Here is a 57,671-nt window from a genome sequence, read left to right as displayed (position 1 = left end):
TGCGCTGAAAGACGCGAGCCGCGACTGGAATTTGCTCGACGCCGATTTCAGAACGCGTTTATTGCTCGCCTACAAAATCATGCACGAGCAGTACGGGTATGAAATGGCATTGCTGGAAGGTTATCGCAGTCCGGAGCGGCAAAACCGCCTGGCGCAAATGGGGGGTAACGTCACGAATGCCGCAGCATTTCAGAGCTATCACCAATACGGTCTTGCCGCGGACAATGCTTTTTTGCGCGACGGCAAGCTCGTCATTTCAGAAAAAGATCCCTGGGCCATGCGAGGCTATCAGTTATATGGGCAGACGGCCGAACAGGTCGGCCTGACGTGGGGTGGCCGTTGGAAAATGATGGATCTCGGGCACGTTGAATATCACAAACCCGGCTTCGTCCTGGGGCGCGGTCATTAAGGCGGAGCAGGTAATAAAGAGGTTGCAATGGGGCGTTCAATCAATTTTTCCGGCGAGAATCGGCAATGCCGAATGCATAACGGTATTCGTCCAGGCGCCATCGGCGGAACACTCCATGGCGGATTTAACAATCCGGCCATATTCATTTTCGTCTGAATATGCTTTCGTTTTGTTTCAAACGCGGCGCGGGCAGACTTTGCCCGCGCTCGCGTCATGTTGTTTGCCACACCCGCGCCACAACACACATCACCAAGACCTGAACGGCTTATGCGACGCATTCTTAACGTGTTGACCCACACACGCACGCTCTCGATCATCGGCTTGCTAGCGCTCGCTGCTGTTTTATTCATCGGCGCCGACACCTTGCAGATCGACCTGATGTGGCCCGCCATTGTCCTCGGCGCGGTGATCGCGCTGTGGCTGCTGGTCTGGGTGGTGCGGCGCCTGCGCGCGCGGCGCGCGAATGACAAGCTCGGTGAAATGCTCGAGCAGCAGGCCGAGAAGCAGACCGAAACCGGCCCCGCGCCCACGCCCGCGCGCCAGGCCGAACTCGACGTACTGCGCACGCGCCTCGTGGATGCGGTGAAAACGATCAAGACCTCGAAGATCGGTCAGATGTCCGGCGGCTCGGCGCTGTATGAATTGCCCTGGTACATCGTGATCGGCAACCCGGCTGCGGGCAAAAGCAGCGCCGTGCTGAATTCGGGCCTGCAGTTTCCTTTCGCCGACAAGAACAACGCGGTGATTCACGGCATTGGCGGCACACGGAATTGCGACTGGTTCTTCACGACCGAAGGCATTCTGCTCGACACCGCCGGCCGCTATTCCGTACACGAAGAAGACCGCACCGAATGGCTCGGCTTTCTTGGCCTGCTCAAGCGTTTCCGGCCGAAGGCGCCGATCAACGGCATCATCGTCACGGCCAGCATTGCCGAATTGACCAGCAGCAAGCCCGAGTTCGCGATCAATCTCGCGAAGAATCTACGCCAGCGCGTGCAGGAATTGACCGAGAAGCTCGAAGTCTTCGCGCCGGTGTATGTGATGTTCACCAAGGCCGACCTGATCACGGGCTTCACCGAATTTTTCAGCGGCAGCGACCGCCATGAATACGACCGTGTGTGGGGCGCCACCCTGCCCTACGAGCCGGACGAAAAACGCGACGTGGTCGGCCTGTTCGACGAGCATTTTGAAGAGCTCTATGACGGCCTGAAAGAAATCAGCGTCGCGCAGATGTCGATCAACCGCGGCAACAAGCTTTCGCCGGGTCAGTTGAGCTTCCCGCTCGAATTCTCGACGATCAAGCCCGCCTTGCGCGCGTTCCTCGCCACGCTGTTCGAAACCAACCCGTTCCAGCACAAGCCGATTTTCCGCGGCTTCTACTTCACGAGCGCGTTGCAGGAAGGCGAAACCAACAGCGCCGCCGCCACCCGCATCGCCAACCGTTTCGGCCTCTCCGCGGAGAGCCTGCCCAAGCCGCACAGTGCATTCTCGAAGAACGGCTTCTTCCTGCGCGATCTGTTCTCCAAGGTGATTTTCGCCGACCGGCAGACCGTCAAGCAGTTCGCGAGTCCGGCCAAGACACGCATGCGCTATGCCACGTTCTTCGGCTTTGTCGCGGTGCTCGCGCTGGCGCTTGGCGGCTGGACGTGGTCGACGATCGGCAATCAGCAGCTCGCCGACAACGTCAAGGCCGACCTCGACAACGTGGTGCGCCTGCAGCAGAACCGCAACGACCTGCAATCGCGCTTGCAGGCCATGGACATTCTGGAAGACCGCATCGACCAGCTCGAGCAGTTCCGCCGCGACAAGCCGTTGGCGGTGTCGCTCGGGCTGTATCAGGGCGACCGTCTCGAACAGCACTTGCTGACCGAGTACTACAACGGCGTACGCCAGATCCTGCTCGACCCTGTCTCGCAGAATCTCGCGTCGTTCCTGAAAGACGTCAACGCGCATCCCGACCAGCTCGCTCCGCTGAACCGCACGCCGGACGCCGCGGCGATTCCAGTGTCCGCGCATACGGCAATGGCGGCGAACAGCCAGGGCGGCTTGTATAGCGACGCATCGCCGACCAACGTCGAAGACGCGTACAACGCGCTCAAGACCTACCTGATGCTGAGCGACAAGCGTCACGTGGAAACCGCTCACCTGACCGACCAGGTGGCCCGCTTCTGGCGCGGCTGGCTCGAGACGAATCGCGGCAACATGCCTCGCGACGAGATGATCCGCAGCGCCGAGCGCATGATCACCTTCTACCTGTCGCGCGTATCCGACAACGACTGGCCGATGATCGACCAGAACCTCGGCCTCGTCGACCAGACCCGTGAAAATCTGCGCCGCGTGGTGCGCGGCATGCCGGCCCGTCAGCGCGTCTACGAAGAAATCAAGGCGCGTGCGTCGACCCGTTTCGCGCCGATGACGATCGCGCGCATTGTCGGCGACAGCAATACGGCGCTGGTGGCCGGCAGCTACGCGATCCCCGGCACCTTCACGCGTGAAGCGTGGTTCCAGTACGTGCAGCCGGCGATCCGCGATGCCGCCACCAAGGAATTGCAGGCCAAGGACTGGGTGCTCAACACCTCCGCGCACGACGACCTGACGCTGGAAGGCAGCCCCGAGCAGATCCAGAAGGCGCTCGTCGCGATGTACAAGACGGAGTACGCGATGCACTGGCAGAAGTTCATGCAAGGCATTGCCGTGCAGAACTTCGGCAGTTTCAGCCAGGCGGTGGATGCGATGAACCGTCTGGGCGATCCGCAGGATTCGCCGATCCGCAAGATCCTCGAAACCGCGTACGACCAGACTTCGTGGGACAACCCGTCGCTTTTCAACGCAAACCTGAAACGCGCGCAAACCGGCGTGACCAGCTGGTTCAAGAACTGGTTCTCGCGTGCGCCGACCGGCCAGTTGAACGCCAACATCGACATCAACGGCAATCCGGTCGAAGTGCCGATGGGGCCGATCGGCCAGGAGTTCTCGGCGCTGGGCCGCATCGTCGTCTCCGGCGACAACGGCTCGATGCTGAAGGGCTACATGGACACGCTCTCGAAGGTTCGTACACGCTTTAACGTGATCAAGAACCAGGGCGATCCGGGACCGGGCGCGCGTCAGCTGATGCAGCAAACGCTCGACGGCAGCGGCTCCGAGCTGGCCGATTCGCTGAAGTACGTCGACGAGCAGATGCTGACGGGCCTCACCGATTCGCAACGCAAGGCACTGCGTCCGCTGCTGGTGCGTCCGCTGATGGCGGCGTATGCCGTGGTGATCCAGCCGGCCAGCGTCGAAGTCAACAAGGTGTGGAACGCGCAGGTCTATCAGACCTTCCAGAGCTCGCTCGCCAACAAGTATCCGTTTGCCAGCGACGCGAAGGTCGAAGCCGGCGCCGGCGAAATCGCCCAGGTGTTCGGGCCGGATGGCGCGATCGCCAAGTTCGTCGGCACCACGCTCGGGCCGCTCGCGGTGCGCCGCGGCGACACGCTGACCTCGCGCACGTGGGGCGATATGGGTCTCGCGCTGACGCCTGACTTCACCAGCGGTTTCGCGCGCTGGGTGGCGCCGCTTGCCGGCGGCGCGGCAAGCTCGTCGGGTCAAAGCTCGGCCGAACCGCAGACCGTGTTCCAGATCCTGCCGCAGCCTAGCAGCGGCACCACGGAATACACGCTCGCGATCGACGGCCAGCAGATGCGTTACCGCAATACGCCGCCGCAGTGGACCAACTTCGTGTGGCCGAATCCGTCGGGCTCGCCGGGCGCGACGCTCAGTGCCACGACCTTCGATGGCCGCACGCTGCAACTGGTCAACGAACCGGGCCGCTACGGTCTGGAGAAGCTGATCAATTCGGCACAACGCAAGCGCCGTCCGGATGGCACGTTCGATCTGTCGTGGACCCAGGGCAATATCACCGTGGCGGTCAGCATGCGCATCATCAGCACCTCGCAAGCCTCGGGCGGCGGCAGCAGCGACGCGCCGCAACAGCAAAGCCTGCGCGGTTTGCGGCTGCCGTCCTCGGTGGCGGACGTGAGCGCGGCGGCGAATTCGGTCAACGCGATGGCCGCGGGCGGCCCGGCACCAACAGGAACAGCGGGCGCCGCGCCGGCATCACCAGTGGCACGGCCGGCGACGGCCGCCGCCGCGGTTTCGAACACAGGGGGTGCGCAATGACGCAAACCGTGCAGGCGCAAATCGCCTACTTCGGCAAAATCCCGTCGCGTGGCGACTTCGTCAAAAGCGCGCATAACCCGCAGTTGCTGGCCACGCTCGACCGCTGGATCGCCGAGGCCATGGAATTGCTCACCGACGATCCGCGCTGGAAAATCGTCTACGAGAACGCCAAGCCGATGCATTTCGCGTTCCTCGGTTCACGAAGCAAGCTGGCCATTGCCGGGCACATGGTGGCCAGCCAGGATCAATCGTCGCGGCGCTTTCCGTTTCTTGCCGCGACCGCGCTGGAAGTCGAAAAACCGCTGACGTTTCTGGCCCACAGTCCGCTGGCCTTCGCGCGCCTGTGGTCACGCATCGCCTCGCAGATGAAACCGCTGCTCGGCGCGAACGAGCCGGCCGGCGCGCTGCAGGCGCTCGGCGAAACCCAGGTGCCGATCGAAATCGGCGGCGGCCCGGGCAATCCGCACGACGGCACCTTCAACGACTTCGTCGAACACCAGACACTCTCCGGCCTCGAACAGATGCTGCTGGCGAGCGGCCATCCGGTGCGCCTGCGCGGGGCTATGCTGGCGCTCGGTTCGCTGCTGCGTCCGGTGATGCAAAGCGGTTCATCGCATCTCGAACGCGGGCTGACACTGCCGCTGCCGAACGATCCGTTCTATCGCTCGCTCGTCGCGGCATTCTGGCTCGAACTGATCGCGCCATTCGTCTCACAGGCCGATTTCGAGCTGGCGATTTTTATCGGCACGATTGCCGAACGCGAACGACTCATCATCGGCTTTAACGGCGCCTCGGCCAAAACGCTGCATAGCGTGGTCGATCCGCAGGCGTACGCGGCGCATAACATCGATATCGACGATCCCGAGTGGATCGACGAACACGCACAAAACGATCATGGCATCAGCAAGCTCGTCAGCTATCTCGACCAACCGCAACTGTCGTTGCGTGTCAGCATCGACACGTTCCGCGAAGCATTCACGGGAGCGTGACACGATGCTGAGCCAACCTATGCGCATTGCGTCACTTGTGGCGGGCCTTCTGATCAGTGCGTTTGCCCATGCCGACAACGACGGCCCGGCACGCGTCACACCGGTCGACAATAGCGGCATTGCGATTCGCACGACGGTTTTGCCCGCGCCTGCGTCCGCGCAACCGGGCAATGCCGGTCCGGCGGTCAATACAGCCGGACTCGCCAGCGGCACCACGGGCGCCGGTACCGGTGCGATCAGCGCGTCGCCGCCGCCCGCCAATGCAACGCCGGGCCAGGTCGTGGTCGGCGGCAAAGTGCCGGATGAAGCGACCAAGGCCGCGGTGCTCGCACGGCTGCGCGACACCTACGGCGCGGCCAACGTGGTCGATCAGATCGAAGTCGCCGACGTCGCAACGCCGCCGAACTGGTCCGCCAACGTGCAAAAGCTGATCGGCCCGCAGTTGAAGCAGATCAGCAAAGGCCAGTTGAAAATCGACGGCACGCAGATCGACGTAAAAGGCGAAGTCCGCAACGAATCGCAGCGCCAGCAGCTCGCGAGCGATATGGCGAATGCACTGAATCCGACCTACACGATCAAGAACGGCTTGCGGGTGAGCGCGTCGGAACAGGGCCTGCTCGATCAGACCCTGGCGAATCGCACGATCGAGTTCGAGACGGGCAGCGCGACGCTTACGCCGCAAGGCCGCGCGATTCTCGATCAGATGGCCGCGGTCCTCTCGAAGATGCAGACGAAGACGGTGGCGATCATCGGCCATACCGACAACTCGGGCAATCGCACCTCGAATATCGCCCTGAGCCAGGCGCGCGCGGATGCGGTGAAGGGTTATCTGGTCGCCAAGGGCATCCCGCCCGAACAGATGACGACCACAGGGGTCGGTCCGGATCAACCGATTGCGACCAACGATACGAACGACGGACGCGCGCGTAACCGGCGCATCGAGTTCCGCGCGGGATCCTGAGTTGCCGCGCTTGAGTTTGAGCTTGAGCGTGTGATTAAAAAAAGCCTGGCATCGAAAATCGATGCCAGGCTTTTTTACTTGCGCGATAGATGTTCTAGCTGTTTTCCTCGGGCTTCACGCCCAGCAGTTCGCGAATATGCGCGAGCGAACCATCGTCCTTCACGACCGATGAAAGCCACTGATGCAAAGGCATATCCGCGCATTCTGCCGCTTTGTCGGCGAAGTAAGCCGCCGGATTATGCGGCTCGGTGCTGCGAAAAAATCTGGCCACTGCGCGCAACTGCGCGACGGCTTGCGCGCGGCTCTGGATGCCAGCAATCGAACTGGTCTGGACGGTCGGGCTGATCGGGCTGGTCGTCAACACGGGTTCCTCGCGTTGCGGTGAAGTCTTGAAGGTAGGCTCGGCGCGCTCGTGTTCTTCCGGCTTCGGCGCTTTCGCCGCCGGCGCATCAGCGCTGACGCCCAGTTCGCGGGCAAAGCGTTCCGCCAGCCGGTAGACGCTCTCATACGCATCTTTCGCCTGCCGGAAACTCGGTGCCGAATCGGCCGCGCGTTGGTCCAGTGCCTGTTCGAGCGCGAGCATCGCCGCTTCGAATGCTTTCAGGTCGGCCAGCAACGTCGAATAGAACGCGACCGGGGTGGCGCGCTTCGATGCTTCGATCTGCTCAATGGAAGGTTTGCCGCGCGCGATATCGTCGGCGTGATCCGGATCGCGCTTGACCGCTTGCGCGACATGCGTGGCGACGTCCCAGTCGATCGTGCTGTACGACCTGCCTTGCGACGACGTGAGCGGCGTGGCCCGCAGCAGATCGCCGGTGCGTCCGACCAGCCACGCGACGTTGCCGAGCCGGTACTCGGTATCGTCGCCCTCGGGCAGCGGATGAACGTGATCCCAGTACTTTTCGCACAGCCCCGTGAGCAGCGCATAACCTTGCGTGAGACCGCTTACGCCTTCCTCGATGGCAAGCGCCTCGGTGAGCCAGACCGCGAGACGCAAATCCTTCGTCTGCGTCTGCAGCAGGCTGCTCGAGCGTTCGACCACGAACGGCCAGTCGGCTTCCTTGATATCCGTGACCCATTCGCCCTGATCCAGCGACGGGTCTTCAAAACGGCGCGCGTGCTGGATCGCGTCGAAATCCGCTGAAAACAGCAGGTCTTCGCCGCACGGCGAGGTTTCGCTGATCGGCGCCAGCAGCGTGTTCAGATTAGTCGGCATGACAGAAAGCAATAAGGTTCCGGTACGGCATTAAAACAGATCGTGAAGCAACTGGGGCATGCCTCTTCACACAACGTTGTATTCGAACTCGCCCGCTTCGCTCGCGCGCACCGTGATGCGTTCGATCTCGGTACCATTGGCAATGCGCTCGAGCACCTGCTGCGCAACTTCGGGCAAGAGCGTGCCGTTCAGAATGTGGTCGACATTGCGCGCACCGGAATCCACTTCGGTGCAACGCGCCAGCACAGCGTCGACGAGCGATTCGTCCCACTCGAACACCGCCTTGTGATTCGATTCGATGCGGCGGCGAATTCGCTCCAGCTTCAAGTCGATGATTTCGGCGAGCACGTCGTCGGTGATCGGGTAGTACGGCACTACTTTCATGCGCCCGAGGAACGCTGGTTTGAACGCCTTGTACAACTGTGGCCGCAGCGTCTCCGCGAGTTCATCCGCATCCGGCAGCTCTTCCGCGCTCTTGTTCACGCATGCCTGCATCACCGCCTGCGAGCCGACGTTCGAGGTCAGAATGATCAGCGTGTTGCGGAAATCGATCTCGCGCCCTTCCGCGTCGTCCATCGTGCCCTTGTCGAACACCTGGAAGAACATTTCCAGCACGTCGGGGTGTGCCTTTTCCACCTCGTCGAGCAGCACCACCGAATACGGATTGCGACGCACGGCTTCGGTCAGCACCCCGCCTTCGCCGTAACCGACGTAGCCCGGCGGCGAGCCCTTCAGGCCCGACACGCTGTGCGCTTCCTGGTACTCGCTCATGTTGATCGTGACCATCTTGCGTTCGCCGCCGTACAGCACGTCGGCGAGCGCCAGCGCGGTTTCGGTCTTGCCGACGCCCGACGGCCCGACGAACATGAACACGCCGCGCGGCTTGTTCGGGTCCTCGAGATTCGCGCTGGCGGTACGCACGCGTTGCGCGATCGCATCGAGTGCGTGGTCCTGTCCGATCACGCGGGCGGCCAGTAACGGCTGCAGATTCAGCACGGTCTGGATTTCGTCCTTGATCATGCGGCCGAGCGGAATGCCGGTCCATGAAGCGACGATTTCGGCAACCACGTGGCCGTCGACCTGCAACGGGACCATCGGCTGGCCGCCCTGCAAGGCGTGCAACTCCGCCACACGCGTGGCCAGCGTGTCGCGTGCCTGCTGCGCCTTGTCGGCTTGCGCGGCATCCGCGCTGCCCACGCGCGCGGCGTCGATTTCAGCGCGCAGGCCGACGATCTCCGTGACAAGCGCGCGCTCCTTGTCGTAGCGCGCTTCATCTTCCGCGAGGTCTTTCACATCTTCTTCACGCAAGTCGCGCAGAGCCGCGAGCCGTTCGTCGTGCAGCGCACCGCTCGCCACTTCGCGCTCCAATGCGGCAATTTCGGCGTCGATGCGCTCCAGTCGCTTCCTGGTGTCGTCGATCGCGGCGGGGGTCGAGCTATGCGCGAGCGCGACTTTCGCGCAAGCGGTGTCGAGCACGCTGATCGCCTTGTCCGGCAGTTGACGGCCGCTGATATAACGATGCGACAGACGGACCGCCTCAGTGATCGCGTCGTCCAGCACCCGGACGTTGAAATGCTTTTCCATCAACGCTGCCATGCCGCGCAACATTGCCGCGGCGAGCGTCTCGCTCGGCTCTTCGATCTTCACGACCTGGAAACGCCGTGCCAGCGCCGCATCTTTCTCGAAGTACTTTTTGTATTCGCTCCACGTGGTCGCCGCGATGGTGCGCAATTCGCCGCGCGCCAACGCCGGCTTCAGCAGATTCGCCGCGTCGTTCTGGCCGGCCTGGCCACCGGCGCCGATGATCGTATGCGCCTCGTCGATAAACAGAATGATCGGATGCGGGCTCTTCTTCACCTCGTCGATCACGTTTTTCAGGCGATTCTCGAACTCGCCCTTGACGCTCGCGCCGGCTTGCAGCAGCCCCATGTCGAGTACATGCAGTGCGACACCCTTCAGCGGCGCGGGCACGTCGTCGGCCGCAATGCGCAACGCGAGGCCTTCGACCACCGCCGTTTTACCGACCCCCGCCTCGCCCGTCATGATCGGATTGTTCTGCCGGCGGCGCATCAGAATGTCGATCGTCTGGCGGATCTCGCCTTCGCGGCCTATCACCGGATCGATCTTGCCTTCACGCGCACGCTGCGTGAGATTGCTGGTGTAGGTATCGAGCGCGGGCGTTTTCGAGGGCGCGCCGGGTGCCGAGTCGGCAGCGGCTGCATCGCTCGCGCCTTCAGCTTCGTTCTCCGCGTCGTTACTCCGCTCGACTTCTCGCGACCCTGCGGTCAATTCGTCGAACTTATGCTTCAGATCCGTCACCCGCACGTCGCGCAGCAGCGGCGACATACGCTCGGCAAATTGGGCAAGATCCGGCGCCGTCAACAAGGCGAGCAGCAGATGCCCGGAGCGAATCCGGCCAATCCGCGAATCGAGCGACGCGATCAGCCATGCCTGCTCGAGCAAATCGATCAGGTGCTTCGAGAACACCGGCGTACGCGTATTGCCGGTCTTCAGGCGCTGCAATTCGCGCTCGACATCCGCGCGCAACGCATGCGCATCGACCCTGCTTGCGCGCAGCACCAGCGTGACGTCGCTCGCCGGTTCTTCCAGCAGCGCGAGCAACAGATGCTCGAGGTCGACCTCATAGTGACCGCGCGCGAGACAGTTGTTGGCCGCTAGCAAAGCCGCCTGACGGCAGGTCGGATTCAGTTTGGCGATCAGGGTATTGAGGGACGTGCTCATGTCGTGCGATCCGGGTCCTGGTTCTATCGTTATGGTCAGTGAATCACGTGCAATTCGTAGCGGGCATCAGCGCGATCATGGTCGGCTTCTCTCGTGCACAGAAATGCGTCCCAGCCGAGGCGTGCGCCGCCGCTCAGCGTGCTTGGCCCCACTTCCTTGCGGCGCAGCACCAGCGAGACCTCATATTCGAGTGTCACGCCGGCAAGCAGCGTCAGCATGCGTTCGAGCGCCACAGCACGGTCGGCGCCCGGTAAAAACGCTTCATAGTCAGCCTTGTCGAGCGGTCCGATCACGAGCCGCGCACGCATGTCGCGCTGCCAGACCCGCTCGCCCGCCAGCGCCGTGGCGCCGAGCGTGGCATTGACGCCGCCGAGCACGGTCAGTTGATCGCGCGGCACGTCGTACCATTTGCCGACGAACTGTTCGACGCGCACCCGCACCTTGAAGTATTCGGAGAGCGTGCGTTGCAGATAGGCCGCGGAAACCGGCCGGTGCCGCGCGGCCAATGCGTAGCCGGCAATCGCTTCGTCGAACAGCGCGCCGTCGCCGCTTTGCAGACTGTTGCGCGTGTCGTCGTCGGCAACGCCTGCCAGCGCGAGCAACAGTGGCAGATAGCGTTCGTCGCGATCCAGTTCGTAATGGAACGGCAGCCGGTACTTCTTCCACGCTGCGTAGAAAAGCGCTGTCGCGCGATTCGAAAACACGTCGAAGAATTCGCGTGCCGCGCGGTCGCGCTTGATCTGCTCACGCGCAATGATCTGCTCGGTGTAATGCAACGGCAAAGCGCCCTGCCCGCCGAGCAAACCGAAAAACGCTGGCGTGATATCGACCTTGTGTAGCGAACCGGCTGCGAGCGCGGCGGTGCGTTGCGGCTTCTCTTTCAGCGCCGCGCCCTCGTCGTCGTAGGACTGCGCGCTATGAATTTCGCTGGGCGGAAACGACATCGACAGCGAATTGCGAAAAGCAAGCCGCTGCGCGACGATTTCGCCGGGACGCCCGTTACTCGAGGGTGCCTGCTGCGCGAACCACTTCTCGAGAATCCGCACCGCCTGAAAAAATTCGAAGCGATGCGGTTCGTCGAGAAGTTGCTCGACTACGCCAGGATCGATTCGCCGCTGCGCGGTTTGCATCGCAAAATCTCCTCGCCAGTGCGCTTCGACACGACGACCAGTTGCACAAAGCTGTTCAGATGCACGTACAGCCCGAAAAACGTATCGATCACACGCACGAACGACGCGAGACTCGTGCCGACGAAATGCTCCTCGTCGATCGTCAAACGAATCTCGATACCGCGCACGAAAGTCGCGAACGGCTTGCCCGGCAGCCATTGCACCGCGGCGCGCTGCTCGATGCCCACGAGGCCGTCGATATGCCGTGCCGACACTGCCGTGCGCCGCAAGTCGTAAAGCACCAGCATTTCCTTGAGTGCCGACAGGCCGCTGCTGGCGAGCGACACATGATTCAACGCCAGATGCGAAATCAGCCGCCAGTGTGAAGCGCGCCCACGCTCGAAACGCACGCTGGGCGTCGGCCGTCGCAGCATGGTGATGCTGCCGGTCAGCGAGCCGCCCTCCAGAAACAGATCGCCGCCTTCGAGGCCTACCGCGAGGCCGGCGGGCAGGTCCCGATTGGTACACGTCAGATCGAGACTCAGCGTATCGGTTTGCGGCGCGGCCGGCTCGAAGTCGATATCGACAATCGATATCTCGGTCTCGTAACCGGGGCTTTTCTGCGCAACCCAATCGTTGCGCCGCGCGAACCAGTAGTGCCCCGCACGTGACGCTTCGCCGTGATGCAGCGAATAAAACGGGCGGAACTCGATCACCGATTCTTCGTGCGCCTGCTGCCGGACGAGTTTCACCGAGTCGATCGAGTAAACCTCGTACGCGAATGCGCGGCGCGCTTCGGCGATCACCGGATACGAAACCGCCTGATGGCTGATCCGGATCGGCTCGCCGTGCTGCTCGAACAGATTCACGACCGGCGTGCAGAACAGACGGAAATGATGCGCGGACAACGAATCCAGCAGGCGCGCGATGTGCGAATCGCTACGCACTTCCTTGAGCACGACGTGCAAGGTCAGACGCTGGCAGCGTCCGCTCGCGCGCGTCATTGCCGTTAGATCGAAATCCGCGAAATTGAATTTTTCCGGGAACGCGAAGTATTCGGTCAGCAAGCGGTACGCCGGATGCGATTTGGCCGGATAGTCGATCAGCGCATCGTCTTCGTCGAACCCGGCTTGTACGGCCGCGGGCTCACGCAGTTGCTTCCACACGCCGCGGCGGTCGGCTTCGACATAAGTCGCCATCGCGTTGACGAACAGGCAGTCCGCCAGCGCCGCGATAAACGATTGCTCGCCGTGCAGGTGCGCGCGCAACGTACCGACCTTCAGTGCGGAAAGATCGAGTTGCGCGGCGGTCGATTCGAACGTGATCGACACGATCGCCGTGGCGTTGCCGGGCAGAACGGTTGCGCTCGGCGCCATCGCGACCGACGTGTACTTCGCCTCCGAAATACGGATCGGCGCCAGCGTCACATCGTAAGCGGTTCGGAAACGGCATTGCACGCCCCGAATCGGGCGCGACTTGAGTTCGGTGCCGCGCTCGACCAGAACCGGCTCGGTCAGATGACTGAGCGCGGCCGACGTGCCCAGTTGGGCGATGGAGCACGACGGGAATGGCCGCAAGTAGTGCGGATACAGCACTTCCAGCAGCGCTTCGGTGAATTCGGGGTAATCGTCGTCGAGCTTTTTGTTGATGCGCGCGCCCAATAGCGCGAACGATTCGATCATCCGCTCGACGTGCGGATCTTCGCAGTGCTCGCCGGACATCGCCAGGCGCGCCGCGATTTTCGGGTAGCGTTCAGCGAAATCGCGTGAATAGCGCCGCAGAAATGATAATTCGCGCTCGTAATACGGCAGCAATTCTTCCATCGATCTATCCCCGGACCTGAACCCTCTCCGCTTGATTCATCGCCACCGTTGCGCGTAAGCGGTGGCAAAAGCGGTACTCAAGATACTAAAACACAGGTACTGCAACCCAGCCACCAGAATCGGGGACTAAAGCTTCGCGCGTGCGCGCGTCACCGAGTATTGCAGCGTGGATGGCTGCAGCATTGCATCGAAACTCACCGGTTCTTCCGCCGGATGCACGACCAGCAACGCCTGAATCGCAAAGTTCAGCGCGTTGGTGGACTGTTCGTTCAATTCGAGCGTAACCGCTACTTGCTGCAAGCGTGGCTCATGCCGTGCGATTGCCTGTTGAATCGACTTGCAGATAAACGTACGGTCGTAGTGACTCGCGAGGCTTAAGCCCGCGAAATCGTTCAGGCCGTACGTCAACAGCGAGCGCTGACACTCCGGCAGCGTCGCCAGCTCGTGTTCGGTCAGGGCTATCCGGGTGTTCAGGATCGCCTCGACGTCGCGCGCGACGGTGGCCTTCAGTTCGTCCAACGACAATTGCCGCATTGCCGGGGAAGCCGGCAGATGCGGTTCGTCGTCGAACAGCTTGTCGAGAAAGCTGGGTTCGAAGCGTTTCATCAGCGTCCGGAAAACCGGTTAGACGCGAAGTGCACACGGCGTGCGCCAGCCTTTGCAAGCCGCACGCCGCGTGCACCCCGGCATTAAACCGCGTACGTCTTGTCGTTCTTCGTCAGGCTCCACGCGCCTTGCGCGTTGCCGCCCTGGTTGCCGCCGATCTTCTGCTGCGTGTACTTCCACTGCACAGCAGCGTACTTCAGCGAGAACTGTTCGGTCGGCAGGCCTTCGCCCACCACGCTCGGCGTAACGCTCGAGATGATCACGTACTTGAGCTTTACTTCCAGGTACTTGATGCGGTTGCCTTCGCCGTCCGAACGCATGAAGTCGATCGTCACCTCGTCGAACGTCGTGCCGCCCGATGCGTGTTGATAGATCAGCGGGCTGACCACGTCGATATCTTTCGTGAACTGCATGTCGGCGTGCTCGCAACGCTCGGACGTGTGACCGCCCGCCGTCGAAGCCGTTGCCGAACGCGGTTGCGTAATCGAGTGGCTCCATGAATCGATTTCGATCCAGCCAGCATGATCCTTATCGGCAGACTCGCCTTTGATCGCCGGATTGCCGAATTTTAAATAGATGTCCTTCATAACTCATCGACTCCCCAAAGAGGTGGTTTTAACAGCTAACCCGTGCGGCCCGCACGGGTTCTCTGACTTCGTTTATGAATTTGCCGGTTTCGGCAGGTCAGCAACAAGCCGCAACGAGATCGACAACTCGTCTAGCTGGAAGTGCGGCCGCAGGAAAGCGACCGAACGATACGAGCCAGGCTTGCCCGGAATTTCCGAGACCTGGATCGATGCCTCGCGCAGCGGGAACTGCGCTTTCTGCTCCTGGGTCGCGTTGTCGTCCAGCAGCACGTACTGCGAGATCCAACGATTCAGGAAAACTTCGACGTTCTGTGCCGATGCGAAGCTGCCGATCTTGTCGCGCATCATCGCCTTCAGGTAGTGCGCCACGCGCGATACCGAGAAGATGTACTGCAACTGCGCGGACAGCACGGCGTTCGCATTCGCGCTATCGGTACTGTATTTCTTGGGTTTTTGCACCGATTGCGCAGCGAAAAACGCGGCGTAATCCGAATTCTTGCAGTGCACGAGCGGAATGAAACCGAGGTCGCTCAGTTCCTTTTCACGGCGATCGGTAATCGCGATTTCCGTCGGGCATTTCAGCGCGACCTCGCCGTCGTCGGTCTTGAACGTGTGGGTGGGCAGGTCTTCTACCAGACCGCCGCCTTCCACGCCGCGAATCGCCGCGCACCAGCCAAAGTCGTCGAAGGCGGCAGTCAGGCGGGCGGCAAATGCCCACGCTGCGTTACACCACAGGTATTTGCTGTGATCCGTGCCGTCCACGTCTTCAACGAAGTTGAAACCTTCCGCGGTGGCGCCGTCTTTCGGATTGAAAGGCAGGCGACCGAGAAAACGCGGCAAGGTCAAACCGACATAACGCGAGTCTTCGGAATCGCGGAACGACTTCCACTTCGCGTATTCGACGGTGTCGAACACCTTGCCGAGATCGCGCGGCTTGCCGAGGTCGGCGAACGTTTCGAGTCCCATCAGTTCAGGCGACGCGGAAGCGATGAAAGGGGCATGCGCCGCAGCCGCGACATGCGCCATCTGTTCGATGAAATACACGTCTTCAGGCTGACGCGTCACCTCGAAGTCGCCGATGATCGTGCCGAACGGCGCACCACCGAACGTACCGAACTCTTCCTCATAAACCTTCTTGAAGAGCGCGCTCTGATCGAATTCAATCGCGTTCTTGAAGTCGCGCACGAGATCGCGCTTCGGCGCGTGCAGCGCCTTGATCTTGACCGTCGAGCCGGTATTGCTTTCCTTGCACAGATAGTCCAGACCGCGCCACGTGCTTTCCATGCGCTGAAATTCCGGCGCATGCATCACCGCGCTCAATTGCGCGGAAATCAGGCGGTCGAGTTCCGCGACGCGCGCGTCGATCGTGGCCGACAGGTTGTCGGACACCACCACCGTGCCGTCGAGCACCTGGTGCACGAGTTCGCCGATCAGGTCTTTTGCGCGCGCGTGTTCGGACTCGGACTTGGCCACGCGGCTTTTCTCGACGATCTCGTCGAGCAGCGTGGATTCCGTGCCGCTCTGCGCGGCGGCGAGTTGGGCTGCTGCCGTTTGCTGATTCATCTCACACCCCGTGCGTACTTATTCGCCCTGCTTGTCGTGGTCCGGCGCGCCGGCGTGCTGGTCCGCTGCGTTGTCCTGGTCTTTCGCCAGCGTTTGCAACTGCTGCGTGTTGTTGAGCACTTCGCTCAGCAGGTCTTCGAGTTTGTCGTTGCCGGCCAGCTTGTTGCGCAGATCGGCCAGCTTCGAACGCGCTTCGAGCAGACGGCGCAACGGCTCGATCTGCGCGACCACCTCATCCGGGTTGAAATCGGCCATCGACTTGAACCGCAGGTCGACAGCAAATTTGCCACCCGCTTCGCTCAGGCGGTTTTCCACCTGAAATGCGGCACGCGGCTCGATCGCCTTCATCACGTCGTCAAAATTGTCGCGGTCGATGTTGACGAACTTGCGATCGCGCAGCTTCGGCTGCTCGACTTCGGACTGTCCGGCCAGATCGGCAACCACGCCGACGACGAACGGCAGTTCTTTCACCTCGATCGCATCACCACGCTCAACTTCATACGTGAGTTGAACGCGCGGCGGCCGCACTTTTTGCAAACGTTTTTGAATACTTTCTTTCTTCGCCATCGTCGGCTCCCGGATGCAGATAGATCAGGCGTGTGGATCAGCGCAGCGCGCTGAACGGATCGGACGCGCCGCCGCTTTGCGCTGCTTTCGCAGGCGCGGCGGGCGCGGCCGGTGCCGGCGCGGCGGGAGCTGCCGCCGTGGCGGCCGGAGCCGCGGCGCCGGGGGTTGCTTCCGGCGTCTCCGTGGTCTTGCCCTTGGCGACGTGGCGAATAATGCGCTTCTTCTTGACGACAGGCTTGTCGTTCGGGTCAGGCGGGAACAACGTGGCTTCGCCGAGCGTGTCGCGCAACTGCTTGGCGAGCGCTTGCGCGTCCGACTTCGCATCACCCGCGAGCGACGCATCCTGACGCAGTTCGCCAAGCGACTGCGTAGCCACGCGCAGGCCGGCGACAGCCAGCACGCTCTTGGCCTGACGATCGGTCTGGTCGCGCTGCAGCGCTTCTTGTGCGGCGACAATCGCCTGGCCGTAATGACCCTGCGTGAACTGGATCTGCGCAATGCGCGACCACGGTTCCTCACGCGTTGGATCGGATTTGGCTAATTGCTGATAAAGCGAGATGGCGCGGTCCTGGTCGCCACCCTTCGCGACGGTGTCCGCGTCCGCGAGTTGCTTATTAAAAGCCTCCGGTGTGGTCGCCACGTTGTTGCCCTGTGTTGCACAACCGGCAATCACGCCGCATGCCAACACTACCCCAGATAGTTTTACTAACAGACGCTGATTCATCGTTTTTCACCGACGTGCGATTTTTTTAATTCAAGGAGAAACCGGGTTTTGCTTTGCTTCAACTGCGCGGGTATAGTACAGGCCAATTTTCGATAATTCAACTTTCGTGTGAAGAAGCATTGCACAAAAAAAATGCATGTGGATGATTTAAACGAAACATGCAGAAATTGTTTCCTGGTGCAATAGTGGACATGAGAGAAGCGGAAAAAATTTCCGTGCGCAACGCATGCGAACGCGTAACTGCCGGGGTGCAATGCGCTTTGCATAAACCGGCTTTAGCGCAATAGCGTGACTGCAAAATTACCGGATTGATTTCGTTATTGATGTTCTGACGGGGGACGGCGTCGAGCCGGTCGATGTATATGAATTCGCGTCTTGTTCGCCATGCATCGCTATTGATTGCCAGCCTCGCGGCGTGCGCGCTGCTGGGCGGCTGCGCGGCCGCCGTGCCGGCGCTGGGAGCCGCGGCCAACGCGGTTTTGCAGGCGAGCGGCCTCGGCAAACCCGATCTGCCGGACGCCCAGAAACCGCCCCGCAATGTCGGCCTGACCTTATACGCGGCGCAGAATCTGAATGCCGCCAATGACAACCGCCCATTGGCGCTGATCGTGCGGCTTTATGTGTTGAAAGACCCCACCTCATTCCAGCAGGCGCCATTCGACACCTTTACCGATCCGGCCAAGGAAAAGACAACGCTTGGCGGCGATCTGCTGGGCGTGCGAGAAGTAACGTTGATCCCCGGTCAACGTTACACCGTCACCGAAAAAGTCTCGCGCGAAGCTCAGGCATTCGGTATCGTCGCGCTATTCCGCGACCCGGCCATGCAGCGTTGGAAATTCGCCTTCGACCCGGCGAAGTCGGAGAAATCCGGCATAATGATTGGCCTGCATAACTGTGCAATGACGGTGACTAACGGCACTGTGATCCCGCCTGAACAGGGATTGCCCGCCCAGCCGCTGAATATGCTTTCTTCGGTAAGTTGCGGTTAAAGATGCCGCGCATATACGATTTAACAGTTTTTAGAGAATTAACAATGCGGCGCTCGAATCGGTTATCTCCGGGCGCGCCGCACGCTGAACGCATATAACAGGTTTGACATGAGTTATTCCGCAAAAGTGCTTTGGGGGGAAGGCCTGTTTCTAAGGCCGCAGCATTTTCAGCGTCAGGACGCCTATCACGAGGCGCGCCTGTTCGAGTCGATCCAGGCGATCCAGCCGTACAACTGGGGCGTGCGTTCGGCGCGTTTCGACCGCGACGCGCTCGGCAGCAACGTGCTGCGCGTGAGCGAACTCTCGCTGGTGTTTCCCGACGGGGCGCTCTACTCCGCGCCGCAAGCCGACGACCTGCCGCCGCCAATCGCGCTCGACACGTTGCCCGACGGCATCAATGAGTTCACGTTTTATCTGGCGCTGCATCCGTTGCGAGAAACCGGCGCGAACTATTCGCAAGACAGCAACGCGGGCTTCGTGTCGCGCTACGTTAGCGAGCAGACGCCGGTGGCCGATCATTTCACTGACGCCGCCGAAGCCGACATCACCTTCCTGAAGACCAGCGTCAAACTCATTGCGCATAGCGAGCCGCGCGACCAGTTGCTGTCGGTGCCGCTCGTGCGCGTGCGCCGCACCGCCACGTCCGGTTTTGAAATCGACGATACGTTCGTGCCGCCCTGCCTCGCAATCGACGCGTCGCCGATCCTGCATCAACGGCTGCGTCAACTGATCGACGCGCTGCAAGCCAAGGTCAACGCGCTGTACGGTTTTCACCGCGAGCCGACCAAGAACATCATCGAGTTCCGTTCGGGCGACATCGCTTCGTTCTGGCTGCTGCACACCGCGAGCGCCGCGTTTGCTTCGCTTGCGCATCTGTACCAGCATTCGGCGCTGCATCCGGAACGCCTGTTTCAGGAATTGCTGCGTCTGGCCGGCCAGCTCATGACGTTTTCAAAGGGCTACGCCTTGTCCGACCTGCCGGCTTACCGGCATGACGACCCGGGTCCCGGTTTTGCGCGCCTCGACACGATCCTGCGCGATCTGCTCGAAACCGTGATCTCCACGCGCTACTTCGCGATCGCGCTCGAAGAGGTGCGTCCGTCGTTCCATGCGGGCCGCCTCGACTCGGGCAAGATCGACGACAAGACCCAGTTCTACATCGCGGTCTCCGCGGACATGCCGACCGCGGAGCTCGTCGAAGCCGTACCGGCCCGCTTCAAGGTCGGCGCGCCGGACGACGTCGACAAGCTGGTGCTCTCGGCCATGCCCGGCGTGCGTCTCGTCTACACCCCGCAAGTACCGCCCGCCATTCCGGTGCGCCCGGGTGCGTGCTACTTCTCGTGCGAATCGCGCGGCGCATTGTATGACCGCATGTTGCAGGCCCAATCGGCAATGATCTACGCGCCGTCGGGCATCAACGATCTTCAACTCGAACTGATCGCCGTCACATCATGAGCTACGCGCCTTCCCTGTTTGGCGGCAGCACGCCTGCCGCGACGCCCGCCCCCATGACCGAGCCGAGCTATCAGGTCCGCTCGCTGCTCGATCTGCTGTACGACGGCTTCTTCATGCTGTTTCTGTTGAAGAACGGCCGCGAGCCCGGTGACGCGCACGAGTTCAGCCAGCGTATCCAGCAGTTTCTCGGCGACTTCGAGCGCGGCGCGAAAAAGCTCAATGCGTCGGCGGAAGACGTCTACGCATCCAAGTTTGCGTTCTGCGCGGCCATCGACGAATCAGTGTTGTCGTCGACCTTCAAGATCCGCACTGAATGGGAACGCCGGCCGTTGCAACTGGTGCTGTTCGGCGAGCAACTGGCGGGCGAAAAATTCTTCCAGTATCTGGAGGAATGCCGCGCACAGGGCGCCGCGCGTTTGCAGTCGCTCGAAGTGTTCCACATGTGCCTGCTGCTCGGCTTCCAGGGCAAGTATCTGCTCGAAGGACCGGAGAAGCTCGCCTATCTGACCGCGCGCATCGGCGATGAAATCGCGCATATGAAGGGCAAGCGCGCGCCGTTCGCGCCGCACTGGCCACTGCCGGATCAGGTCGCTCACCGCCTCAAGCGCGAGGTGCCGTTGTGGTCGATCGGCGCGGTGTTCGCACTGGTCGGCCTGCTCGCTTATCTCGGGCTGAACACCTATCTGCGCGACCAGACGTTGCGTACGCTCGCGCCGTATTCGCAGGTGGTCAAGCTCGGACCGCAATCGGCCACGTTGACGATCTCGTTGCCGTAACAAACATCAACGGATCTTGTGTCCGGGCGCGGCGGCACGTTGTCGTCAACACAGCGCCGCACGGCTCACGGCCCCGCGCAGCGAGTCAGTGGCTAATCATCCACGGTCGGCCGCCAGCGTTGGTCTTGAGGCCGCCTGGCGTCGTCGCGACCGCGGACGCCTTCGACCCGCACCCACATCCCGGCCCATGACGGTGCGTGTATTCTCCCGAACGCTGCGGCGCATGCGCCGCGCGCTCGTTAATCTGGTGCCCGGCACGGGCGGCCGTTGGCATCAATGACAACGCCGGCAGGCTAAGAATGCGTTGCGCCGGCGCGGTGCAAGCGGGACACGCACAGACCGTATCGCGCTCGGCAACACGGCGTATCGCGGCGAAGGGGCCGCAGCTATCGCAGCGGTACTCGTAAGTCGGCATGGTGCTGCCCTCTGAAGATCGGTGGATCGGTATGGGTATTGCCCGGCTGTCAGTCGGCCGCCGCACTCGACGCACTTCACACACTCCACGCATCGATTGAACGGCGGCCCTCGGCAAACGCTCTCGCGTCTGCTCGACAAGAAACGCGTCAGACCAGATCCGGCGACAGCGGCAAATCCACCCCGGACGTGACATGCCTGACCGGTCCGGCCGAATTCGGCCGGATATCGAAGTCGAAGATCTGCGTGGGCAGCCACAGCGTGGCGCAAGCGTTCGGCACATCGACCACGCCGCTGATATGCCCCTGCACAGGCGCCGTGCCAAGAATCGAATAGGCCTGGGCGCGCGAGTAGCCGAACTTCGTCAGATACTCGATCGCGTTCAGGCAAGCCTGCCGGTATGCGATATGCACATCCAGATAGTGCTGCTTGCCCTGTTCATCGACTGAAATGCCCTCGAAAATCAGGTAGTCGTTGTAGTTCGGCGTGATCGGACTCGGCTTGAAGATCGGATTTTTGATGCCGTACTTCGCCATCCCGCCCTTGATCAGCTCGACCCTCATATGCACCCAGCCGGCCATTTCGATCGCGCCGCAGAAGGTGATTTCGCCATCGCCCTGGCTGAAGTGCAGGTCGCCAACCGATAGCCCTGCACCGTCGACATACACCGGGAAGTAAACCTTCGAGCCCCGCGACAGATCCTTGATGTCGCAATTGCCGCCATGCTCGCGCGGCGGCACGGTGCGCGCCCCCTCGGCGGCGGCTTTGGCGTGATCGTCGCCGGCGAGCCGTCCCATGTGCGCCGTTGCCGCGAACGGCGGATTGGCAAGGCCGGGCACGCGTTGCGGGTCCGTAGCGATCAACGCCGCCTCGCGCTCATTCCATGTCGCCAGCATCTTCGGGTCGGGCAGGCACCCAATCAGCCCCGGGTGAATCAGCCCCGCGAAGTTCACGCCGGGAATATGCCGCGAACTGGTGTAGAGACCATGAAAATCCCAGATCGACTTTTGCGCCTGCGGAAAATGATCGGTCAGGAAGCCACCGCCGTTCTTCTTCGAGAAAAAACCGTTGAAGCCCCACTGGCTTTCCTGTTTTGCGCCGATATCGAGCAGATCCACCACCAGCAGGTCGCCCGGCTCCGCGCCTTTCACGCCGACCGGTCCCGACAGAAAGTGCACGATCGACAGATCGATATCGCGCACGTCGTCCGCGCTGTCGTTGTTCTTGATGAACCCGCCGGTCCAATCGTAGGTTTCAAGAATGAAATCGTCGCCGGGATTGACCCAGCAGGCCATCGGGATGTCCGGATGCCAGCGATTGTGGACGTTCTCGTTGTCGTAGGCCGATTGTTTCAGGTCGACCTTGATTAGCGTTTCAGCCATTGCAAACCCTCCTCCAGAAAATGATGGACAGTCGGCTCACACCGACAGGTATTCACGAATCTTCGCGGTGTCGACGGCGCTGCGCGGACTCTCGTGCACGAGCCGGCCGCCTTCGATGACGAACAGGCGATCCGCGACGTCAAGTGCAAAGCTCAGCACCTGCTCCGACACGACGATCGTGATATCGCGCAGCTTGCGGATCTCGTTCAATGCCCGGGCAATGTCCTTGATGATCGACGGCTGAATGCCCTCGGTCGGCTCGTCGAGCAACAGCACCTTGGGCTGCGTGACGAGCGCGCGGGCAATCGCCAGTTGCTGCTGCTGGCCGCCGGACAGGTTGCCGCCCTTGCGGGCGCGCATCTCGTAAAGCACCGGGAACAGGGCGTAGATCTCCTCCGGCACGGTCTTCGTCGGTGCATTCTCGAGACCGGTCTGGATGTTCTCCTCGACGCTCAGCGTCGCGAAAATCTGGCGGCCTTGCGGTACGTAGGCGATGCCTTTGGCGACCCGTCGGAAACTCTCGTCGCGCGACACCTCCTCGCCGTCCACCCGCACCGAGCCTGACTTGAGCGGCAAAATGCCGATCAACGACTTGAACAGCGTGGTCTTACCCATGCCGTTGCGTCCCATGATCGCCACGGTTTCGTTGTGGGCGGCGTTGAAGCTGATGCCATGCAGCGCTTCACTCTGGCCGTAGCTGACGAACAGGTCGTCGACATTCAACATGCTGTGCTCCTCCGTGGACCACTCAGTGGCCAAGATAAACATCGATGACGCGCGGGTCCGCCTGCACCTGTTCCATCGCCCCTTCGGCGAGCACCTTTCCCTGGTGCATCACGGTGACCTTGTGAGCGATCTGCGCGACGAATGCCATGTCATGCTCGATCACGATCATCGAGCGGTTCTGGCAGATCCGCTTGAGCAGCTCGGCCGTGATCTCGCGCTCGCGCACGCTCATGCCGGCAATCGGTTCGTCGAGCATCAGCAGCTCCGGGTCCTGCATCAGCAACATGCCGATTTCCAGCCACTGCTTCTGTCCGTGCGACAGCAGCCCGGCTTCGAGATCGAGCTGGTTTTCAAGGCCGATTTCCCCGGCCACGCTGCGCACGCGGTCGAGCACGTCGCCGGTGCGCCGGAACGTCAACGCACCGAACACGCCCCGCCCGCGCGGAAACGACACTTCGAGGTTCTGGAACACGGAGAGGTTTTCGTAGATCGACGGCGTCTGGAACTTGCGGCCAATCCCTTTGCGTACGCGGCGAAACTCCGGCAGCCGCGTCATCTCTTCGTTGCGAAACTTGATGCTGCCTTCGCTCGCTCGCGTCTTGCCGCAGATCAGATCGAGCAGCGTCGTCTTGCCCGCGCCGTTCGGTCCGATCACCACGCGCAACTCACCGCGATCGACGTACAGGTTCAACGAATCGATGGCCTTGAAACCATCGAACGACACGCTCAGGCCTTCCACAGCCAGCACGAAATCCGTATTGCTCATGAGGCGCTCCTTGCGCCGAGGCGCGCGAGCCATGGCTTGACGTGGCTGTCGTAAAGACCCGCCAGCCCGTTTGGAAACGCCATCACGACGCCGATGAAGAGCGCGGCCATGAGGAACAGCCACAGGTTCGGGAAACTCTCGGAGAACCATGTCTTGCCGAGATTGACGAGCACCGCGCCATAGACCGCGCCCACCAGCGACATACGCCCGCCCACCGCGGCGTAGATCACCATCTCGATGGACGGCACGATGCCCACGAACGAGGGCGACATGAAACCGACCTGCAGCGTGAACATCGCCCCGCCGATCGCCGCGAGCACAGCGGCGATGCAAAACGCGAACACCTTGAACATGGCCACGTCGTAGCCGGAAAAGCGCACCCGGTCCTCCTTGTCGCGCATCGCGAGCAGCAAGGTGCCGAGCTTGCTGCGCTGGATCTGCCGGCAGCAAATAATGGCCGTGAGCAGCAGCACCGCATTGATGAAGTACAGGATCAGCTTTGCGCCATCGCCGCGAATATCCCAGCCAAGCAGCGTGCGCAGATCGGTGATGCCGTTCACACCGCCGGTATAGCCCTGTTGGCCGATGATCAGCACCGACAGGATCAGCGCCACCGCCTGCGTGATGATCGCGAAGTAGACGCCGCCCACGCGTCGCTTGAACATCGCGAAGCCGACCACGAACGCGAGCGCGCAGGGCACGGCCAGCACCGCCGCCAGCGCAAACGGCAGCGAATGAAACGGCTTCCACCAGAACGGCAAGGCGGTCAGTTGATTCCAGTCCATGAAGTCGGGAATGCCCGGCGTCGACTGGATCTTCGTGCTGATCGGGTCCGACGCTTCGAGCTTCAGGAACATCGCCATGCAATAACCGCCGAGGCCGAAGAACACGCCCTGCCCGAGGCTCAGCACGCCGCCGTAGCCCCACGCCATCACGAGCCCAACGGCGACGAACGCGTAGGTCAGATACTTGCCCATCAGATTCAGGCGGAACACATCGAGTGCGAGTGGAAACACCACGAGAATCAGCAGCGCCAGCACGACGATGCTGCCGTAGCCGTCGCCCGTCAGCCAGCGCTTGAGCGTGTGGCGCAAGCCGGCTTGGCCCACGGCGCGGTCCGGCGCGACGGACGTGCCGGCGGAAGGGTTCAGCTGGTCCATATTCGTTTCTCCGGGCTGAAGCGATTGAAAGGGCTGACTGGTGACACAAGCGGCGACACAAGCGGTGACACAAGCGGCGACACAGTCGATGAGTGCTCAGGCACGCCGCACCTTTGAAGCAAAGAGCCCTTGCGGCCGCAACATCAGCACAATGACGATGGTGAGCAGCGTCATTACGCGTGCCGATGAGCCGGTCATGAAAAACTCGCTGATCGACTGCATCTGCGCGATCCCGAACGCGGACGCCACCGTGCCGAGCAGACTTGCCGCGCCGCCGAACGTCACCACCAGGAACGAATCGACGATATAGAGCGAGCCGCTGGTCGGCCCCGTCGAGCCGATCGCCGTGAACGCGGCGCCCGCCACGCCCGCGATCCCGCAGCCGATCGCGAAGGTCAGCCGGTCGGTCTTGCGGGTATCGATGCCGGCCGCGTTCGCCATCTGCCGGTTCGCGACCGTGGCGCGCACCCGCAGTCCCCAGCGCGAGCGGTACAGCGCCAGCAGCACCCCGCCCGTCATCAGCACCGCGAGGCTCATCACGAATAGTCCGTTGATCGGGATGTCGAGACCGGGCTTCGGCGACCACGAACCCATGAGCCAGTCCGGCAGCGTGGGACTCACCTCCTTCGGGCCGAACACCGAGCGAAACACCTGCTGCATCCCGAGGCTCAGGCCCCAGGTGGCGAGCAGCGTGTCGAGCGGACGTCGGTACAGATGGCGGATCAGCGCCCACTCCGCCAGCCAGCCGGCCGCGAACGCCAGCACGAAGGCAGCGCAGATCGCGACCGGGAAGTACACCGGCGCGTACCCGTGCCAATAGTTATCGGCCAGTTGCGAGAACAAATAGATCGTGTAAGCGCCGATCGTCATGAACTCGCCGTGCGCCATGTTGATCACGCCCATCTGGCCGAAGATCACCGCCAGCCCCAGCCCCATCAGCAGCAGCACGCTGAACAGGCTCAAGCCGGCAAAACCTTGCATCAGCGTGACGTTAAGAATGTCTGAAGCCGACATGCGTCTCTCCTCGAAATGATCCGCGCGCTCGCGTGAAGGCAGCGCGTTCGACTCGCGCTGCTTCGCGTTTTACTGATAGCCCTTGGGGAACGGATTCGGCTCGATCAGATCGGGCGATTCGGCCACGACCTTGAACTGGCCATCCGCCTGCGCCTGACCGATGCGTGTGCGGCTCCACAAGTGATGATTCGCGTGGATCTTCACGTAGCCTTCCGGCGCGCTCTTCAATTCGATGCCAGGCGATGCGGCGACGACCTTGTCGACGTCGAAGCTGCCTGCTTTTTCCACCGCCGCTTTCCACAGCCACGGACCGAGATAGGCGGCCTGGGTGACGTCCCCGATCACCGATTTGGGTCCGTATTTGGCCTTGAACGCCGCGACGAATTTCTTGTTGTTGTCGTTGTCGAGCGATTCGAAATACTTCATCGCCGAGTAGAAACCCGCGACGTTTTCGCCGCCGATTCCGAGCACTTCGTCCTCGGTCACCGAAATGGTCAGAAGGAACTGCTTGTCCGCGGTAATGCCCGCCGCTTTAAGCTGCTTGTAGAAAGCCACGTTGGAGCCGCCGACGATGATCGCGTAAATGCAATCCGGTTTGGCGATCTTGATCTTGTTGATCAGCGAGTTGAAGTTAGTTGTGCCGAGCGGGTAATACTCCTCGCCGACCACCTTGCAGCCGCTCAGATGCTGCTCGATATGCTTGCGTGCAATCTTGTTCGACGTGCGCGGCCAGATGTAGTCGGAACCGATCAGGAAGAAGCTCTTCGCCTTCTTCGTCTGGTTCGCCCAGTTCAGCCCCCAGAGAATCTGCTGGGTCGCTTCTTGCCCCGTGTAGAACACGTTCTTCGATTGCTCGAGCCCTTCGTAGAAAGTCGGGTAGTACAGCAGGCCGTTATCGCGCTCGAAGATCGGCAGCACGGCCTTGCGCGACGCCGAGGTCCAGCAGCCGAATACGGCCGCCACGTGATCGTTTTCGAGCAGTTTCTTGGACTTCTCCGCGAAGGTCGGCCAGTCGGACGCACCGTCTTCCTGAATGATCTTGATCTGACGGCCGAGAATGCCGCCCGCCGCGTTGATCTGTTCGATCGCGAGACGCTCCGCCTGAATCGAGCCGGTTTCGGAGATCGCCATGGTGCCGGTTGCCGAGTGCAACTGGCCGACTGTCACCTCCGTATCGGTCACCGCGAGGTGGGTGGTGTTGACCTTGGCGGTCGGATACTGCTGGGCCCGCGCGATGCCGGAGATGGCGAGCGCGGGCGCGGCGGCGAGGCCCATCAAGAGTTTTCGGCGTAGCGCCGAAGGCATGCCAGGCTCGTTCTGATCGTCGTGTGACATCGGGTTCTCCTTGTAGTCGTGGTCGGGCGACCCGCGCTGTGCAGCGGCTGGCGGTGTCGACGTAACGAAAAGTAGGTAGCCAATTTGCGCGGCCCAATACGTCAGTTGACGTAGGGCGCGACGCAATTGCGCTGCCTATAATCGCGCCGGCATGGTGCGCGGGCCGTGCCGCGCGCGGCCGCCCATCGCATCACGGTGCCGCTGCGGCCCCGAATGGAACGCAACTTGCATAAACGCGCCGTCAGCCCCGGAACCCATCGACGACGAGCCTCGATGCACCAAACAGAATCACAGCCCTCGCGCGCCGCCGGCCCGGCTACCCAGGCTGGGGCATCGCGCCCTCCGTCCGGCGGCACGCAGCGCATCGTCAAGATTCGCCGCGACTACAACGCATGGGTCGGCGACGAAACGCTCGAGGATTACGCGCTGCGCTTCACGCCGCGCACATTCCGGCGCTGGTCGGAGTTCCGGGTCGCCAATACGGCGATCGGCGCGGTATCGTTCCTCGCGCTGGAAGCAATTGGCGGCGCGCTGGTGGTGAACTACGGCTTCGCGAACGCGGTCTACGCGATTCTCGCCGTCTCCGTGCTGATCTTTCTGACCGGCATACCGATCAGCTACTACGCTGCGCGCAACGGCGTCGACATGGACCTGCTCACGCGCGGCGCCGGTTTCGGCTATCTGGGCTCCACGCTGACGTCGCTGATCTACGCGATCTTCACCTTTGTATTTTTCGCGCTCGAAGCGGCCATCATGTCGCTCGCGCTCGAGCTTTATCTGAAGATTCCGCTATCGCTCGCCTACGTGATCAGCGCGCTCGTCATCATTCCGGTGGTGACCTTCGGCATCACGTTCATCAACCGCCTGCAAGGCTGGACCCAGCCTTTGTGGCTCGTGCTGCTCGTCGTGCCCTACGCCGTGGTGCTGTGGCGCGAGCCGCACGTGCTCGCTGAATGGGTCACGTTCGTCGGCCTGTCGGGGGACGGCCGCGAGTTCAGGCTGGCTTCCTTCGGTGCCGGCTGCACCGTGGTGTTTTCTCTGATCGTGCAGATCGGCGAACAGGTCGACTACCTGCGCTTCCTGCCGCCGCGCACGCGCGCAAATCGGCTTCGCTGGTGGGTCGCGCTGATTTCGGCCGGCCCGGGCTGGATCGTGCCTGGCGCATTGAAAATGCTGGGCGGGGCGTTGCTTGCCTTCCTCGCCATCCAGCACGAGATCGACCCCGTGAAAGCCGTCGAACCGACCCAGATGTATCTGGTCGCGTATCACTACGTGTTCCATTCGCCCGAAGGCGCACTCGCCGCGATGACGCTGCTGGTGATCGTCTCGCAACTGAAAATCAACGTCACCAACGCCTACGCCGGTTCGCTCGCGTGGTCGAATTTCTTCGCGCGGCTCACACACAGCCACCCGGGGCGCGTGGTATGGCTGGTGTTCAATGTGTTGATCGCCCTGCTGCTCGTCGAGATGGGGGTTTTCGAAGCCATCAGCAAGGTGCTCGCACTCTATGCGAACGTGGCGATTGCCTGGATTGGCGCGGTGGTCGGCGACCTCGTGATCAGCAAGCCGCTCGGTTATAGCCCTCGCGATATCGAGTTCAAGCGCGCGCACCTGTACGACATCAACCCCGTCGGGGTGGGTGCCATGGTGATCGCCTCGCTGATGGCCGCCCTCTCGCATGGCGGCGTGTTCGGCGCGACCGCGGAAGCATTGGCGTCCTTCATCGCGCTGCTGGTCGCCTTCGTCTGCTCGCCATTGCTGGCGATCGCCACGCGCGGGCGCTTCTATCTGGCGCGCGACAGCCACGACCTCGAAGCGGGCGCGGTGCTGCGTTGCGTGATCTGCGAAAACAGCTTCGAGCGTGAAGACATGGCGCACTGCCCGGCCTACGCCGGCTCGATCTGCTCGTTGTGCTGCTCACTCGACTCGCGCTGCAACGACTCCTGCAAGCCTCATGCGCGACTGCCTGCCCAGTTCGGCAAATCGATCCATGCACTGTTCCCGCGGCTGCGCCTGGGCGCGGCAGGTTTGCGTCTCGCACAGTACACCGGTCTGCTGATCGTCGTGCTCGCGCTGCTCGGCGGCGTGCTTGCCGTGCAGTGGAATCAGAGCATGCGGACCCTGCCCGATCTCGACGCCACGGTTCACGACGTGCTGCTACAAGGGTATCTGAAGGCTTTTTTCGCACTTGCGCTGATCGGCTGCATCGCCGCGTGGTGGTTGGTGCTCGCCAACGAAAACCGCAAGGTCACGCAAGAGGAGTCGCAGCGGCAAGCCGAACTGCTGATGCAGGAAATCGAGGCGCACCGCAAAACCGATGCGGCACTCCAGCAGGCGAGCGCCGCCGCCGAATCGGCCAACCGCGCGAAGAGCCGCTATGTGACGGGTCTCAGCCACGAATTGCGCACGCCGCTCAACAGCATTCTCGGCTACGCGCAGCTACTGCTGCAAGGCACGGACGAACTGCCGGCGGGCCGCCGCGACGCCGTGGCGACCATCTATCGCAGCGGCGAACACTTGCTGGCGCTCGTCGACGGCCTGCTCGACGTCGCGCGCATCGAGGCGGGCAAACTGCAGCTTAACGTGACGGAGATCGCACTGCCGGACTTCGTCACACAGCTCTCGGCAATGCTCGAACCGCAGGCTACCGACAAAGGACTGCAGTTCGATTTCCAGACGACCGGCCGCATTCCAGAAGTGGTACGCATCGACGAAAAACGGGTACGGCAGATTCTCATCAATCTGATCGGTAATGCGATCCGCTTCACCTCGAGCGGTTCGGTGAAGGTGCGCGCGGGCTATGCGTGGGAAACCCTCACCTTCGAGATCACCGACACCGGCCCCGGCATGCCGGCCGCCGAACTGGAGCGTCTGTTCCTGCCGTTCGAGCGCGGCGCGGCGGCGCGCGAACACGACCACGGCGCCGGCCTCGGCCTGACGATCTGCCGCCTGCTCACGGAGCTGATGGGCGGCAACCTGCAAGTGCAAAGCGAGGTGGGCAGTGGGACCCGCTTTATCGTCAAGCTGTTCGCGCCGGAAGTGCGTGAGCCCCAGCGGCTGGCGAACGGTCCGCTCAACATCAAGGGGTACGACGGGCCGCGCCGCACGGTGCTGGTGGTCGACGATCTCACCGAGCAGCGCCGCATCGTCACGCATACGCTCGCGCCGCTTGGCTTCGTGGTCGTGGAAGCCGCGAGCGGACCTGAGGCGCTGCAATGGCTCGGCACAGGGGCGGCCGACCTCATCGTGATGGATGTCTCGATGCCGGACATGGACGGCTTCGAGGCGAGCCGCCTGATTCGCGACAACCGGTTATCGGCGGCGCCGATCCTGATCCTGTCGGCCAACGCTTTCGCCGACGATCGCGACAAAGGCACCGCCGCCGGTTGCGACGACTATCTCGCCAAACCGCTGCACATTCCGCTTTTGCTCGACAAACTGGCGGCGCTGCTGCAACTGCAGTGGATCGTTGAAACACCCGGCATGGTACCGCCTGCATGCGCCGGTTCGGCTGACGCGCCGGTAAGCTTGCCCGCCACCTTGCGCGAAAAACTGCATACGCAACTTGAAATGGGTTACGTGCAGGGCTTCATCGAACAACTCGACGCGGCGCAGATCAACGCGCCTGAACTGGCCTCCGTGCTCGAACCGTTGCGCGTCCTCGCGCGGCGCTTCCGGCTGACCGAACTCGCGCAGTTGCTCGCGCCTACCCAGCAGGTCAATCCCGATGCATGACGAATCGCTGCTCCTGCCCCCGGACACGCAACCGGAACTGCCCGACGACAAGCCGGTCGTGCTGATCGTCGACGACACGCCCGACAACCTAGCGCTGCTGTCCGATACGCTGCGGGCATCCGGCTACGCCGTTCTGGTTGCACTCGACGGGCAGTCCGCGTTGCAACGCCTCGCGCGCATCACGCCGGATGCCGTGCTGCTCGACGCGCTGATGCCCGGCATGGATGGCTTCGAAACCTGCCGGCAGATCAAGGCCGATCCCCGCAACCGGCATCTGCCGGTGATCTTCATGACCGCGCTGACCGACAGCGAACACGTTGTGCAAGGCTTTCGGGTCGGAGGTATCGACTATGTCACCAAGCCCGTCAAGCCGAGCGAGGTCAGCGCGCGCATTGCCGCCCATGTACAGCGCTCGCGCCAGCAGCGCCAGGCGGATACGGTGCTCGAGATCGGTATGCGCGCGGCGCTGATTGCGGCCGCGAGCGGAGAAATCAAATGGCAAAGCGACCTTGCACGGCAGCGTCTTGCGCGCTACGGGCCGGGCGATGCGACAACCGACGAGAGGAATGGAGAGACTGGGGGCAACGCGAAGCACCATCTAACGAACGACGGCACGCGGCTTCTCCCCCCTCTCCCCCCTCTCCCCGATACCGTGCCGCGTCTGCCGCCGATGCTGAATCAATGGCTGGCACGCTGGATCGAAACGGGCTGCGATCTGCAAGCCGGCTTCGAAACGGCTGCGGACGGCGTGCGCCGCGTCGCGCGGGTACTCGGCCGCGCGACGCGTGGAGACTGGGTGATCCTGCTTGAGGAGTTCAACGATGCCGAGCACACCAGCGCGCTCGCCGCACAATTCAACCTGACGGCCCGTGAGGCGGAAGTCCTGCTATGGCTGTCGCGCGGCAAGACCAATCGCGATATCGGCGACATTCTCGGCATGGCGCCGCGCACGGTCAACAAGCACCTGGAACATGTGTTCGGCAAGCTGCATGTGGAAACCCGCGCAGCGGCGGCGGCGATCGCCGCGAAGGCAAGTACGCGGTATTGACCCTCGCCGCCCTGCGTCGACCCGCTTACTGCGATTCTTCCGCCCACACCGCGTTTTCACGCGCCATCAGCGCCGTCGATGCGGCCGGTCCAAACGTGCCGGCCGTATAGGCACGCGGCTTGTCGCCCGACTTGGCCCAACCTTCCAGAATCGGCTCGGCCCAAGCCCATGCGGCTTCGAGTTCATCGCGGCGCATGAAATGCGTGAGGCGCCCGCGAATCACGTCGATCAGCAAACGCTCGTACGCTTCCGCGCGGCGCTCGGTGAAAGCCTGCTGCAAGTCGAGATTCAGGTTCACCGGCAGCATGTGCATGCCGCTGCCCGGTTCTTTCGCGAGCACCTGCAACTGGATCGACTCTTCCGGCTGCAACTGGATCACCAACCGATTGCCGTAATTGCGCCCGCTATTGCCGTTCGGGATGATCGAGAAAGGCAGCTCGGAAAACTCGATGACGATCTCCGACACCTTCTTCTGCATCCGCTTGCCGGTGCGCAGGAAAAACGGCACATGGGCCCAGCGCCAGTTGTTGATATGCGCGCGCAATGCGACGAAAGTCTCGGCGCGGCTGCCGGCCGGCACATTGTCTTCTTCCAGGTAGCCCTTCACCGCCTCGCCGTCCACGGCGCCCGCGGTGTACTGGCCGCGCACGGTATCGCGCGCGATGTCCTCGGGCGTCATGGGCCGCAGCGAACGCAGCACCTTGAGTTTTTCGTCGCGCACCGCATCCGGGTCGAGCGACACCGGCGGTTCCATGGCGACGATGCACAGCAATTGCAGCAAGTGGTTCTGCACCATGTCGCGCAACGCGCCGGTTTTGTCGTAGAAGCCCGCGCGGCTGCCTACGCCAACGGTTTCCGCCACCGTGATCTGCACGCTCTTGATATACGGCGCCTGCCACAGCGGGCCGAAAATCGGATTGCCGAAACGCAGCACCATCAGGTTCTGCACGGTTTCCTTGCCGAGGTAGTGGTCGATCCGGTAGATCTGCGCTTCGCTGAAATGCTTGCCGACCGCCGTGTTGATCTCCTGCGCGGAGGCCAGATCGTGGCCCAGCGGTTTCTCGAGGACGACCCGCGAATTGCCGTCGATCAGTCCGGCCGCCGAAAGGTTGTCGCAAATATTCGTGAACAGATCCGGCGAAGTCGCGAGATAAAACACCCGCCGCACGCCTTCGCGCGATGTCTCTTTCAGGCGCTGGTAGTCCTCGACCGAGTCGACGTCCATGCGCACGTACTCGAACAGCGCGAGGAATTTGTCCCACGCGGCGGCATCGAACGCCTTCTTTTCGATGAAGGGCTTCGCCTTCGCCTCCATGAATTCGGTGATGTACTCCTCACGCGACCACGGCTTGCGGCCGATCGTGAGAATGCGGGTATCCGGCGGCAGATTGCAGTGCAGATGCGCCATGTAGAGCGCGGGCAGCAGCTTGCGAAACGACAGGTCGCCGGTGCCGCCGAAGATGATCATGTCGAGCGGCAGGTCGGGAGTAGCTGAAGCGGATTGGGTCGTCATAGCGCGGTCGCAGCGTCGTGATAGGCGTCAAGTCAAAGGACAAAGGAGCAAAAGGTGCCGGCGAAGCGGCGCTTTTTTCCGGCAAACGCCTATGGTGCAACGTTTTGAGATTGTTTGCACGGCAACATGTGCCGCAGGTTGGCGCAAGATGCCAACCCGGCCCGGCTTGGCATCATCCGCCGGCGCGGCAAACGGCCTGCGATCAGCCGCCCGACAAGGCTTCGCGCGCCACCCGGCAGGCCGCGAGATCCCACGCCGCGCAGCCGACACTTTTAAAAACAATCGCCTGCTCCGCCGGCAATAACGCGGCGTTCGCGACCACGGCTGCAATTCCACCGACCCGCGCCCAGTCGACGCCGGCCTGGATGAAGTCACCGGCTTCGTGCCTCGCGCCGGCTTCGTCGTCGACGAATAGCGCGCTGCCCTCGATCGTGCGCGCGCCGATCTCGACCATGGCCGGCGTGAACGCACCGACACCGATCACGAGCCGGTTCGGGCGCGCCGCTTCGTCGTAGACGGCCTGCTTGCTGGTGGTGAGCGCGATCACCACGTCGATCGAGGCGGGGATGGCGGCGTCGGGGTCGGCGAGCGGCTGCAGGTCGCGGACCTTGCCACCCGCCGCTCCCTGCGCTCGATGGGCCGCGCAGAACGCCGCGGCCCGCGCGGACGCACTGCCCTTCACCCATACCCGTGCGTCGGGAAACAGTTCGCCGATCGCTTCCAGATGATTTGCTGCCTGCGTGCCGGTGCCGATCAGCAGAAACTCACGTGGCCGCGCGGGCGCGAAAGTGAGTATGCCGAGCATGGACATCGCCGCGGTGCGACGCCCGGTCACCGTCGGGCCGTCGAGGATGAAAAGCGTCTCGCCGGTATCGGCGTCGAACGCCATCACCTGGCCATGGATGGTCGGGATGCCGCGCGGCCCATTGCTCGCGCACACGTTCACCAGCTTGTGGATCGCGAGATCGGGCGCGGTCGCCGGCATCGACAGCATGATGCCGCCCTCGTTGAGCGGCACGACGAGCCGCTCGGGACTCACGATGCGTTGCTGCGCGTAGTCAATGGTCGCGCGCTTCAACGCGTCGACGAGCGCCGCGTAGGGAATCAGCCGCGCCGTGGCGGCGGCGTCGAAGATCTGCATGGTCGGGCGGGTCATAAGCGGGCTTTTCCTGTCGAGGCACGTGGGGATGGTCGATTCAGCGCACCAGAAAACCATAAGTCAGCGGATCGCGTTCGTCGATGATCCAGTTTGCAAAGCCAAGCACATGCGCGTCGCCTTCGATTTCCGGGATCACCGCGTCGAAGCGGCCGAGTTTCGTCTCGGACAACACGCGGCCGCGAAAAATCGTGCCGATCACGGATTCGTTGACCAACGTCTCGTCGCGGCGCAACTCGCCGCGCAGATAAAGCTGCGCGACCCGGCCGGCGGTGCCGGAACCGGTCGGCGAGCGGTCCACTTCCCGGTCGGCGAACACGCAGCAATTGGCCTGCGTCGAGCCGGCGTGACGCGGCGCGTTGTCGATGATCGTGCCGTAGATATGGTTGATCTCCGGAATCAGCGGATGCTCGACCTTGAAGGCCGCGTTCGCCGCGCGTTTGACTTCGTCGCCGAACTGGATCAACCGTTCGATTTCCGTCTCGCGTATCTTCAGATCGAAGGGCTCGCCCGACGTGTAGAAATAGAACGCGCCGCCGAACGCAATATCGCCGCGCACCTCGCCGAAACTGGCCGTGTGCACCGTCACGTCGCGCTGCCAGATGAACGACGGCACGTTGACGAAGCGCACGCGCCCCGCCTGCTCGCCGTCCCATTCCACGAACGCTTCGATGAAGCCGCACGGCGCGTCGATGCCGACACGGGTTTCCGGCTCGCTGCGCTCGATCCAGCCAAGCGCGACAGCCGCGGTCGCAAGCGCGATCACGCCGTGGCCGCAATGATCGCTGTAGCCTTCGTTGTGCACGAAGATCACGCCGAAGTCGGCGTTTTCGCTTACCGGTTCCGTCAGGTAACCGCCGTACATATCGGCGTGGCCGCGCGGCTCGAACATCAGCGCGCGGCGCAGGTGATCGGCGTGCTCCTTGAGCCACGCGCGTCGTTCGACGATGGTCTTGCCCGGAAACTTCGGCAAGCCGCTCGTGACAATGCGAAACGGCTCGCCCGCGGTGTGCACTTCGACCGTGCTGATCATGCGGTTCAGATTCATGTTCACAACCTTGCTGCGTGTGGAAAAGGGAAAACTTCAGCGAATGAACCACGCCGTGCGTCTGGCAGCATGCGCTCACCGCCGGGTAGTTCGTTCATGTCCGACTTGGAGCCAGCTCGTCTCCAGTTCACATCCAGCTCAAATGCGGCCGAGATGCGGCCCGGATGCGGCCCAACTTCGACCCAAATTCGCCTCGTAACCGGCTCACGTTTCGTCCACATGGCGCGCCGACTGGATCACCATCAGCAGATCGCCCGGTTCGATCGGACACGGCTCGTCTTCATAGAACGACAGCATGCGCCCCGCCCGGATCAGGCCGACCACCACCGCGCCCGGCAACGCATTGCTCCAGCGGCCGACTTCCAGCGCGGTGGCCGGACGCTCCACCAGATTGACCCGGCCGCGCGCCGACAGCAGATCGTTGATGAAGGGCACGATGTAATTGCTGTCCACCGCGTCAGCGAGCAACAGGCCGCCGATCTTGGTCGACGACACGATCACGTCGGCGCCGGCCTGGCGCAACTGGCGCTGGTAGGTTTGCTCCTGAATCCGCACGACGATCTTCGTTTCCGGCGCAACGCTGCGCACAGTCAGCGTGAGCAGTATCGCAATGGCGTCGTCGCTGACGGCGATGATCACCGCCTTGGCGATGCGCACCTGCGCCTGCTGCAACAGGTCTTCACGCGACGGATCGCCAAGCAGGCCCGCCACGCCCAGCGCCGTGGCCGCTTCGAGCGCGTCCTGCTGGGGATCGATGACAACGATCGCGTCCGCCGCAAAGCCGCTTTCCAGCAACTCGCGCACCGCGACCGAACCGCTCAGTCCGTAGCCGCACACCACGACGTGATCGCGCAGTTGTTTTTGCAGGCGTTTCATGCGGAATTCCTCGATGACGCGTTGAATGACGAACTGATAAGCGATGCCCAGAAACACGAACCAGATAACGATACGGATCGGCACGATGAAGAAGGCATCGATGAGCCGCGCGCGGGCGGTGACCGGCACGATATCGCCATAGCCGACCGTGGCGACGGTGACCATCGTGAAGTACATCAGATCGACGATGCCGAGCACCTTGCGGTTGGCGTCGCGCAAGCCGTCGCGGTCGAGATAGAGCACGGCAAAGGCGAGTACGCACAGGCCAAGCACGAGGTAGACGCGCTGCAGCAGCACGCGCTGCGGCGACGCCGCGGGACGCGTGAACAGCGTGCGGGCGCGCGGCGGCTGCCACGGGGAGCGGGCGCGGCGCGGCAGACGGAAGCGCGGTGGGCGTGGCTGCGGGGGTGGCTGATCAGACACGCGGCTACTCCGGGAATCGGGAACAAGCGATTCTACGACGCCCGGCGCGCCGTGGGGCCGGATCGCGGAAATGCGGGATCGGGACCGCGACCGCAACCGCGACCGCGACCGCGACCGCGACCGCGACGCAAAGCTTAGCGACGATTCATCGGCAAGCGGCAGCGCACCGCCGCCGGATTCACTGGGAGGCGGGGTTGGCCTTGGCGCCGTCTTTCTTGCCGCCCTTGAACATCGCCCGGCAGGCCGGGCTGAGTTCGTCGACATGCTGCTTCATACAGGCGGTGATTTTTTCCTTGTTCGGAATTTCGGCGGCGCAAAAATGCATCGCGTCGCCGCGACAGGCTTTGGCCTGTTCGTCCTCGGTGGCGGCGCTCGCCGCGTTGACAGCGCTGAACACGGCAAGGCTCGCGGCGAGCAAGGCGAAGGTTCGTTTCATGACTCGTTCCAGTATCGCTAAGGTCGGTGCCATGCTCCCCAGCAGAAAACGGGCCCGATCAGTTCGCCGGCGTGGCGAGCGTAGCGGGCGTGTCGCTTGCCTGCCGCCTTGCCTCACGCACGGATCGAGTGAGCGTCATGCCACGCCCTGCGTAGAAACGCGTCATCGTTGCGAACGGCAGATACACATCCGCCTGATGAGGCGCTATGCCCGAGGGGTTATGAAACCATGCGCCATCGCGATCGCGTCCGTGCAGCAGGATCAGATGGCCACCCTGGTGCTGATTCGGCCGCTCCGGATAGCGGATTTCGGGGCTCACGGAAGCCATCGCCAACGTGTCGCCGTCGATGCGCACGGCGATCTCTTCGAGCGGCGCCTGCGGCAGCACCTCGACCCGAATGCCGAATGCCTCGCCGACCCAATCGGCAAACGGCCGGTAGATCAGGCCGTCGACGCCGCCGTCATCGCGCAGCCGGTACACGCCGTGACGCAACGCTTCATCGAGCAGTGCGGCGCGCGGGGCGTGCTCGATGCCCCAGTAATCGAGCACGGATTCGAGGCAGGTCAGACCGCACAGGCGTTTGGCCCAGAAACGGTAACGCTCCGGATCGGCGAAACCGCTGCGCTGCCAGTGTGGGTCGTCGCACGGGTCCGCCAGATGTTCGACGATGTGACGCACCCAGTCGGGGCTGCCCCATTGCGTGTAGTACGGCACGTCGGTGTGGCGTAGCGTCGGTGAGTTCATGAATCTCGCGCGGTCGGTAGAGGAGGTTTTGACCGCATGCTACACGGCCATCCCGTGAGAGGCAGGTAGAAAAGATTTATTCGCGACACAGATATTGGCCATTTATTCGCCAGACAGATATTGGTCGAATATGCGTCACACGAATATTTGACAAATATCTGCGTGACGCATAAAATGCATTTATTCGTCTCGCGGATAATTTACCATGATCCACCTCGTCGCCACGCCGGACCAGATGGCCCAACTATTGAGCGCCGGGCGGCGCCAGGCCGGCTTTACCCAAGCCGAAGCCGCCGCGCGCATCGGCATCAGCCAGAGCCGCATCTCGGCGCTCGAAACCGATGCCAGCGCCCTCACTCTCGCACAATTGCTGGCGCTGTGCGGCGCCTACGGCCTGCAATTGCAAGTGCGCGACAAGAACCAGCCGGTGCCTGAACCGGCGCCTCTGGTCGAGTGGTAAGCATGGGCCGGCAAACGCATTCGCGGGCGCTTTCGGTATGGGCCAACGGCGAGCGTGTCGGCGTCTGGCGCCTGCCCACCCGCGGTCCCATGGAGTTCGCTTACGACCCGGCATGGATCGCCTCGCCCGCCGGCCGGCCGCTTTCGCTCTCGCTGCCGTTCGCGCCGAACAACGCGGCGAACAAAGGGCCACGGGTGCTCAACTATTTCGACAATCTGCTGCCCGACAGCGAGGCAATCAGAAAGCGCATCGCCCAACGCTACCAGACCGATACGCTCGAGGCGTTCGACCTGCTGCAAGCCATCGGCCGCGATTGCGTGGGCGCGGTCCAGTTGCTGGCCGAAGACGACGCACCGGCCGGCGTCGAACGCATTGAAGGCACGCCGCTCTCCGACGGCGAGATCGAGGCCATGCTGACGCGCACCGTCAGCAGCCCCATGCTCGGCACGCGCGACGAAGCGGACGATTTCCGCATCTCGCTCGCCGGCGCGCAGGAGAAAACCGCGCTACTCTGGCACGACGGCAAGTGGCAACGTCCGCATGGCGCCACGCCCACCACGCATATCTTCAAGCTGCCGCTCGGACTGGTCGGCAACAAGCTCGCCGACCTCAGCACCTCGGTTGAAAACGAGTGGCTGTGTCTGCAAATTTTGCGCGCGTACGGCCTGCCGGTGGCCAACACCGAGATCATGACTTTCGGCAAGCAGCGGGTACTGAGCGTCGAACGCTTCGACCGGCAATTGCATTCGGGCGGGCAATGGCTGCTGCGCCTGCCGCAGGAGGACTTCTGCCAGGTGTACGGCGTACCCTCGCATCGCAAGTACGAAAACGAAGGCGGTCCGGGCGTGCTCGATCTCGCGCGGATTCTTCAGCAGTCGGTGTCGGCGCAGCAGGACATCGAAACGCTGCTCGCAAGCCAGATTCTGTTCTGGATGCTAGCGGCGCCGGATGGCCACGCGAAGAACTTCAGCATTCGCCTGCTGGCGGGCGGTCAGTATCGTCTGACGCCGCTTTACGACGTGATGTCGATCTGGCCGGTGGAAGGCAATGGCCCGAATCAATGGTCGTGGTTCAAGGCCAAACTCGCCATGGCAATGTGGTCGCGCAGCAAACACGACGCCTTCCGCGATGTACAGCGGCGCCATTTCAACGCCATGGCGCTGCGGTGCTCGTACGGCGCGAACGCCGAACCGTTGATCCAGCGGCTGATCGAACAGACACCTGAGGTTATCGCGCGGGTCTCGGCCGACTTACCCGAGCGGTTTCCGGGCAAGGTCGCCGAGCGGATTTTCAAAGGCCTGACAAGCTCGGCGGCCAGGCTCGACGCCATGCCGCCAGCCTAGGCTCGCATCGAGTAATCCACCAGAATCTTCCTGAAATACGCTGGAATACCCCGCCTGGTGATATTTCTTTACAGATAGCGTGCAGTTTCGTCGGTAAAATAGACTGACTTAATGCTAAAAGCATAAAACAGACTGCCGGATTTTCCGTTCGTACCTCGCACTGGCGAATTCGGCAACGGTCATACAAAAACAGACCGCGATATTTTTTACGGTACATTGCTGTCCCCTGCGCCGCCGCGTCCAATGCATCCAACTTGCATCGCCGCGCTATTCGTGCCGTATCGAACCTACCGCAGGTATTGCATGTACCGCACGTATCGCACGTCCCACAGTCACCTTTCAATAAGGCAGCTTCTCACGCAGCATGACCAACGAGACACACTCACCTGACGCCATCGCGGTTGCCGAGCGCGTGCGCGAGTTGATGAGCCGGCATGGGATCGGCAAGCGCCAGCAAACCACCGAGCTATGCCGCATCCTCGATCTGAGTTTTTCGCAGGGACACCGCAAGCTGCGCGGCAACAGCCCGTGGACCCTCTCGCAGATCAAGAAGGTCGCCGAGGTGTTCGGCGAACCCGCGGCCCAGCTATTCGGTGCACAGTCGCTCGATCCGGGCATGGTCGGCGCCATCGCCCAGGAAGCGGTGTTCTGCATCGGCGCGATCGAGCTGGCCTGCACCGCATGGATCGGCGCCGCGCTCGAACCGGGCAGCCGCCCTGAATTCGTGGCGTACTCGAAACTCGGCCAATGGCGCGTGGCGCGCCACGATGGCACGCTTTACCAAAGCGCCTACGAAGTCCACAAGATCGAGATCTATCCGCGCCGCGTCGAAACCGACAAGCCGACCATCGCGGTGGTCGACGACGATCGGGCCTCCGCCGACAACCTGCGCGACTATCTCGAACGCAGCGGTTTCGCAGCGGTGGCGATCTACGGCCTCGCGGCATTTGCCGAGCAACTGCAAACGCAGGTTTTCGACGGCATCGTGATCGACTGGTTATTCGGCGCGCAGACCTCGGCCGAGGCGATTCGCGCGGTGCGGGCGTCGGAAAATCCGGATGCACCGATTTTCGTGCTGACCGGCGAATTGCTGACCGGCAAGGCCAGCGAATCGGAGATCAGCCAGGTCATCCGCAATTACGATGTCGCGTGTTATGAAAAACCCGCGCGTATGGCGATCCTGGTCGCCGATCTGTCCAAACGTCTCAACCGGCCCTGAGTTGCCGGCAAGCGGCTGAAGGTGTGTGCTCAGGTTGAGCCCTCCTCCATCTGCTTCTTCCAGCGTTCTTCCTCGCTTGTTCCTGGATATTGCGTCACACCGTATGCCGGGAAACCAAAGCGCGCTGCAACGCGTTGCGCAGTTCCTCATAATGTACCGGCTTTAATAACGCGTCGAAAAACGGCTGCGCACGGGCTTCTCCCGCTTCTCCTGCCACACTGCCCGCACTCCCCGCATCGGCTGGACTAGCCGCACCCGCTGCCTCCGGCGCATAGGCGCTCACCACGATCACCGGCGCGCCAGCCGACGGCCCGCCACGCGCCGCGAAGTCCGCAAGGAAGGTATAACCGTCGCGATCCGGCATATGCAGATCGAGCAGCACCACATCGCAACGATGCGCATCGAGCCACGCCAGCGCCTCATCGGCACTGGAGACCGCATGCGTGTCGAAATCCATGTGCGCGATCATTTCGCTGAGCGACTCGCGAATCAGCCGGTTGTCGTCGACGATCAGCACGCACGGGCGCGCGCCCACCGGTTCGGCGTGCGCCGCCACGCCGGACGGCGTGGCGGCCGCGACGGAGGAGACCGGAATCGTCACCGTGAAGGTGGTGCCCTTGCCTACGGTGCTCGCCACGTCGACCGTGCCGCCGAACAGCCTGACGAGTCCCTGCACGATCGTGAGCCCCATCCCCGCGCCCTCGAAGCGGCGCGTGCGCGACGCGTCCAGTTGCGTGAACTCCTGGAAGATCAGCGGAATCTGCGCATGCGGCACGCCCGGCCCCGTATCGCTGACAATGAAAATCAGCAACGCCGGCCGCTGCCTCAACTGCACGCGCACCGTGCCGGTTTCGGTGTAGCGGATCGCGTTGGTGACCAGGTTGTTGACGATCTGGCGAATGCGGTGCGGATCGGAATCGACGAGACCGCTCATGCCGCTCGCCTCGCTTTCCAGCTCGAGGCCGCGCGCGGCGGCCGACATCGCGTGTTCGTCGACGATCGAGGCCAGCAGTTCGCGCGGCTCGAAATGCTCGTAACGCAGTTCGAGCTTGCCGGCGCCAAGACGCGCGTAGTCGGTCAGATCTTTCATCTGGGCTTCCAGATGCCGCGCCGCGGTTTCGAGCCGCTGGATCACCTTGCGATCGGCCTCGGAGTGATAGTTGAAGCCGAGCAACTCGATCGACGACACGATCGCGTGCAAGGGCGTGCGCAGTTCGTGGCTGATCATGCCGAGAAACGCGTCCTTCGCGAGACTCGCCTCGCGCGCCGCGCGGCTCGCCTGATGCTCCGCTTCGAGTGCGGCATGCTGCTGACGCATCAGACGCGTACGGCGCCGGCCGTTGAGCACCAGCAGTGTGGTCGCGGCCGCCGAGAGCAGCAGCAGCAACAGGCCGCCAGCAAACAGCATGCGGCGCTTCTCGATGAAATCGCGGTTCATCGCCTCACGGTCGGCCACGTCGGCGAAACGGCGGCTCAACGCAAGATCGTTGACCTCATTCCAATGCTGGCGCAACTCCTCGACGATCTGACCGGCGCGGCTGCGGTCCTTCGGCAAAGCGTCGACTTCAGGCTGGATGCCGTCCAGCAAATGATCGATCGAGTGGATCTCGTCCATTTGCCGTTGCAGCAGTGCGAGCTGCGTGGTCAGCCTGCGTGTCGAACCGGCCATCACATGCAGCTTCGATTGCAGCAATTGGTAGCGCAGCATGAGCCGCGGATAGTCGTCGTCGACGCCCGATTGATACAGCAGCAACTGGTTCTCGAAACGGGCGTAGGCGATCTGCAATTGCGCGGCGTCCCAATAGAAACCGTCGTACTGACCGGTCAGCGGCTCGGTCACGCGCGGATTGAGCAGGTTCGCGTACAACAGATAGCCGATTGCCCCGGCCGGCGCCGCGAGCGCGGTCAGCCAGATCAGCACATAGAGGACACGACGCCAGGGGCGGCGTGTTATTTGACGATGAGTGCCTTGATCTGCCATACGAATTTCGAGTCGCCCGCCGCGCCCATGAGTTCATCGGGGAATGCGTCGCGCGGATAGATAAGAAACAGCGGCCCGAAGTCGCTGATCTTCAGGCGCTGGCCGTTCATGCTGTATGCAACGACCACGCCGTAGCGAGCGCAGTCCGACACCGGAATGGTGTACGTATAGTCGTCGAGCGTATGGATCTCGACCGCGCTGCCGGATGCGCCGACTATCTTCAGGATATCCGCCAGCAGCGGTCCTGTGAAGGTGGAGCGCGGCGTCCAGGTCGTGGCGGTCGTAATCGAATGGGCCGGCAGCGCCAGCAATTGCGCCTCGGTGAAGTGATACGACTTGTGCGCGGCATCGTTGGTCTTGCCGATCTTGCCCGTCACGTCGAGCGATAACGGCAACAGCTCCGCCTGTGCCCGTGCCTGCATGCTCCACACAACGCATGCGAGGAGCAGACCCAGCCCCCACCATGCGCTCCTGTTCCCGTCTTTGCTGCCGCTCAGCTTGGTCATCTGCCTGGTTATTCCATCGTTTGTTATTTTTTCGGACGGCGACGCGCATCACCCCGACGCGCGATCTTCGATCCGCATGCATAATATCGCCAAAATTCTTTGTCTCAAAAACGGGGACCTGCCGCCGCGCCGCGCCGCGCGCCGTTCTCCGTCCACGCGACAGCTGTCCTACGCGCGCAATGCGGCGCCCCCGAGAGTCATGAACAAGCCGGTTTTACCCCTGACGTACGAACAACTCGATCACTGGATCGAGTCGCTGCAACCCGCCTTGCTGGCGGAGCAGTTCACGCTGGCAATCGGCATTCTGCGCGGCGGCGCGCCGCTTGCGCTGATGGTTTCGCATGCGGTGGGCACACCGGTCGCGTTTCTGCGTTACGAGCGCCGCTCGCGCACGGTCGCCTGGGATTCGACACTGCCGATTCCGCCCGCCGGTTCGAAAGTGCTGCTGTGCGAAGACATCGCGGGGCGCGGCTTTACGCTGACCGATTGCATCGCCTTCCTTCAGCAACAGGGACTCGAGGTCCGGACACTGACCGCCGCGGTCGACGATTTGAGCCGTACACAACCCGATTACGCAATCGACGCACGCGGCTACTTCGCGCTGTTTCCATGGGAGCGCCAGGCCTACACCGAGCGTTATCGCGCGGACTGGGAGCGCGTTGAAGCGGGCGCCGCGCCCGCCATGGCGAACGATCACGAATACGCCACCTACGCGATCGACCTCGACGGCATTCTGCTGCCCGATGTGCCGCTCGCGCGCTACGACGAGGATCTGGCCGCCGCGCTCGCCGAACGCGACGCGCTGCTGCCGTTCGAGGTGCTGCCGGGCATCGATCTGCAACGCGTGCGCACGATCATCACCGGCCGGCCGGAAGCGGATCGCATGCGCACCGAAGCGTGGCTCGCGCGGCACGGCTTCGGTCATATGCAACTGGTAATGCGCATGCCCGGCACGCACGATGAAAGCGCCGCCGGCGCGGCCGCTCACAAGGCCGCGGCGGCATTGCGCGGCGGCGTCACGCATTTTGTCGAAAGCGATCCGGTGCAGGCACTGCTGATCGCGCAACAGGCGCCGCTGCTGCGCGTGATCTGGTGGGACGCGCTCACGCAAACGGGAATGCTGGTCGGCGCGCGTGCGTGGACCTGATGGCGCGCCGGGCTTCGTTCACACTTCTTTTGCTTCTCTGATTTCCTTCCCCTCCCGCAGATGCAGATACCGCGCCGCCCGCTGCGAGGCGACGACAATCAGCTTCATGGTCGCACGCGTGGCGCCGACGAACAGCTTGCGTGCAATACGCTCGTCGAACGATTCGAAATCGACTTCGGTGAGAATCACGCACGGCGCCGCCTGCCCCTTGAAGCGATAGATCGACTCGAACAGCACATCCCCTTCGCGGTAGGCCGGGTTGCCGAACAGATCGTATTTACCCGTGAAACTGCGCAGCCGATGCGGACCGAGATGGTCCTGCCCGGTCATCGCGGAGCCTTCGCGGCCGCGAAACGACAGCACCGCGATGTCCTGTTTGCGAAAGCCGAGGGACAACGCCTGCGTAATCGCCCGCTTGGTCGCATCAATACTGCTTTCGGTAGCATTCGCTTCGTCGTAGACGGAAAGCGAAATATCGGAGCCGTCGAACGGACTGCCCGACGCCAGTCCCGCCGCAACCGGTACCGACGTGCCGACCACGTCGCGCACGTAGTCGAGAATGTCGCGCGGACTGCGGTAGTTGGTGGTTTCCTTCAACGTGGTCCAGCCGGGCAGTTCGACCGGCTCACGCATATAGAGATTCTGCAGCGGATCTTCGAGCCACCACCACGCGGCGTCCGGCCGCAACAGCCGCTCGAGGGCAGCCACCCAGGGCTGCTGGAAATCCTGCCCTTCGTCGACGATCAGCACGTCGAATTGCCAGCACGCGTCGATCGGCGTTTCGGCAAAAATCGTTTCAAGCTGATTGAACACGTCGCCGGACTGAAAATCCGGCTCGCGGCCCGCGTCGCGCGCGACCCAGTCGCATAGCTGGTGATAGTTCGCCACCTTCGCCTCGGGCGGCGCGACCCGCGCGATGTGATCCGCGAGCGGCCGGTTGAAACACACGTACAAAGGCCGCTGCCCGCGCGCCACCGCGTCGTTCATCACCTGCACCGCCAGTTGCGTTTTACCGGAGCCGGCCGTGCCGATCACGCGCAGCCGGAACGGCGAAAACTCGAGCCGCCGCGCCCAGGTAGCGAGGCCGCCCGCGAGCCGCGTCACGAGCGTGCCGGCCTGGCCGACTAGCGCGCTGGCGTCGGGTGCGAGCGCCAGTTCGTCGGCGAAAAAGTGGTGGATCTTCGGTGCGCAGGCAAGACGCGCTTCGTCGGCCGGCAACGCTTCGCGAATGATCGCGGCCAGCCGGTCTTTACGCGTTGCGTCGACGATCCGCGCGGGATTGACGCCGGCAATGGCCGTATCCTTGACGATGTGGTCCGGGCAATACAGCAGTTCTTCGATCAAATAAGTGCCCGCGCCGAACGCAGCGGTAAAGCGCCGGTGCAGCGTTTCGACGGTATGCGCGAGCGCGATCGCCACGTTGCGCTCCGTCTGTAGATAGACCTTGACGAGACCCTTCGGCGTTTCGCGCAGGAAACCGGTTTTCTGTTCGACGATCATCACGCGTCCGGCCGGGCTGACGATCACGAAATCGGCCTCGCCGAACACCGAAAAGTTCTGGTTCAGGCGGGTCCAGTGCACGCCGTGATAGACGGTGTAGCCGTCAGGCAGCGCTTCTTCCAGTAGTGCGAGGGTTTCGCGCTCGCGGGCCGCCGCGCCGGTAGCGGCGAGGCTCTTCCAGTCGTCGGGGACAATGCGGGCCATGCGGTGCCTCGTCGTATTCGGGTGCGCCCATTGTACGCAACGGCCACGCGTTGCCGGCGCTCAAACCCACTCGCATCGTGTATCGTTACTGGCTGAACGCCGCGCGTCGCGCGCGGCTTGCCACCAATGTTAAAAAGGATTTACCGGATGATTACAATCTGGGGACGCGCCAACTCGGTCAACGTGCAGAAAGTCTTGTGGTGTTGCGACGAACTGGTGCTGCCGTACGAACGCATCGACGCAGGGCTGCAATTCGGCCGCAACAATGAGCCCGACTATCTGGCCATGAACCCGACCGGCAAGATTCCGACGCTGGTCGACGACGACTTCGTACTGTGGGAATCGAACTCGATCCTGCGCTATCTGGTGCTGCAATACGGGGAATCGAGCCTCCTCTATCCGTCCGAGCCTAGACTGCGCTCAAGCATCGACCGCTGGCTCGACTGGTCGCTCACCACGCTGCAACCCACAGAAAAACCCGTGTTCTGGGCTATCGTGCGTACACCCGCCGCCGAGCGCGACGCCACCAGGCTCGCCACCGACGTTGCCGCGGTCACGCTGCTCTGGCGCTTGCTGGACAATCATCTGCAAGGCCGTTTCTTCCTTGAAGGCGAGCAGTTCACACTCGCCGATATCGTGATCGGCGCGTACGCGAAACGCTGGTTCGGCCTGGAAGGCGTCGAACGGCCGCCGCTGCCGAATCTGGAGCGCTGGTATTCGCGGATCGCGACGCGCGCGGGCTTCAAGAAATACGTCGATTTCGCGCTGACCTGACCCATCCGGCTACGACCCGAAAATGACGATCAAGCTCTACGCATGGGGCACGCCGAATGGCCGCAAGGTCAGCGTCGCGCTCGAGGAAATGGAACTGCCGTACACGGTGCAGCCGGTCAACATCGGCCGTGGCGAGCAGTTCCAGACTGACTTTCTGCAGATCAGCCCAAACAACAAGATTCCCGCCATCGTCGATACGGACGGGCCGGACGGCCAGCCGATCAGCGTGTTCGAATCAGGTGCGGTGCTGCTGTATCTCGCCGAAAAGACCGGTAAATTCCTGCCGAATACGCTGCGCGAACGTGTCCCGGTGCTCGAATGGCTGATGTGGCAAATGGGCGGTTTCGGGCCAATACCGGGTCAGGTGCACCATTTCGCCGCGCTCGAGTCCGTCACCGAGCGCGCCTATGGTCTCAAGCGCTATCTGGACGAAACCAACCGTTTATATGGCGTGCTCGACCGGCGCCTCGCACAAACGGAGTTCGTGGCGGGAGAATTGTCGGTGGCGGATTTCGCGATTCTCGGCTGGGCGTGGCGTCATGAACGGCACAAAGTGGACCTCGCCACCTATCCGAACGTGCAACGCTGGTACGAAACGCTGTTCGCACGGCCCGGCGTGCAGCGCGGCTTCGCCGTGAAGCTCGATTAAGTCCGGCTTGAGTCCGGCTTGAGTCCGGCTTGAGTCCGGCTTGAGTCCGGCTTGAGTCCGGCTTGAGTCCGGCGGCCTCATGCATGGCGGCGGCGCGCTGCCTCGACCGGCCAAGCGCACCGCACACCGGCACGGCACCGGGCACAGCAAAGCACGATGGCCTTTATAATCGACCCATGAAGACCGCCAAGCCCGCCGCGACCGCTGAAAAAGCCACCCTTGCCACCTCCGCTCATCGTCATGAGCCGGGGCACGTACACGGTGGCCACGGTGCATCGCAGGAAGCCGCCCTGACCCTCGCGGAAGAATATTGCCGCGAACGCGGCGAGAAACTCACGCCAATCCGCCGCAAAGTGCTCGAATTGCTGCTAAATTCCGGGCGCGCCACCAAAGCGTATTCGTTGCTCGACGACATGCGCCAGATCCATCCCGGTTCGGCGCCGCCCACGGTTTACCGGGCGCTCGATTTTCTGCTCTCGGCCGGACTCGTCCACCGCATCGAATCGATTAATGCGTTCACCGTTTGCCACGACCTCACGCAATGCCAGCACGGCATTCTGGTGGTCTGCCAGCAATGCGGCAACGTCACCGAACTGCATCAGCCCAAACTGCGCCAGGCACTCGTCGCGCAAATCGAAGACGCGGGCTACCGCCTTGCCAGCGACGAGATCGAATTGAAGGGATTGTGTTCCGCCTGTCAGGCCGCGGAGGCCGCCAGCGCCGACGCCGCAGCACCGGTTGTTGCCGTCAAATAGCAGGCGCTGCAAGCAGGTTATCACCGCGCGAAAACCTGCCGCCGAAGATCCGGAAGATCCGGCGGCAGACAACCGCGCCCGCTTCCCAGACGTCGATCAGCCCGCCGCGCGGGCGTCGATCGCGTTGTGCAACAGGGTCACAAGGTCTTCCGGCAACGCCGGCTTGGTCATGAAATGCTGGAAGCCTTCGCCGATGCTGCGCAAGCGGTAAGCGTCGTCGGTATGGCCCGTGAGCGCCACGGCCACCGAAGGCGCGTGATCGCCACGAATCTCGTGATCGCGCAGCCGCTGGATCAGGTAAAAACCGTCCATCGCCGGTAATTCCAGATCACACACGACGGCATCGGGCAACAACCGCAGCGCCGCTTCGACGCCCGCTTCCGCATCAGCCACCGCGACGACATGCGCGCCTTCCGACTCGAGTAACAAGGTCAGCGATTCCCGGCTGTCCGGGTCGTCTTCAACGAGCACGATCGTGGCCTGATCGAGTCTCAATACTCCGTTCATGTTCTGTTGTTGCTCAATAAAACCGGTTAGGCCGTTAGACGCGGCCAACGTATCGTCCTGCTGTATGCCGCCGATTTTCGCGGCTACGGTATTGCTGTCCATGGTTCCGACTCGAATTCGTGCGTCGAGTTGCATGCAGGCCCTCGATTGTAAAACGTGACCTGAGCACAATGCGTGCGCACGGTAACGCGCCAAAATTGCACGCCGATGAAAAAACCACCTTCGACACCCCTGCTCCGGCAGATAGATGCCGACACCCGATCCGCCGTGGCCGCCGCTGCAAACCCAGGTGCATCGCGTTGCCCATCCGGCGTCTTTCCTGATATCCGTGTTCCTTGCGACGCCGGTCCTGTTGCGGTCCTGTTGTGATTTCCGCGCGGCGTTTGCATCCACCGCTTACGTAGCACGTGGCGTGCCTCAGCGCTCCCTTTGCATCCATCAGTTCTGTCGTTCACGCACCGCGCCCGCACCATGCGCGCGAAATCGCAGCGACCGCGTTCAGCCACTGCAACAAACGTCATCTGAGTGAGCTGGCCCGCGTGTCAGTCCGCTTCGCCGGGACCGATGCCATGCATCAGCAAGGCCACCACATGCCGGGTGATTTCCTCGCCGCCGATGTTGCGCCGCACCGGATCGTTACGCCAAAGCTTCGAGGCGGCCAGCGGCAGAATCGTCAGACCTAGCAGGGTGACGAATACCAGCGAAGGTTCAAGCCCCGCATTCAGGCGCCCTTCCTTCTGCCAGCGCGCGATGGCCGACAGCGACGCCTTCTGGTTCGCGTCGCCGAACCGTTCATGCATGCGTTGGCGAAGCAGGCCGCCGTCGCTGATCACTTCGCGTACCCACAGCGACGGAAACCACGGGTGCTCGTGCGCCACCTGCATCAAACGCCGCGTGAGTTGCGTGATGGCCGCCACCGGATCGTCAGGATTTTCCTGAAACGGCACGCCGAATGTTGCGCGTAGCGGCGCGAAACGCTCGTCGATCAGCACGTCGAGCAACTGCTCGCGCGTCTTGAAGTAGTAATGCATCATCGCCGGCGTGAAACCCGCCTCGCGGGCAATCTCGCCAAGCGTCGTATCGACGATGCCCTGCCGCGCGAACAAGGCGAGCGCGGCATCCAGCAGGCGCTTGCGCTGCTCCGGGCCACGCGCCGCGCCCGAAGGCCGGCCCGGGCGCCGCGCCGGCGCGGCCTTCTCCGGTTCGCCCACAGCAGTTGATGCGGTTGACGCGGCCGACTCCGCAAGCTTGCGCGCCTTGGCGGCCGCCGTGTCGCGCGGCGCCCGCTTCACTCGCGGTTCATCTGACGAAATCCTTGCCATTGCATTCAGTTTGACGGTTGACTCAATGTCGCATATATTAATCTCTAAATTAATTAATTTCAACGCCGTGGTGCCATGAACCAATCGACAACGACTCAACCCGCCGTGCTCGTGCAGCCCGGTGCACAACCGGACGTGCAGTCTGGCCCTCAGCCCGCCGACCATCCGCCGATCCGCCTGCTGTTTCCGGCGTTACTGCTGGTCATGCTGCTCGCCGCGCTCGACCAGACGATCGTCTCGACCGCGCTGCCGACCATCGTCGGCGAACTCGGCGGGCTCAACAACCTGTCATGGGTGGTGACCGCCTATCTGCTCACCTCCACCATCGTCGTGCCGCTGTACGGCAAGTTCGGCGATCTGTTCGGCCGCAAGATCGTGCTGCAGACCGCGATCGTGGTGTTCCTCGTCGGTTCCGCGCTATGCGGCGTCGCCCAGAACATGACCCAGCTGATCCTGCTGCGCGCGCTGCAAGGGCTCGGCGGCGGCGGACTGCTGGTCGTCACGATGGCGGCGATCGGGGACGTGATTCCGCCGGCCGAACGCGGCCGTTACCAGGGCGTATTCGGCGGCGTATTCGGTCTCGCAACGGTGATCGGACCGCTGCTTGGCGGCTTTCTTGTCGAGCACCTGTCATGGCGCTGGATTTTCTACATCAATCTGCCGCTCGGCGTCATTTCGCTGGCGGTGATCGGCGCGGTCTTCAAACCGCACGTACGGCACGTGAAGCACACCATCGACTACATGGGCGCCGCGTTTCTCGCCGGCGCGCTCACCTGCATCATCCTGTTCACGAGCCAGGGCGGCACGATCCTGCCGTGGTCGTCGCCGCAGTTGTGGTTCACGCTCGGAATGGGGCTCGTGGCAATCTGGGGTTTCATCCACGAAGAGCGCACTGCCGCCGAACCGATCATGCCGCTTGAACTCTTCAAACAGCGCACGTTTTTGTTGAGCAGTCTGATCGGTTTCATCATCGGCGTATCGCTGTTCGGTTCGGTCACTTTTCTGCCGCTGTACCTGCAGGTGGTCAAAGGTTCGACGCCGTCCCAGGCCGGCATGCAAATGCTGCCGATGATGGGTGGCCTGTTCGTGATGTCGATGGTAACCGGCCGTTTGATCAGCAGAATCGGCAAGTACCGCATGTTCCCGATCGCCGGCACGTTCCTCGTGGCTGTGGCAATGCTGCTGCTCGCACGCCTGCAGATCGGCACACCGATTCATGTGATGTATGTCGACATGGGCATACTCGGCTGTGGCCTCGGCATGGTGATGCAAGTGCTGATTCTCGCCGTGCAAAATACGGTCGAGTTCAGGCATATGGGTGTCGCCACGTCGGGCGCAACGCTGTTCCGGTCGATTGGCGGCTCGATCGGCGTCGCCAGTTTTGGTGCGGTGTTTTCGAACGGCCTGGCCGCGCGCCTGGCAACGCTGATTCCGCCCAATACCGAATTGCCGCACGCGCTCGGGCCGGCCGCCATCCATCAGTTGCCTGAAGCGTTGCGCGACGATTATCTGCAGGCGTTTGCCGGCGCGTTGCATACAGTTTATCTGTCGGCGGCCTGCGTGGTGGTACTGGCCTTCGTGCTCGCGTGGCTCCTGAAGGATCATCCGCTGCGCAAGCACTGACCCCGTATCGCCTCTGCCGCGCGTGTTTTCTGCAAGCGCTTGATGACGAGGTCGAACGCCGTGGGCTTCGACCTCGTTCTGTTTCATCTCCCCTGCCGTTTTTGCCGATCGCGCCCTCGCGTCATTGCCTGCGCACCGCGAACTTGCGAGCGCGTATGAAAAAAACACACTGCCCATTCGTTCTGCCGACATATGAAGTGTTTCGTCGTACCTACAAATGAGCGCGCCGACGTCCGAAGTAGGTGAGAACGTCGATTGACGTTCTCCGCGAAACGCCACATATTGCAAGCAGCGGAATCGCAAGCGAGGACTTGCGCCCCAAGGTTCTCCAGTGCATGTGGATCGTGATTTCCGCAGGTGTCACGCCTGCCTCAAACCGATCTGAAGCATGCCGTAACGACGTTGTTTTCCACAGGTGGGTCCACAGCATGTCCACCCAGACAACACTCGGCCAGGATTTCCCGATGCCCTGCAGACGCTGTGGCGGCGCCCTGTACCGGCAGGTCGACTATTGTCCGTATTGCGGCGCGGTGCATCCGCTCGACGCAGATCCGCACAAACGCACTGTGATACCCGGCAGCCGCGCCAGCGCGATGAACAGAAGCGCGCAAAAAAGCAGCTTCGATCCGACCAGGCCAAGCGGAACCGGACTCGCTGCGCAGACCGCGCTCACCGACGAAGCCGCTCCTGGCGAGCCGCCAATGCAAGCGCCAATGCAAGCGCCGGTACTGGCGACGCTGCCTGCGCGCGCCGACCCGCCGTTCGCCGAGCCGCCGCATGCTGACGGCCGCGGCGTGTTCCCGATGCGCCGGGTACTGATCGCGATCGCGGTCATTGGCGCAATCGGGCTAGCGTATGTCGCTTATGCGCTATTCAGCGGCGACCACGAATCGCAGAACGGCAACACCGAGCAAACGGCAGACAATCCCCAGGACGCCAGAACGGCGACCGGCACGATTGCTCTATACACACCGGCCACACCGGCGCCGTCGACGAACCCGACTACCGCGAGCAAGCCCACTGCTCTCGCGAATCCCGCGAATCCTGCCAATCCCGCGAAGATCGCACCGGCGATTCCAGTCACGCCGATCGCGCCGCCGATGGCCGTGCCCGCCAAACCGCTGACGCCGCAGTTCCGCGATGCCGCGCAAGCGCTACAGGCAGCACGTCTGGCGCTCCGCGCCAACGATCTGTCCGCGGCACAAGCGGCGCTCGGCGCAGTGCAAACATTGCAACCCGGCGACGCCGACGCGCAAGATCTGGCGCTGGAATTGAAACCCCTCGCCGCGCGTCGCGACGTCGCGTTGCAGGCAGCGCAAGCGTGTGCGGCGCAGCAGTCGTGGAACTGCGCACGTCAGCACGCCAATGAGGCACTCTCTATCGACACCGGCAACGACACCGCGAAGACGATCCTCGCACTCGTAATTCGCGAGACAGGTTGGGCTCCGCTCAAGCCGCACGCTGCGATAGACAGTCCGGCCGGCGATCAATCGTTTGGATACCGAATTACATAGCTGTTTGCGAAACCGTCCGAGGCATCACCAGCCCGATTGCAGCGGCGAACGCGCCGCCTCTGAGCGGCAACAGACGGACACGGCACGCACAGCGCATAAACATGTGATGGCAGGCGGGTTCACCGGTGTCGCACAGGTGCCGGCGCGCGAGGCAGTTCAACCTTGACCGATAGGTAAATAGACCATGCTGAAGACACTTTTGGCGGGATGCCTTGGGCTGTTGCTGACGGTCATGTCATCGTTGGCGAGTGCCGAACCCGCGCACTACAAGATCGTCACCGGCCCGGAACGGGGCACGTATATTCAGATCGGCCAGGATCTGTCGAAATGGGTGGCGCAGCCGGCCGGCATCGACCTGGAAGTGCTGGCCTCGAAAGGCTCGGCCGAAAACGTGCAGCGCATGCGCTTCGAGCCGGGCGTGAAGCTCGCGCTGGTGCAGTCCGACGTGTATCAGGCCTACATCGATATGGCCAACGCGGGCAACGCCGACGCCGGCACGGCAATCCGGCCGCTACGACTGATCATGCCGCTGTACGACGAGGAAATTAACGTCGTGGTCCGTGCCGACTCGCCGATGAAAACCCTCGCCGACATCAAGGACAAGAGCATCAGCGTGGGCCTGATCGGCAGCGGCACCGCTCAATCGGCCACGACCCTCTATCACCTGATGTTTGGACAGACCATTCCCGAGCAGAACATCCAGCACCTGAGCAACGAAGACGCCCTGGCCGCGCTGATCGTCAAGAAGGTGGATGTCGCGATCATCGTGGTCGGGCAGCCGGCCAACCTGTTCAACGAAATGAACCCTGAATTGCTGCAACAGCTCCGCCTGCTGAAAGCCGACCCCGCCGCGCCCGAAACCGCCCGCGCCAAACAGACCTATTTTCCCGCCACGATCCGCGCCACCAGCTATCCGAACTGGCTGAAGGAAGACGTCCCGACGTTGACGGTGAAGGCCTTTCTCGTCACCTACGACTACGGTCTGCGCGACACCGTCGGCAATCTGAATCATTTTGCCGACTCGCTGTGCGCCAACTTCGACAATCTTCAGGAGCACGGGCATCCCAAGTGGAAGCAGGTCAAACTCGAATTGCCCACGCTCGTACGGGGATGGAAATACTACGGCCCCGTGGAGAAACATTTGCGCGCGTGCCTCGCGAACCGGAGCGCGGCGATCAGCGCGACCGCAGCGCAGGCTGCGCAAAAACCGCGTTCAGCCTGCACAGATCAGGAGCGGCTGCTTCTGCTGTGCAAGTAAGGCCGCGTGCTGGTGGCGAGAACTGTGCGTTCAGGCATGCGCCTTCGATACGGCCGACACCTCCATCGCCCGTTGCAGCGCCTCGTACACCTTGGGCCGGTTGCATTGCGACACGTTAAAGCGCAGGAAGCCGGCCGCCGATTGCGATGCGCTGAACACATTACCCGGTGCGAACACGACGCTCTCGGCTAACGCGTGACGCGCGACGTCGGCGGCGTCGAGCGCATCCGGCAGGCACGCCCAAACGAAAATACCGGCCCGTGGCCGCGTCCACACTTCAAGACCTGCATAGCCCAGCCGCCTGATTGTTTCGCCCATGGCGTCCGCGAGTTTCGCGCGCATCGATTCCAGATGCCGACGGTACGTGCCGTCCACCAGCAGACGATGCACCACGCTCGCGGCCAGTTGGCCATTGCCGAACGAGGTGGCCAGTTTCAGATCGACCAGCGGTTCGACCCACTCGCTGCGCGCCGCGATGTAGCCGCAGCGCACGGCTGCGGACAGGGTCTTCGAAAAACTGCCGATCGAGACCACCCGCGCGAGCCCGTCGAACGCCGCGAGACGCGGTGCCGGTTCGTCCTCGAAGTCGGCGAAGATATCGTCCTCGACGATCAGCAGATCGTGTTCGCCCGCCAGTTTCAGCAAGCGGTGTGCGATAGCGGGCGCCAGCGTGGCACCGGTCGGATTGTGGATCGCGGAATTGGTCACGTAAAGCCGCGGGCGATGCTCGATCAGCGCCCGCTCGAATGCCGCCAGATCCGGCCCGTTCGGCGTATAAGGCACACCGACGATGCGGGCACGATGCGCGCGCAGCAGCGCCTGAAAGTTGAAGTAGCACGGATCGTCGATCAGGACCGTGTCGCCGGGTTCCAGCAGAAAGCGGCAGACAAGATCGAGCGCGTGCGTGCCGCCGTCGGTCAGCACGATCTGCTCTGGCGGCGCTTCCACACCATGCTGCGCGAGCCGCCAGGCGAGTTGCTGGCGCAGCGCGGGCAGGCCGAGCGGGCTCGCATAATCGGCCAGCGGCGCCTGCGGGTCGCGCGCCAGGGCACGCAAAGCGCGGCGCACACCGTCTTCGGGCAGCCATGACGGCGGCATCCAGCCGCAACCCGGTTTGAACACCTTCGCACCGGCCTCCAGCGACTGCCGCGTAAGCCACAACGGATCGACCTCGCGATCCAGCCGCGGCCCGAGATCGGACAGCGCGAGCGGCGGCGCATGGCCGGATACGAAAAACCCGGAACCGCGCCGCGCCACGATCACCCCTTCCGCGACCAGCCGGTCGTACGCTTCCACCACGGTCGACTTCGACACACCGAGTGTTTCCGTCATCGCGCGGATCGACGGCACGCGCGCGCCCGGCATCAACGAACGGCCGGCAATACGCTCGCGCAGGCTGTCCATCACCGCGCCGACCCGCGTGCCGGCCGGTGCGCCCGGGCTCGTCCGGCTGCTATCACTTTCCGCCATCTGTACTGCTCCATGTTCGGTACAGTTTGTACGAATTGTACTGATCCGTAGCTTACCCTTTATCGTCCAGAAGCGGATGCTAGGCGTATTATTTGCAATCCGCATGGACTCTTCCAATGGACAAGACAACCAACGGCTGGGTGAGCGGCATGGTGGGCGTACTGATTTTCAGTGGCTCGCTGCCCGCCATCCGCATCGCCGTGCAAGGCCTCGATCCGGTATTTCTGACGGTCGCCCGCGCAACCATCGCAGGCACGCTGGGTCTGTTGCTGCTGCTGGCATTCCGCGAGGCCCGGCCCGCGAAGCGCGATCTGATTCCGCTGGTGGTCGTCGCCCTCGGCGTGGTGGTCGGCTTTCCGCTCCTCACCGCCCTCGCGCTGCGCCACGTGAATGCCGCGCACGCCGTGGTGTTCGTCGGACTCCTGCCGCTGTCCACCGCGATCTTCGGCGTGCTGCGCGGCGGCGAACGCCCGCAGCCGGCGTTCTGGCTGTTCTCGGCGCTCGGCAGCGGCGCGGTGGTCGCGTTCGCGTTGCGCCACGGCCTCGACGCGTCGCCGCTCGGCGACGCGCTGATGCTGGCGGCAATCATCGTCTGCGGCCTCGGTTACGCAGAAGGCGCTCGGCTGTCGCGCCATCTCGGCGGCTGGCAGGTCATTTCGTGGGCGCTGGTGCTGTCGCTGCCGTTGATGCTGCCGCTCGCCTGGTGGACGCGCCCGGCTTCGTTTGAAGGAGTAAGCCACGCCGCGCTGTGGGGGCTTGCCTATGTGTCGCTCTTCAGCATGCTGATCGGCTTCGTGTTCTGGTATCGCGGGCTCGCGCTCGGCGGTATCGCGGGGGTCGGGCAGCTGCAGTTGCTGCAGCCGTTCTTCGGCCTGCTGCTCGCTGGTCTGCTGCTGCACGAACAGATACCGCCCGCGATGATTCTGGTGACCGTCGTGGTGGTGGCGTGCGTGGCGGGCGCCCGGCGCTTCTCGCGGGCCACGCCGGT

Annotated in this window: 48 protein-coding genes (2 of these 48 only partly in view); 20 read left to right on the top strand and 28 right to left on the bottom strand. The window is 62.8% G+C overall.

Annotated elements, in window-relative coordinates; all coding sequences use genetic code 11:
• The 4 genes from HWX91_RS34610 to HWX91_RS34595 form a co-directional block, all read left to right on the top strand.
• Positions 1–409, top strand: the 3' portion of a protein-coding gene (locus HWX91_RS34610) for a M15 family metallopeptidase (protein ID WP_028197280.1). The gene continues 437 nt to the left of window position 1, outside the view; 409 of the gene's 846 nt are visible here — the last part of the coding sequence; its start codon lies off the left edge, out of view; it ends in the stop codon at positions 407–409.
• Between the two features lie 267 nt (positions 410–676).
• Entirely contained in the window at positions 677–4,567 is a 3,891-nt protein-coding gene (tssM, locus tag HWX91_RS34605) for a type VI secretion system membrane subunit TssM (protein WP_028197281.1), read from the top strand.
• Positions 4,564–5,556: a type VI secretion system-associated protein TagF gene (gene tagF, locus HWX91_RS34600; RefSeq protein WP_028197282.1), complete on the top strand. Its 993-nt coding sequence runs from the start codon at positions 4,564–4,566 to the stop codon at positions 5,554–5,556. The genes tssM and tagF overlap by 4 nt, the downstream gene beginning before the upstream one ends.
• Positions 5,557–5,560: 4 nt before the next feature.
• Entirely contained in the window at positions 5,561–6,517 is a 957-nt protein-coding gene (locus tag HWX91_RS34595) for an OmpA family protein (protein WP_028197283.1), read from the top strand.
• A gap of 94 nt (positions 6,518–6,611) precedes the next feature.
• Here HWX91_RS34595 and tssA read toward each other — a convergent pair whose 3' ends face one another.
• From tssA to HWX91_RS34550, 9 genes are all read right to left on the bottom strand, one after another.
• Positions 6,612–7,733: a type VI secretion system protein TssA gene (gene tssA / locus HWX91_RS34590; RefSeq protein WP_028197284.1), complete on the bottom strand. Its 1,122-nt coding sequence runs from the start codon at positions 7,731–7,733 to the stop codon at positions 6,612–6,614.
• A 66-nt stretch (positions 7,734–7,799) separates the two neighbouring features.
• Positions 7,800–10,475, bottom strand: a complete 2,676-nt coding sequence (tssH, locus tag HWX91_RS34585; protein WP_028197285.1) for a type VI secretion system ATPase TssH — start codon at positions 10,473–10,475, stop codon at positions 7,800–7,802.
• A 35-nt stretch (positions 10,476–10,510) separates the two neighbouring features.
• The gene (tssG, locus tag HWX91_RS34580; RefSeq protein WP_028197286.1) at positions 10,511–11,605 is read right to left on the bottom strand and encodes a type VI secretion system baseplate subunit TssG; all 1,095 of its coding nucleotides are present in this window, start codon (positions 11,603–11,605) and stop codon (positions 10,511–10,513) included.
• Positions 11,569–13,407, bottom strand: a complete 1,839-nt coding sequence (gene tssF / locus HWX91_RS34575; protein WP_028197287.1) for a type VI secretion system baseplate subunit TssF — start codon at positions 13,405–13,407, stop codon at positions 11,569–11,571. The genes tssG and tssF overlap by 37 nt, the downstream gene beginning before the upstream one ends.
• Before the next feature lie 126 nt (positions 13,408–13,533).
• Complete coding sequence (gene tssE, locus HWX91_RS34570; protein WP_028197288.1) at positions 13,534–14,013, bottom strand: type VI secretion system baseplate subunit TssE; 480 nt, start codon at positions 14,011–14,013, stop codon at positions 13,534–13,536.
• Positions 14,014–14,096: 83 nt separating this feature from the next.
• Positions 14,097–14,600 (bottom strand): Hcp family type VI secretion system effector, encoded by a 504-nt coding sequence (locus HWX91_RS34565; protein ID WP_020070381.1) that lies wholly within the window; start codon positions 14,598–14,600, stop codon positions 14,097–14,099.
• 72 nt (positions 14,601–14,672) lie between these two features.
• Complete coding sequence (tssC, locus tag HWX91_RS34560) at positions 14,673–16,163, bottom strand: type VI secretion system contractile sheath large subunit (RefSeq protein WP_028197289.1); 1,491 nt, start codon at positions 16,161–16,163, stop codon at positions 14,673–14,675.
• Positions 16,164–16,181: 18 nt separating this feature from the next.
• The gene (tssB, locus tag HWX91_RS34555) at positions 16,182–16,730 is read right to left on the bottom strand and encodes a type VI secretion system contractile sheath small subunit (RefSeq protein ID WP_028197290.1); all 549 of its coding nucleotides are present in this window, start codon (positions 16,728–16,730) and stop codon (positions 16,182–16,184) included.
• A 37-nt stretch (positions 16,731–16,767) separates the two neighbouring features.
• Positions 16,768–17,454: a tetratricopeptide repeat protein gene (locus HWX91_RS34550; protein WP_028197291.1), complete on the bottom strand. Its 687-nt coding sequence runs from the start codon at positions 17,452–17,454 to the stop codon at positions 16,768–16,770.
• A gap of 362 nt (positions 17,455–17,816) precedes the next feature.
• On the opposite strand from HWX91_RS34550, the gene tssJ reads away from it, so the two are divergent.
• From tssJ to icmH, 3 genes are all read left to right on the top strand, one after another.
• Entirely contained in the window at positions 17,817–18,443 is a 627-nt protein-coding gene (tssJ, locus tag HWX91_RS34545) for a type VI secretion system lipoprotein TssJ (protein WP_028197292.1), read from the top strand.
• 108 nt (positions 18,444–18,551) lie between these two features.
• Positions 18,552–19,898: a type VI secretion system baseplate subunit TssK gene (gene tssK, locus HWX91_RS34540; protein ID WP_028197293.1), complete on the top strand. Its 1,347-nt coding sequence runs from the start codon at positions 18,552–18,554 to the stop codon at positions 19,896–19,898.
• Positions 19,895–20,674 (top strand): type IVB secretion system protein IcmH/DotU, encoded by a 780-nt coding sequence (gene icmH / locus HWX91_RS34535; RefSeq protein WP_028197294.1) that lies wholly within the window; start codon positions 19,895–19,897, stop codon positions 20,672–20,674. Before tssK ends, icmH begins: the two co-directional genes overlap by 4 nt.
• A gap of 85 nt (positions 20,675–20,759) precedes the next feature.
• Here the strand turns inward: icmH and HWX91_RS34530 are convergent, their stop codons facing one another.
• The 7 genes from HWX91_RS34530 to urtA form a co-directional block, all read right to left on the bottom strand.
• A complete protein-coding gene (locus HWX91_RS34530) occupies positions 20,760–21,089 on the bottom strand; it encodes an FmdB family zinc ribbon protein (RefSeq protein ID WP_028197295.1) in 330 nt (109 codons plus the stop codon).
• Between the two features lie 148 nt (positions 21,090–21,237).
• Positions 21,238–22,470, bottom strand: a complete 1,233-nt coding sequence (gene fmdA, locus HWX91_RS34525) for a formamidase (RefSeq protein ID WP_028197296.1) — start codon at positions 22,468–22,470, stop codon at positions 21,238–21,240.
• A 36-nt stretch (positions 22,471–22,506) separates the two neighbouring features.
• Positions 22,507–23,196: an urea ABC transporter ATP-binding subunit UrtE gene (gene urtE / locus HWX91_RS34520; RefSeq protein ID WP_028197297.1), complete on the bottom strand. Its 690-nt coding sequence runs from the start codon at positions 23,194–23,196 to the stop codon at positions 22,507–22,509.
• Between the two features lie 22 nt (positions 23,197–23,218).
• Entirely contained in the window at positions 23,219–23,962 is a 744-nt protein-coding gene (urtD, locus tag HWX91_RS34515; RefSeq protein WP_028197298.1) for an urea ABC transporter ATP-binding protein UrtD, read from the bottom strand.
• Complete coding sequence (gene urtC / locus HWX91_RS34510) at positions 23,959–25,122, bottom strand: urea ABC transporter permease subunit UrtC (RefSeq protein WP_028197299.1); 1,164 nt, start codon at positions 25,120–25,122, stop codon at positions 23,959–23,961. The genes urtD and urtC overlap by 4 nt, the downstream gene beginning before the upstream one ends.
• 96 nt (positions 25,123–25,218) lie before the next feature.
• Positions 25,219–26,136: an urea ABC transporter permease subunit UrtB gene (gene urtB / locus HWX91_RS34505; protein WP_028197300.1), complete on the bottom strand. Its 918-nt coding sequence runs from the start codon at positions 26,134–26,136 to the stop codon at positions 25,219–25,221.
• Between the two features lie 69 nt (positions 26,137–26,205).
• Positions 26,206–27,471, bottom strand: coding sequence for an urea ABC transporter substrate-binding protein (gene urtA, locus HWX91_RS34500; RefSeq protein ID WP_028197301.1), 1,266 nt, complete (start codon positions 27,469–27,471; stop codon positions 26,206–26,208).
• Positions 27,472–27,744: 273 nt separating this feature from the next.
• On the opposite strand from urtA, the gene HWX91_RS34495 reads away from it, so the two are divergent.
• Positions 27,745–31,206, top strand: a complete 3,462-nt coding sequence (locus HWX91_RS34495; RefSeq protein ID WP_375792423.1) for an ATP-binding protein — start codon at positions 27,745–27,747, stop codon at positions 31,204–31,206.
• Entirely contained in the window at positions 31,199–32,254 is a 1,056-nt protein-coding gene (locus HWX91_RS34490; protein WP_028197303.1) for a response regulator transcription factor, read from the top strand. The genes HWX91_RS34495 and HWX91_RS34490 overlap by 8 nt, the downstream gene beginning before the upstream one ends.
• A gap of 25 nt (positions 32,255–32,279) precedes the next feature.
• Here HWX91_RS34490 and zwf read toward each other — a convergent pair whose 3' ends face one another.
• From zwf to HWX91_RS34460, 6 genes are all read right to left on the bottom strand, one after another.
• Positions 32,280–33,767, bottom strand: coding sequence for a glucose-6-phosphate dehydrogenase (zwf, locus tag HWX91_RS34485; RefSeq protein ID WP_028197304.1), 1,488 nt, complete (start codon positions 33,765–33,767; stop codon positions 32,280–32,282).
• 202 nt (positions 33,768–33,969) lie between these two features.
• Complete coding sequence (gene lhpI, locus HWX91_RS34480; RefSeq protein WP_028197305.1) at positions 33,970–34,923, bottom strand: bifunctional Delta(1)-pyrroline-2-carboxylate/Delta(1)-piperideine-2-carboxylate reductase; 954 nt, start codon at positions 34,921–34,923, stop codon at positions 33,970–33,972.
• Positions 34,924–34,963: 40 nt separating this feature from the next.
• Positions 34,964–35,971, bottom strand: a complete 1,008-nt coding sequence (lhpH, locus tag HWX91_RS34475) for a trans-3-hydroxy-L-proline dehydratase (protein WP_028197306.1) — start codon at positions 35,969–35,971, stop codon at positions 34,964–34,966.
• A 204-nt stretch (positions 35,972–36,175) separates the two neighbouring features.
• Entirely contained in the window at positions 36,176–37,270 is a 1,095-nt protein-coding gene (locus tag HWX91_RS34470) for a potassium channel family protein (protein WP_028197307.1), read from the bottom strand.
• A gap of 178 nt (positions 37,271–37,448) precedes the next feature.
• A complete protein-coding gene (locus HWX91_RS34465) occupies positions 37,449–37,706 on the bottom strand; it encodes a hypothetical protein (protein WP_028197308.1) in 258 nt (85 codons plus the stop codon).
• A 58-nt stretch (positions 37,707–37,764) separates the two neighbouring features.
• Complete coding sequence (locus HWX91_RS34460; RefSeq protein ID WP_042275342.1) at positions 37,765–38,451, bottom strand: C39 family peptidase; 687 nt, start codon at positions 38,449–38,451, stop codon at positions 37,765–37,767.
• 205 nt (positions 38,452–38,656) lie between these two features.
• On the opposite strand from HWX91_RS34460, the gene HWX91_RS34455 reads away from it, so the two are divergent.
• From HWX91_RS34455 to HWX91_RS34445, 3 genes are all read left to right on the top strand, one after another.
• Complete coding sequence (locus HWX91_RS34455) at positions 38,657–38,911, top strand: helix-turn-helix transcriptional regulator (RefSeq protein ID WP_028197309.1); 255 nt, start codon at positions 38,657–38,659, stop codon at positions 38,909–38,911.
• Between the two features lie 2 nt (positions 38,912–38,913).
• Complete coding sequence (locus HWX91_RS34450; RefSeq protein ID WP_028197310.1) at positions 38,914–40,254, top strand: type II toxin-antitoxin system HipA family toxin; 1,341 nt, start codon at positions 38,914–38,916, stop codon at positions 40,252–40,254.
• A gap of 364 nt (positions 40,255–40,618) precedes the next feature.
• The gene (locus tag HWX91_RS34445) at positions 40,619–41,473 is read left to right on the top strand and encodes a helix-turn-helix domain-containing protein (protein ID WP_028197311.1); all 855 of its coding nucleotides are present in this window, start codon (positions 40,619–40,621) and stop codon (positions 41,471–41,473) included.
• Between the two features lie 94 nt (positions 41,474–41,567).
• Here the strand turns inward: HWX91_RS34445 and HWX91_RS34440 are convergent, their stop codons facing one another.
• Positions 41,568–43,454: an ATP-binding response regulator gene (locus HWX91_RS34440; protein WP_028197312.1), complete on the bottom strand. Its 1,887-nt coding sequence runs from the start codon at positions 43,452–43,454 to the stop codon at positions 41,568–41,570.
• Entirely contained in the window at positions 43,424–43,960 is a 537-nt protein-coding gene (locus tag HWX91_RS34435; RefSeq protein ID WP_028197313.1) for a putative pterin-binding protein, read from the bottom strand. The genes HWX91_RS34440 and HWX91_RS34435 overlap by 31 nt, the downstream gene beginning before the upstream one ends.
• A gap of 199 nt (positions 43,961–44,159) precedes the next feature.
• Here HWX91_RS34435 and HWX91_RS34430 point away from each other — a divergent pair, with 199 nt between their 5' ends.
• Complete coding sequence (locus tag HWX91_RS34430) at positions 44,160–45,107, top strand: phosphoribosyltransferase (protein ID WP_028197314.1); 948 nt, start codon at positions 44,160–44,162, stop codon at positions 45,105–45,107.
• Between the two features lie 18 nt (positions 45,108–45,125).
• Here HWX91_RS34430 and HWX91_RS34425 read toward each other — a convergent pair whose 3' ends face one another.
• Positions 45,126–46,811, bottom strand: coding sequence for an ATP-binding domain-containing protein (locus HWX91_RS34425; protein WP_028197315.1), 1,686 nt, complete (start codon positions 46,809–46,811; stop codon positions 45,126–45,128).
• Between the two features lie 147 nt (positions 46,812–46,958).
• Between HWX91_RS34425 and HWX91_RS34420 the strand changes: the two genes are divergently transcribed.
• From HWX91_RS34420 to HWX91_RS34410, 3 genes are all read left to right on the top strand, one after another.
• On the top strand, positions 46,959–47,585 hold the full coding sequence (locus HWX91_RS34420) for a glutathione S-transferase family protein (protein WP_028197316.1): 627 nt from the start codon (positions 46,959–46,961) through the stop codon (positions 47,583–47,585).
• A gap of 22 nt (positions 47,586–47,607) precedes the next feature.
• Positions 47,608–48,234, top strand: coding sequence for a glutathione binding-like protein (locus HWX91_RS34415; protein ID WP_028197317.1), 627 nt, complete (start codon positions 47,608–47,610; stop codon positions 48,232–48,234).
• A gap of 176 nt (positions 48,235–48,410) precedes the next feature.
• Positions 48,411–48,989: a Fur family transcriptional regulator gene (locus tag HWX91_RS34410; RefSeq protein WP_028197318.1), complete on the top strand. Its 579-nt coding sequence runs from the start codon at positions 48,411–48,413 to the stop codon at positions 48,987–48,989.
• 96 nt (positions 48,990–49,085) lie between these two features.
• Here HWX91_RS34410 and HWX91_RS34405 read toward each other — a convergent pair whose 3' ends face one another.
• Positions 49,086–49,598: a response regulator gene (locus tag HWX91_RS34405; RefSeq protein WP_028197319.1), complete on the bottom strand. Its 513-nt coding sequence runs from the start codon at positions 49,596–49,598 to the stop codon at positions 49,086–49,088.
• A 440-nt stretch (positions 49,599–50,038) separates the two neighbouring features.
• A complete protein-coding gene (locus HWX91_RS34400; protein WP_042275346.1) occupies positions 50,039–50,818 on the bottom strand; it encodes a TetR/AcrR family transcriptional regulator in 780 nt (259 codons plus the stop codon).
• Positions 50,819–50,893: 75 nt separating this feature from the next.
• On the opposite strand from HWX91_RS34400, the gene HWX91_RS34395 reads away from it, so the two are divergent.
• The 3 genes from HWX91_RS34395 to HWX91_RS34385 all read left to right on the top strand — a co-directional run bounded on the left by HWX91_RS34395 (position 50,894) and on the right by HWX91_RS34385 (position 55,213).
• On the top strand, positions 50,894–52,441 hold the full coding sequence (locus HWX91_RS34395) for an MDR family MFS transporter (RefSeq protein WP_028197321.1): 1,548 nt from the start codon (positions 50,894–50,896) through the stop codon (positions 52,439–52,441).
• Positions 52,442–52,869: 428 nt separating this feature from the next.
• Complete coding sequence (locus tag HWX91_RS34390) at positions 52,870–53,955, top strand: hypothetical protein (RefSeq protein WP_042275348.1); 1,086 nt, start codon at positions 52,870–52,872, stop codon at positions 53,953–53,955.
• A gap of 184 nt (positions 53,956–54,139) precedes the next feature.
• Positions 54,140–55,213, top strand: coding sequence for a TAXI family TRAP transporter solute-binding subunit (locus HWX91_RS34385; RefSeq protein WP_028197322.1), 1,074 nt, complete (start codon positions 54,140–54,142; stop codon positions 55,211–55,213).
• A gap of 30 nt (positions 55,214–55,243) precedes the next feature.
• On the opposite strand, the gene HWX91_RS34380 is transcribed toward HWX91_RS34385, so the two are convergent.
• Complete coding sequence (locus HWX91_RS34380; RefSeq protein ID WP_028197323.1) at positions 55,244–56,683, bottom strand: aminotransferase-like domain-containing protein; 1,440 nt, start codon at positions 56,681–56,683, stop codon at positions 55,244–55,246.
• 116 nt (positions 56,684–56,799) lie between these two features.
• Here HWX91_RS34380 and HWX91_RS34375 point away from each other — a divergent pair, with 116 nt between their 5' ends.
• Positions 56,800–57,671 carry the 5' portion of a DMT family transporter gene (locus tag HWX91_RS34375; RefSeq protein WP_028197324.1) on the top strand. 16 nt of this gene lie beyond the right edge of the window, so only the first 872 of its 888 coding nucleotides appear in the window; the start codon lies at positions 56,800–56,802; the stop codon falls past the right edge of the window.

This window comes from Paraburkholderia fungorum (genome assembly GCF_902833645.1).
In the GTDB taxonomy this organism is placed as follows: domain Bacteria; phylum Pseudomonadota; class Gammaproteobacteria; order Burkholderiales; family Burkholderiaceae; genus Paraburkholderia; species Paraburkholderia fungorum.
The sequence above is the reverse complement of the archived record's forward strand: the minus strand, read 5'-3'. Positions and strand labels throughout refer to the sequence as shown.

Excerpts from the sequence above, each read along its gene's own strand:
- tssM (WP_028197281.1), top strand. The coding sequence starts at position 677 with ATGCGACGCATTCTTAACGTGTTGACCCACACACGCACGCTCTCGATC.
- tagF (WP_028197282.1), top strand. The coding sequence starts at position 4,564 with ATGACGCAAACCGTGCAGGCGCAAATCGCCTACTTCGGCAAAATCCCG.
- HWX91_RS34595 (WP_028197283.1), top strand. The coding sequence starts at position 5,561 with ATGCTGAGCCAACCTATGCGCATTGCGTCACTTGTGGCGGGCCTTCTG.
- tssA (WP_028197284.1), bottom strand. The coding sequence starts at position 7,733 with ATGCCGACTAATCTGAACACGCTGCTGGCGCCGATCAGCGAAACCTCG.
- tssH (WP_028197285.1), bottom strand. The coding sequence starts at position 10,475 with ATGAGCACGTCCCTCAATACCCTGATCGCCAAACTGAATCCGACCTGC.
- tssG (WP_028197286.1), bottom strand. The coding sequence starts at position 11,605 with ATGCAAACCGCGCAGCGGCGAATCGATCCTGGCGTAGTCGAGCAACTT.
- tssF (WP_028197287.1), bottom strand. The coding sequence starts at position 13,407 with ATGGAAGAATTGCTGCCGTATTACGAGCGCGAATTATCATTTCTGCGG.
- tssE (WP_028197288.1), bottom strand. The coding sequence starts at position 14,013 with ATGAAACGCTTCGAACCCAGCTTTCTCGACAAGCTGTTCGACGACGAA.
- HWX91_RS34565 (WP_020070381.1), bottom strand. The coding sequence starts at position 14,600 with ATGAAGGACATCTATTTAAAATTCGGCAATCCGGCGATCAAAGGCGAG.
- tssC (WP_028197289.1), bottom strand. The coding sequence starts at position 16,163 with ATGAATCAGCAAACGGCAGCAGCCCAACTCGCCGCCGCGCAGAGCGGC.
- tssB (WP_028197290.1), bottom strand. The coding sequence starts at position 16,730 with ATGGCGAAGAAAGAAAGTATTCAAAAACGTTTGCAAAAAGTGCGGCCG.
- HWX91_RS34550 (WP_028197291.1), bottom strand. The coding sequence starts at position 17,454 with ATGAATCAGCGTCTGTTAGTAAAACTATCTGGGGTAGTGTTGGCATGC.
- tssJ (WP_028197292.1), top strand. The coding sequence starts at position 17,817 with ATGAATTCGCGTCTTGTTCGCCATGCATCGCTATTGATTGCCAGCCTC.
- tssK (WP_028197293.1), top strand. The coding sequence starts at position 18,552 with ATGAGTTATTCCGCAAAAGTGCTTTGGGGGGAAGGCCTGTTTCTAAGG.
- icmH (WP_028197294.1), top strand. The coding sequence starts at position 19,895 with ATGAGCTACGCGCCTTCCCTGTTTGGCGGCAGCACGCCTGCCGCGACG.
- HWX91_RS34530 (WP_028197295.1), bottom strand. The coding sequence starts at position 21,089 with ATGCCGACTTACGAGTACCGCTGCGATAGCTGCGGCCCCTTCGCCGCG.
- fmdA (WP_028197296.1), bottom strand. The coding sequence starts at position 22,470 with ATGGCTGAAACGCTAATCAAGGTCGACCTGAAACAATCGGCCTACGAC.
- urtE (WP_028197297.1), bottom strand. The coding sequence starts at position 23,196 with ATGTTGAATGTCGACGACCTGTTCGTCAGCTACGGCCAGAGTGAAGCG.
- urtD (WP_028197298.1), bottom strand. The coding sequence starts at position 23,962 with ATGAGCAATACGGATTTCGTGCTGGCTGTGGAAGGCCTGAGCGTGTCG.
- urtC (WP_028197299.1), bottom strand. The coding sequence starts at position 25,122 with ATGGACCAGCTGAACCCTTCCGCCGGCACGTCCGTCGCGCCGGACCGC.
- urtB (WP_028197300.1), bottom strand. The coding sequence starts at position 26,136 with ATGTCGGCTTCAGACATTCTTAACGTCACGCTGATGCAAGGTTTTGCC.
- urtA (WP_028197301.1), bottom strand. The coding sequence starts at position 27,471 with ATGTCACACGACGATCAGAACGAGCCTGGCATGCCTTCGGCGCTACGC.
- HWX91_RS34495 (WP_375792423.1), top strand. The coding sequence starts at position 27,745 with ATGCACCAAACAGAATCACAGCCCTCGCGCGCCGCCGGCCCGGCTACC.
- HWX91_RS34490 (WP_028197303.1), top strand. The coding sequence starts at position 31,199 with ATGCATGACGAATCGCTGCTCCTGCCCCCGGACACGCAACCGGAACTG.
- zwf (WP_028197304.1), bottom strand. The coding sequence starts at position 33,767 with ATGACGACCCAATCCGCTTCAGCTACTCCCGACCTGCCGCTCGACATG.
- lhpI (WP_028197305.1), bottom strand. The coding sequence starts at position 34,923 with ATGACCCGCCCGACCATGCAGATCTTCGACGCCGCCGCCACGGCGCGG.
- lhpH (WP_028197306.1), bottom strand. The coding sequence starts at position 35,971 with ATGAATCTGAACCGCATGATCAGCACGGTCGAAGTGCACACCGCGGGC.
- HWX91_RS34465 (WP_028197308.1), bottom strand. The coding sequence starts at position 37,706 with ATGAAACGAACCTTCGCCTTGCTCGCCGCGAGCCTTGCCGTGTTCAGC.
- HWX91_RS34460 (WP_042275342.1), bottom strand. The coding sequence starts at position 38,451 with ATGAACTCACCGACGCTACGCCACACCGACGTGCCGTACTACACGCAA.
- HWX91_RS34455 (WP_028197309.1), top strand. The coding sequence starts at position 38,657 with ATGATCCACCTCGTCGCCACGCCGGACCAGATGGCCCAACTATTGAGC.
- HWX91_RS34450 (WP_028197310.1), top strand. The coding sequence starts at position 38,914 with ATGGGCCGGCAAACGCATTCGCGGGCGCTTTCGGTATGGGCCAACGGC.
- HWX91_RS34445 (WP_028197311.1), top strand. The coding sequence starts at position 40,619 with ATGACCAACGAGACACACTCACCTGACGCCATCGCGGTTGCCGAGCGC.
- HWX91_RS34440 (WP_028197312.1), bottom strand. The coding sequence starts at position 43,454 with ATGGCAGATCAAGGCACTCATCGTCAAATAACACGCCGCCCCTGGCGT.
- HWX91_RS34435 (WP_028197313.1), bottom strand. The coding sequence starts at position 43,960 with ATGACCAAGCTGAGCGGCAGCAAAGACGGGAACAGGAGCGCATGGTGG.
- HWX91_RS34430 (WP_028197314.1), top strand. The coding sequence starts at position 44,160 with ATGAACAAGCCGGTTTTACCCCTGACGTACGAACAACTCGATCACTGG.
- HWX91_RS34425 (WP_028197315.1), bottom strand. The coding sequence starts at position 46,811 with ATGGCCCGCATTGTCCCCGACGACTGGAAGAGCCTCGCCGCTACCGGC.
- HWX91_RS34420 (WP_028197316.1), top strand. The coding sequence starts at position 46,959 with ATGATTACAATCTGGGGACGCGCCAACTCGGTCAACGTGCAGAAAGTC.
- HWX91_RS34415 (WP_028197317.1), top strand. The coding sequence starts at position 47,608 with ATGACGATCAAGCTCTACGCATGGGGCACGCCGAATGGCCGCAAGGTC.
- HWX91_RS34410 (WP_028197318.1), top strand. The coding sequence starts at position 48,411 with ATGAAGACCGCCAAGCCCGCCGCGACCGCTGAAAAAGCCACCCTTGCC.
- HWX91_RS34405 (WP_028197319.1), bottom strand. The coding sequence starts at position 49,598 with ATGGACAGCAATACCGTAGCCGCGAAAATCGGCGGCATACAGCAGGAC.
- HWX91_RS34400 (WP_042275346.1), bottom strand. The coding sequence starts at position 50,818 with ATGGCAAGGATTTCGTCAGATGAACCGCGAGTGAAGCGGGCGCCGCGC.
- HWX91_RS34395 (WP_028197321.1), top strand. The coding sequence starts at position 50,894 with ATGAACCAATCGACAACGACTCAACCCGCCGTGCTCGTGCAGCCCGGT.
- HWX91_RS34390 (WP_042275348.1), top strand. The coding sequence starts at position 52,870 with ATGTCCACCCAGACAACACTCGGCCAGGATTTCCCGATGCCCTGCAGA.
- HWX91_RS34385 (WP_028197322.1), top strand. The coding sequence starts at position 54,140 with ATGCTGAAGACACTTTTGGCGGGATGCCTTGGGCTGTTGCTGACGGTC.
- HWX91_RS34380 (WP_028197323.1), bottom strand. The coding sequence starts at position 56,683 with ATGGCGGAAAGTGATAGCAGCCGGACGAGCCCGGGCGCACCGGCCGGC.